The organism is Streptomyces sp. NPDC017979 (assembly GCF_044328175.1).
Taxonomy (GTDB): domain Bacteria; phylum Actinomycetota; class Actinomycetes; order Streptomycetales; family Streptomycetaceae; genus Streptomyces.
Genome location: NZ_JBIRGU010000008.1, coordinates 288,358 through 329,418, shown reverse-complemented (window position 1 = coordinate 329,418; position 41,061 = coordinate 288,358). Strand labels below are relative to the sequence as shown.

The window sequence follows — 41,061 nt, the reverse complement described above, 5'->3', positions numbered from 1 at the left end:
GCCACATGCAACGTCAACCCGTACCGCTCCACCGTCCGATCCCGAAACTCCAACACCTCGGGAAAGTTGTGACCCGTGTCCACGTGCAACAACGCAAACGGCACCCGCGCCGGCGCAAACGCCTTCACCGCCAGATGCAACATCACGATCGAATCCTTGCCCCCGGAAAACAACACCACCGGACGCTCGAACTCCCCCGCCACCTCCCGCACCACATGAACCGACTCCGACTCCAACGCATCCAAATGCGACAGGGCGAACTCTCCGCCCAGGTCCACACCCGGACCCGCGAGCACTTCGGGGGACACGCTCATCACGCTCATGCCAAACCTCTCTCGGTCAACAGTCCCAATACGGCCCGGGCGGACTCCGCCACCGTCCGGTCTTCCGTCGGCGCGGACACCGGCACTTCGACGAAGGCCGCCCGGCTCTTCTCGTGCCAGGCACCGACCAGCCGGGTGTCCTCGACACCGGGCCTGGCCACGGGCACCAGCACCGTGACGCCGTTGGCGGCCAGGACCTGCGCGATCCGACCGATGCGGCGCACGTCGGCGGCGCCGTCGGCTCCCGCACCGCTCGCGACGCCGTCGACCGGCAGCACCTGGACCCTGCGGTGCCGCTCGGTCAGCCGCTCGGCGAGGGCACGGGCGACGCCGTGCCCCGTGCCCTCCGCTCCGGTGAGCCAGACGGTTGCGCCGGGCCTGCAGGTGCAGTACTCGGTGGCGGTCGGTGCCGCGCTCACAGGGCGCCCCACTCCCTTACGGCCGCGGTCAGCACCCGGTGCGCGCGGCGGAACTCCGCGGCGTCGATGTGCTCGTGCGGCGTGTGGTCGAGGCTGGCGTCCCCGGGCCCGTAAGCCACCATGGGGACCCCGTGCCAGGTGGTGGCCAGGGTGTTCATGTCGCTGCTCCCCTTCTTCAGCAGGAACCTGGGGGCGGTGCCGGCGTCCCGGAAGGCCCGCTGGAAGCTCTTGACCAGCGGGTTGGACCGGGGCGTCGACTTGCCGGGGGTGGCCCGCAGGACGTCCATCCGCACCGGCTCCACGGCCGCGGACCGCAGCGCGTCGAGCAGGGCGTCGACGTCGACTCCGGGAGGCACGCGCACATCGACGACGGACTCGCCGGCCTGCACGTCGCCGTGGTTGAGGGCGTGGACTCCGAGGACGGCCGTCAGCGCTTCGGGCGCCACCCGCGCCACCTCGCGGCGGGCCGCTTCCAGCGCCTCGACGAGCCGGTCGCCGGCGGTGCGCACGCCCTTGCCCGCGGTGTGCCCGGTGTGCTCCTCCACCGCGAACCGCACCTTGATGAGCCCGTAGTAGCCGACGGTCAGGGCCGCGGCGCCGCTGGGCTCGCCGATGACGACGGCGTCGGCCGGGTAGTGGTCGCGGACGTGGAAGGCGCCGGCGCCGGTGATCTCCTCCTGGACGGCGCCGACCACCCGTAGCTGTACGTCGTCGGGGAGTTCGGCGTCCGCGAGGGTCTGGAGGAAGGTGACGAGGCTGGCCTTGGCGTCGACGCTGCCGCGTCCGGTGAGGACGTCGCCGTCCCAACGGGCGGGCCAGCGGTGCGGCACGGTGTCGACGTGGCCGAGGAGCAGCAGCCGGCGGGGGCCGGAGCCGCGGGTGGCGACCAGGTTGCCGACCGTGTCGATCTCGGCCTTGATGCGGTTGTCGGTGCACCACTCGGCGAGGAACTCCGTCAGCTCGCGCTCGTCCCGGGAGACCGACGCGAGCTCGACGGACCGGGCGAGCAGGGTGAGGTCGGGCGCGGGTGCGGGGGCGCGCCAGAACCAGGTGGCGTTGGTGGCGGCCAGGGTGTGGGGGCCGGTGACGGCGATGTCGCAGCTGCCGCGCATCGCGATCTCGGCCGCCCGGACCTTCTGCCGCATCCTGCCTCGGGCGTAGTGCTGCCCCTCCCCCTTGTGGGCGTGCCGCAGGGTGCTGGTGGGGTTGCGGGGGTCGGTGAGGAGTCCGGCGGTGCCGGTGACGAGCCGTAGGTGGTCGGCGTCCAGGGCGCGGGCCGCTTCGGCCGCGAGGACGTCGGCGTCGACGTTGAGGGCCGTGCCGCCCTCGACGTCGGCGACGGGTGGACTGAGGCAGACGACGTCGAAGGTGTCGAGCAGGGCCCGGAGCCGGGGCACGTCCAGGGCGCAGACGGTGCCGGCTCGGTGGTCGCGCACGATGCGGACCCTGTCGTCTTCGACGGCCCGCAGCGGTCCGTTGACGGTGGCGCTGACCAGCGATCCGGTGCGGGCGACGGCGGCGAACACCGACAGTCCGCGCTGCGTCAGCTCCTGCTCGATGCGGGGCAGGGTGACCTGTTCGTACGCGGCGACGATGTGCGGGGTCTCCTCCGGAGGGCAGTAGCGGACCTCGTCGCCGCCGCGGGTGGTGAGGGTGCGCACGGGGCGGCCGATGCGGTCGTAGTGCTCGCGGATGCCGGCGGCGCCGCCCGCGATGACGAGCACCTGGGCGCCGCGCTGGCGCAGCGCGAGCACCTCGTCGTACACCTCGGTGTGCGCTTGGCTGGCGCTGCCCAGCTTGACGACGTAGAGCGCGGCTCGCCGGGCGCTGGCGACCTCTCCCAGAGCGGACATGGTGGGGCTCCCTTCTGCGTGGGGTGGTGCGCGGTGCCGCGGGCGCCGGTTCAACCGATGCCCCGGCAGTTGCCGCCGTCCGCCACCAGCACGCTGCCGGTGACGAAGGCGGCCTGTTCGCTGGCGAGGAAGGTGACGAGGGCGCCGAGGTCCTCGGCCCGGCCGATCCGCCCCAGGGGCAGGCTCCGGGCGACCTCGGCGAGGCGCTGTTCGACCTCATCGCCGTACTGGACGTCGAGGATGGGGGTGCGGTGGAACCCGGGGGCCAGCACGTTCACGGTCACCCCGGCGTCGCCGAAGGTGTGCACCAGCCCCTTGACGAAGCCGAGGACGCCGAGCCTGGCGACGGACGAGAGGCCGCTGCCGGGGTGCGGTTGGCGCACCGACTCCGAGGTGATCATGATGATGCGGCCCCAGCCCGCGGCGGTGAGGTGGGGGGCCGCGGCGAGCGCGAGGGACACGTGCGGCAGCAGGTTCCCCTCCACCGCGTCGCGGTACTGGGCGACGGTGAAGCTGTCGACCGGGCCGAAGGGCACGCCGCCGGAGTTGGTGACCACGACGTGCAGGGCGCCGAACTCCTCGGCGGTGCGGTCCACCCAGGCGGCGGCCTCGTCGGCGTCGGTGAGGTCCACCACGGTGCTCAGGACTCGGCCCGGGCCGCACGCGTCGACCTCCGCCCGGGCGCGGGCCAGCCGGTCCGGGTCACGGGCGCAGAGGGAGACGTGGGCGCCCTCCGCGGCGAGGGCGCGGGCGGTGGCGAGGCCCAGGCCGCTGCTGGATGCGGCGACGAGGGCGACGCGCCCTGCGAGTCCGAGGTCCACTGGGTCAGTCCCTTCTGTTGTCGATGACGGATCTGTCGGTGACGGATCTGTCGGTGACAGGTCCTTCTGTGACATGTCCGCCTGTCACCGGTCCGCCTGTGACGGATGGTCAGCTCGCGCGTGCCGCGACGGGTTCGGGGCCGCGCCCCGGCCTCAGCGGGTAGCGGTACCGGGCGAGCAGGGGGGCGGCGATGCCGGTGGCGGCGACGAGGTCGCGGGCGCCGAGTTCGGTGCGCCAGCGCTCGTCGGGCCGGATCGTCGTCGTTCCCCTGCGCAGCCGGTCCGGGTTGCCCGTGACGGTGTGGTTGACGCCGAGTTCGACCGTGCCGGAGGCGTCCACCGGCGAGTCGTCGTCCAGCCCGGCGAAGCGCAGCACCTCGGTGACGGTGCGGCCCGGCGCGCGGGACAGGTCCTCGTGGCGGATGCGCAGGTAGCGGCCGGCGGCGGCCTCGCCGATGAGTTCGGACGCCAGGTTGAAGGCGGTCCAGTAGCCGGTGCTGCGCGCCGGGCTCATCGGGTCGATGTACTCCTTGCCGCGCCGGTACGACAGTGCGGTGGCGCGGGGGTCGCGCACGATGTGCAGGACCCGGACGTCGAGGTCGGTGCGGCCGAGCAGGGCCGCGGCCTCGGCGGGGTACTTGGAGCCGTCGACGATCAGTCGATCGGCGCCCCGCTCGGCGAGCAGCCGGTAGATGCGTGCGGTGTGGCCGGTGAGTTCCTCGACTCCGGGGGCGGGTGCGGCGGTGCCGAGGGACTCGGCGAGCCGGGTGCGGGTGTGTCGGGTGCGCAGCAGCGCGCGCTGACGCATCGTGAGGTGGCGGGCGATCGCCTCGGGTGCCGCGGCCTCGGGCGTCGTGGCGGCGAAGGCGGCCAGGACGTCGGACCACAGCGGGCAGTCGCGCACGGCGGCGCCGCAGCCGCAGGTGGAGTTGGTGCCCGTGCCCAGGACGCCGTTGCGCCACAGGTAGTGCAGCTCGCCGACGTGTCGTACGCCGGGGAGTTCGTTGAGCAGATTGCCCAACAGGGTGGAGCCGCTGCGCATCCAGCCGGTGATGTAGAGGACGCGCGGCGGGCGGTCGGTCTTCGCGTCGGTCATCGCGTGTGGTCCTTCCGGATACCGGGCGGCGGTCAGTCGCGCGACAGCAGCAGGAAGTGCTGCGGCAGGTGGACCGCGAGCCCGACGCGGGTGCTGGCCTCGACGAGGTCGCCGCCGTCGGGGCCCGCGCCGCGGCGCAGTGCGATGGACGCCACCTCGGGCACCAGCAGGGTGGCCGCCGCGCGGAAGTCGCCGAGCAGGGCCCGGTCCCGCGGGATCATCCGGGTGCGGGAGACCGTGATGCCGACGCCGCCGAGCAGGCCGAGGGTGCCGGCCTTGGCGAGCTGCCAGTACGTGGCGGGGTGCACCACGATCCCGTCGCAGGAGCCGCCGGTCTCCTCCACTTCGGCCGCGGCACTGGTCAGGGAGTCGGCGAGGTCGTCGCCGAGTGAGCCGTGGCGGATCCCGGGCACCGTCAGCAGCCCGGGCACCGCCCCGTCCGCGCTGCCGTGCAGCAGCGACTCGTTCTCGACGACGGAGAGTCTGACGAGGACGCGGTAGTCGACGAAGGTGGCGAGCAGCGTGGGCTCGTCGAGCAGTCCCTCCGGCAGCGGCACGGAGACGGTGAGGTCGGTGAGTTCGGCGCCGCGCAGGCTGGAGGCGAAGGCGCCTTCGGGGGTGCTGGCGTACGAGGTGCCGGAGGCGTTCACGGCGGCGCGCGGCGGCTCGTAGACGTAGGGGACGGTGCGGTCGGGAACGGTCGCGGTCTTGAGCAGGTGGCGTACGGCGTAGCGGGGGCGGGTGGCGAAGAGCGGGAACGCGGCCGGCAGATGGGCCCGGAACGGTACGACGCGGTCCTCGCCCGGGGCCACGCCCCGTACGGCCCAGGAGAACTCCTCGCCCGGGGTGCGGGCCTTCAGGCCGGGGTCGGCCAGGGGGATCCGAACCCCCTGTTGAACTGCGGGACTTGCAACTGCGCCCTGCATGGTGACTCCTCCCTCGTTAACACGTTCAGGGGAAAGGCTGGCTAGCTAATTGACATTAGACATTTCTTCTGGACGCTGCGGACGCCGTCGACTTCAGGTGTCCTTATGAGGGGCATAACCCCCCGTTACCAGCTATCGCCGACACCGGTTACCGGTCATGCGGCTGGAATATGCCCACCCATGGCGGTGCGGATCGCGTACGCAAGCACGCCGGGTCGGTCCATGGGTCGGGTATGAAACTCTCTGCCCGGGACCATGAAAATCTCATATCGGGTTCGTGTATCCCGGGGTAGGAGACGCCCTGCACCGGCGTCTAAGGTTTTCCTACCCGTCGCTTCACACTGCACTCTCTGATCAGGTCCCGCGTCCCCAGCGAGAAGAACGGGTGTGTGGCAGATCGTTCGTGGAGGTGAGTGGGAGAATGCACCACAACCTGCAAATCAATCAGCTCAGAACCCTGGTGGCAGTCGTCGAGCTGGGTGGCTTCCGCCGGGCCGCCGAGGCGCTGCACATCACCCAGCCCGCGGTGAGTCAGCAGATCCGGCAGTTGGGCCGGCTCACCAAGGCCCCGGTCTTCACCTCGACCGGCCGCAACCTGCGGCTCAGTCCCCAAGGTGAGGAACTGCTCGGTTATGCACGCCGGTTGGTCACCCTCAACGACGAGGCCGTGGGGCGGTTCGTGCCGCTCGCCGGCAACGTCAGGTTGTCCATCGGCATCGTGAACCAACTGGCCGAGGCGTTGCCGGAGTTCCTCCGGGTCGTCATGAAGCGCATGCCGCACGCACAGGTCAGCGTGCGGACCGGGCTGAGCGAGTCCCTGGAGAGTCAGGTCTCCGCCGGACAGCTCGACCTGGCGCTGCTGCTCCAGGCCCGCCCCCAGCGCACCAACGCCACCAGTCACCACCTGGGGCACATGAAGATGGACTGGTTCGGTCAACCCGCGCACGGCGAACGGGCCGCACTGCCGCTGACGCTCTTCACCGAACCGTGCACCCTGCGCGGGCGCATCATGGAGACCCTGGACGCCTCCGACGTCCCCTGGCGCATCTCGTACGAGGGCTCCGAGTTGGTGGGGCTGCGCGCCGCCGCCAAAGCGGGCCTCGGGATGGCGTGCCTGGTGGCGAACGGCGACGAACTGTGGGGGCTGCCCCGGGCGATCCGGCCGGGACTGCCGTCAGCGCCCGGGCCGATACCGGTCACCATGGCGTTCCCCGTCTCCGCCAACTCGTCCGGGCTGCCGGGCGTCGCGGAGAAGGCGTTCCGCCAGGCGCTGCGCGGATACCCGTTCACCGAGACCCCGGCCCGCGGGCCGTTGGAGGGGATCCCGGCCTGACGGGACCGCGAACGCACTGCCGCACGTCACGCACCGGCGTACGGACGAGCACCGCCGCACCACCCGTACCACCCGCACCGATCGACGCCGTCCCGCACGGGTCCCCGTACGGCCCCGTCCGGGCCCGGCGCCGAACCTGCACCGCACCACCCGCACTACCCGCACCACCCGCGCCCGGAGCGGCGACCGCACCATCCGCGCCGTCCTGCACCAACAGCAAGGAGATGCACGTGCCCCACGACGTGACCGTGGACCTCGCCCGACTGGCCGACCAGGAAGGCGTCGACCCCTCCGTCGACCCGTACGCCCTCTACACCCGTTTACGGAAGGCGGGCCCCGTCCACCGGGTCCGCCTCCCCGTCACCGAGGACGAGTGCTGGCTGGTCGTCGGACACCGCGAGGCACGGGCCGCGCTCGTCGACGCACGGCTGAGCAATGACGTCCGTCTCGCCGCCGAGCGGCGCGACGACGACTCGCTCGCGATCGGCCGCAACATGCTCCAGGTCGACGCGGTCGAGCACGGCCGGCTGCGCCGGCTGGTCGCCGGGGTGTTCACCGCCCGCCGGGTGCGCGCCCTGCGCCCCCGGGTCCAACAGCTGGCGAACGAACTGGTGACCGCGTTCCTCGACGGCGGGCCCGCCGACGAGCCGGTCGATCTGGTCCCCGCCCTCGCGCTGCCGCTGCCGATGGCGGTGATCTGCGAGCTGATGGGCGTCGCCGACGAGGACCGGGAGGACTTCCACCGCTGGTCCGACGCGGTCGTGAAGCCGCCGACGCCCGATGCCGCGGGCGCCGCGCTGCACTCCCTCACGCGCTACTTCGCCGCGCTGATCGAACGCAAGCGCCGGCACGGCGGCGACGACCTGCTGAGCGCACTGGTCCGTGCCAACGACGCAGGCGACGCCACCCACGACGGCACCAGTGACGGCAGCGAGGCGTCGCGGCTGAGCGACGACGACCTGCTCGGCATGGTCTTCCTGCTCTTCGTGGCGGGGCACGAGACGAGCGCCAACCTCATCGCGGCCGGTGTGCACGCCCTGCTGCGCCACCCGCAGCAGTTGGCGGAGCTCCGCGCCGACTGGTCCCTGCTGGACGGTGCCGTGGAGGAGATGCTGCGCTACTGCGCCCCGGTCCAGGCGACGGCGTTCCGCTTCACCGCCGAGCCGATCACCATCGCGGGCACCGAACTGCCGGCCGGGGACCCCGTACTGGTGAGCCTGGGCGCGGTCAGCCGCGATCCGGAGCTGTTCCCCGCACCGGACGAGTTCGACATCCGCCGACCGCCGTCCGAGGTCCGCGCCCATCTGGCCTTCGGGCACGGCGCGCACTACTGCATCGGCGCTCCACTGGCCCGGCTGGAAGCCGCGCTGGCGATCCGCACGCTGCTGGAGCGATGTCCCCGGCTGCGCCTCGGGCCCGGGCGGGTCGCCGAAGAGGTGGTGTGGCGCCCCAACGCGATGCTGCGCGGCCCGGCCGGCCTGCCGGTGCTGCGCGCCTGACGCCCCGCCCGGCCGGCTCGGTGGGCCTGCGCGCCTGGACGCAACCTCCGCCGCAAAGTTCCCTGGGCGCCTGGACGTAGCCGCCGTGGCCCTGCGGAAGCATTGGTCTCTGCGGCCCGACTGTGGCTCGTCGCGCAGTTCCTCCCCCTGTGCCCTGCGGGCACGGGGGGACCCCAGCGCCCCTGCTTCGCTGCCCCGTCACTTTGTCTGCGGGCTGGAGGTGAGGGTTTTAGGGGCGCGGGGAACTGCGCGAACAACCCACTACCGGCCGGTAGAGACCAATGCTCCTGCAGGACCACGGCGGCTACGTCCAGATGCACAGGGAAGCACGCAAGGTCACCGACGGCCCGCAGACGCCCGCACCACGGCGCCATCACGACACCGACGGAAGGGCACCCGGGACTCTACGGGCAGGACTTAGCCACGTGGCCGACGCACCGGACCGAGGTGCTCGGCCGGAGCCAGGCCCTGGACGTCGTCGCAGCCGCCGAACGCCGTGCCGGTGATCGTCGCGCCCGAGTCGCCGGCGAGATAGACGGCCAGGCCGCCGAGCCCTTCGTCGGCCGGGGCCGGCGGCCGGCCGACGCGCGGCGGGTCCGGGCTGCGGCGCGCGCCGGGACTGAGCACGTTGACCGTGACGCCGGTGTCCGCCACCGTGCGCACCAGTCCGCGCATGTAGCCGAGCAGGCCCATGCGCGTCACCGATGCGACGCACAGTTCGGACGGGGCGCGGCCGCTGACGGGGGGCGCGATCATCATCACCCGGCCGCCACCGCGCACCTTCATGCACGGCAGCGCGGCCAGGGTGACGCTGATGTGCACCAGCAGGTCGGCGTCGATCGCGGCCCGGTAGTCCGAGATGCGGAACCCGTCGGCGGGGCGGTCGAGTCCGGCGGAGTCGGTGACCACGATGTCCGGGCCGCCGAACGCGTCGGCGGTGCGCCTGACCCACTCCGCGGCGGCGAAGTCGTCCCGTAGATCGGCCGGCATGCTCAGGACGTCGCCCGCGCCCAGCGCGTTCACCTCGACGTGGGCGCGCGCCAGGGCCTGGGGGTCGCGGGCGCAGAGCGAGATGTCGGCGCCCTCGGCGGCGAGCGCCCTCGCCACGCCCAGCCCGCCTCCCCCGCTCGGGGCTACCACCATGGCGACGCGTCCTCTCAACCGTGCGGCCATGTGGCAGCTCCCTGGGGTCAGGCGCCGGGCGGCGCGGCTCGCTCGTCATCCGGGATCACGCCCGGCCGGCTCCCCCGAATTCATTCCCATCTTGGAAACAACATTATCCATGAACTCGCCCAATGATTTCCCCTGCCCGTATAAGCGATTCCATCAATATCGATCAGATGGGTTTATTGGTGATTCCGGGGGGAAATCGGATACGGTTTCTATTGGCCGAATTCCACACCACCACAAGCGGGGTGACGTTCATGCAGAAGGTAGCAGCGGGACCGGAGTGCCCGGAATGCACTGCTGAGGTTCCGTTCGAGGGCGGGGCTCGGGTGAGCGAGATCATCGAGTGCCCCGAGTGCCGGATCGAGTTGGAAGTGACGTCCGTGCAGCCGCCGGAGCTGGTGTTGGCCCCGGAGGTCGAGGAGGACTGGGGCGAGTAGGCCCCGGGCGGACAGGAAGGATTCCGCGATGAGTTCGCAACCGCCGCGCCTCGGTCTGCTGGCGTCCCGGGTGCGCTACGAGGAGAAGCGCCTCATGGCCGCACTCGACGCCCGGGGCATCGGCTACGAGCAGTTGGATTCCCGTGCGCTCTCGATCGCGGCCGGGACGCCCCGGATCGGCCCCGACCTCGTCCTCAACCGGGAGGTCGGGCACTACCGCGCGCTGTACGCGGCGAGCGCGCTGGAGTCGGCGGGGGTCACGGTCGTCAACAGCGCAGCGGCCACCCACGTCAGCGGGGACAAGTGGCACACCTCGGCGGCCCTCGTCCGCCGGGGGCTGCCGACGCCGAGGACGGCGCTGGCGACCACCCCCGATGCGGCGTTCGCCGCGCTGGCGGAGATCGGCTACCCGGCGGTGATCAAGCCGCTCGTCGGTTCCTGGGGGCGACTGGTGACCCGGGTCACCGACCGGGAGATGGCCGCCGCGGTGCTGGAGCACCTCGCCGCGCTGCCCTCGCCCCAGTCCCACGTCGTCTACGTGCAGGAGTACCTGCCCGGCGCCGACCGGGACATCCGGGTCCTGGTGGTGGCCGGCCGGGCGATCGGCGCGACCTACCGGCACGGTTCGGAGTGGCGCACCAACGTCGCCCGGGGCGCCGTCAGCAGGATCTGCCCGCTCAGACCCGGCCACGTGCAACTCGCCGTCGCCGCCGCCGAAGCGGTGGGCGCCGACGTCGCCGGCGTCGACCTCCTCGAAGACAGGGACGGACGGCTCACCGTGATCGAAGTCAACGACCGGGTCGAGTTCCGGGGCCTCCAGGAGGCGCACGGCACCTCGATCGACGTGGCCGGCGCGTTCGTGGACGCGCTGGCGGGACGCCTGGCCACCGGGCGCACGGGCCGGCACGGCGCCGAGGAGGCCGCGGCATGATGCGCGTCGCCGTCGTCGGGGCCGCCGGATACATCGGTGGCGAACTGCTGCGCATCCTCGTCGGCCACCGGGGCGTGGAACTCGCCGCCGCCACCTCGCGCAGCCTCCAGGGGCGCCCCGTCGACGGGCCCCATCCGAACCTGCGCGGGCGCACCCGGCTGACCTTCACCGCGGAGGAGGACCTCGACCGGGTGGACGTGCTCTTCCTGGCGACGCCGCACCGGGAGACCATGCAGCGCATGCCGGAGTTCCTGGCCAGGGCGCAGACCGTGATCGACCTGTCCGGGGACTTCCGACTGCGCGACCCGCAGGCGTACGTCGACTACTACGGCGTGCCGCACGAGGCGCTCGACCTGCTGGACTCCTTCGTGCCCGGGCTGCCCGAGTTCCATCGGGAGCAGTTGCGCACGGCGGACCGGATCAGCGTGCCGGGGTGCATGGCGACGGCGGGCGTGCTCGCCTTCGTCCCGCTCGCCCGGGCCGGGCTGGTCAAGGACGAGTTGACGGTGGACGCCCGCACCGGCTCCAGCGGCTCGGGGGCCAAGGCGGGCCGGGAGAACCTGCACGCCGAACGGAGCGGTGCACTGCGGGTCTTCGCACCCACCCGCCATCGGCACGAGGCCGAGATCGCCCAGGCCACCGGCCTCCCGGTACGGATGACGGCGACGGGCGTGGAGGCCGTGCGCGGGGTGCAGATCCTGGGCCGGGCCCAGCTCTCGCCGGGCGCCGACGAGCGGAGCATCCGGGCCGCGTACCGCACCCACTACTCTGCAGAACCGTTTGTGCGGGTGGTGGCGCACCGCCGCGGGCTGCACCGCTTCCCGGACGCGAAGATCCTCTCCGGCTCCAACTTCTGCGACGTCGGCTTCGCCCTGGACCGGGGCGCGACCCAGGTCACCGTGATCGCGGCGCTGGACAACCTGGTCAAGGGCGGTGCGGGCAACGCGGTGCAGTGCATGAACGTCAGGTACGGGCTGCCCGAGGAACAGGGCCTGGAGTTCACCGGGCTGCACCCGAACTGACGGCAAACGCCGCGCCCTTCCGTGCGGCTGGAAGCATCCGCCGTTTCCCTGCGGGTCCGCCGATTCCCTGCGGGCCGTCTGTGGCTTGTCGCACGGCGAGGCCGCAGCCCTGCCGGGAGGCGACACGGGACTTCCGGACCGTCGAACCGCATCGCATCGCATCGCATCGCTCGACCCGAACTCGGCCCGGCTCGACGCGCAGCCGCCGACCCAACGAGAGGACAGGCATGACCAGCCCACCCACCGTGCGGAGTCCGGGCCTCCCGGGCACCACCGCCGACCCGGCCGCCGTGCCGGGCCGGATCAGGGAACACGTCGTCACCCTGTGCGCGAGCCCGGAGGGCGGACACCTCGGGGGTTCGATGTCCCTCGTCGAGATCCTCACCGCCCTGTACTTCAACGTGCTGCGGATCGATCCGGGCGACCCGACCGCGCCCGACCGCGACATCCTGGTGCTGAGCAAGGGCCACGGAGGACTCGCACTGTACGCCACCCTGTGCGAGGCCGGGTTCTTCCCCGCCGAGCGCCTGACGGAGTACGCACGCCCCGGCAGCGACTTCATGGCGCATCCGCACCCGGGCATCCCGGGCATCGAGATGCCGTCGGGCTCCCTCGGCCACGGGCTGGCCCTCGGAGTCGGGTACGCGGTCGCGGCCCGGCTCGACGGCTCGGACCGGCGCTGCTTCGTCGTGATGGGCGACGGGGAGCTCCAGGAGGGCTCCGTCTGGGAGGCCGCGGCCGTCGCCGCGAGCCACCGGCTCGGCGGGCTGACCGCGGTGATCGACCGCAACCGCCTCCAGATCACCGGCGAGACGGAGTCCGTCAGCCGGCTCGAACCGCTCGCCGAGCGCTGGCGGGCCTTCGGCTGGCGGGTGGCCGAGGTCGACGGACACGACGTCAAGGCGCTCACCGCCGCCCTGTCGGCGCCCGATCCGCACCGGCCGACGATGGTCATCGCGCACACCGTCAAGGGCAAGGGCGTGCCCGCCGTCGAAGGGCAGGCCCGCAGCCACTACGCCCGGCTCGGCGAGCGCCAGAAGCAGCGGCTGCTGACCTCGCTGCGCGCCGCGGCCCGCAGGAGGCTGTGATGACCACCGCGGCACCCCCCTCCACGCGGGAGGTCTACCGGGACCTGATGGCCGAACTGCTCCCCCGAGATCCCCGGTTGGTCTGTCTGGACACCGACACCGGCCTGTTCAACGGCGTCGACTTCGGGTCCGGCGCCGAGCGGTACCTCAACCTCGGGATCGCCGAGGCAACCTTGATGTCGGCCGCCGCCTCGCTCGCGAAGTCGGGCCGGGTGCCCGTCGTCAACACGATGGCGGCGTTCGCGGCGGCGCGCGCCCTGGAGTCCGTGAAGGTCGACATCGCGCTGGGGAACCTCCCGGTGCGGATCGCGGCCACGCACTCCGGGGTGTCCGCGGGCCATCTGGGGCCCACGCACCACGCCCTGGAGGACCTGGCGGTGATGCGGACGCTGCCGAACATGACCGTCGTCGTGCCCGGTGACGCGGCCACCACCGCGGATCTGTTCCGGCAGGCGCTCGACCTGCCCGGCCCGGTCTACCTGCGGCTCGGCCGCAACTCCGTGCCCGACCTGCCCGACGGGCCGCCGGTGCTGCTGGGCCGGGCGCAGTGGCTTCGCCGGGGCACGGACATCGCACTGGCGGCCTGCGGCCCGCACCCCGTACAGGCGGCCGTCGCAGCGGCGGAGCAGCTGGCCGCGGAGGGCATCTCCGCATCGGTGCTCCATGTGCACACCGTCAAGCCGTTGGACGTGGCCGCGCTCGTGGAGGCGGCCGGGGACAGCCGCACCGTGGTCACCGTCGAGGAGCACTGGCGCACCGCCGGCTTCGGAGCGGCGGTGGCCGAGGCACTGAGCGAACTGATGCCCGCGCGGGTGCTGCGGGTCGCCATGCCCGACGCGTTCGTGCCGGTCGCCGGGGGGCATGAGTACCTGCTGGCCCGCGGGGGCGTCACGGCCGGCGCGGTCGCCGCCCGGGCCAGGACGGCACTCGGCAGACGCAGGGGGGACGCACGATGAGCGAGGATTTCCGCAGGTCCGGATGGTGGCGTGAGGAAACGATTCTGGACGATCTGCGGCGCGCGGTGGCCCGCCAACCCGACAAGCCGGCGTTGGTCTGCTACCGCGACGGCGTGCCCGAGACGCTCACGTACGCGGAACTGGCCGAGCGGGTCGACCGGATCGCCGTCAACCTGCGCCGCCTCGGAGTGCGCCGCGGTGACGTGGTCACGCTCCAACTCCCCAACTCCTGGCAGCTCGTGGCGCTGTGTCTGGCGTGCGCCCGGATCGGCGCGGTCGCCGGCCCCGTGGTGCCGGTGATGCGCCGGCGCGAGGTCGAGTTCATGACCCGGCTCACCGCCAGCACGGTGTACGTCGCCGCCGCCGAGTTCCGCGGCTTCAGCTACGCGCGGATGAGCGCCGAGATCGCCGCCGACGTGCCCACCCTGCGCCACCGGGTGCTGATCGGCGGCGGCCCCGGCGCACTCGACTTCGAGACGGCGCTCCTGGGCCCCGCCCCTGACGCGTCGGAGCTGGCCGCCCTCGACGGCCTGGAGGCGCGGCCCGACGAAGCCGCACAGATCATGTTCACCTCCGGCACCACCGGAGAGCCCAAGGGCGTCGTGCACAGCCACAACACCCTGTACGCCATGAACCGCGCCCAGGCCGACGTCCTCGGGCTCGTCGGCGACGAGGTCACGGCCATGGGCTCCCCCACCACCCACCAGGCCGGGTACACCTGGAACTTCGTGATGCCGCTGCTGCTCGGCGCGACCTCGGTCCACGTCGACGCCTGGGACCCGCACGCGATGCTCGACGTCCTCGCCGAACACCGGGTCACCTTCTTCATGGGCGCGCCCACCTTCCTCTCCGACCTGATCGCCGCCCAGCGCGCGGCCCCGCGGGACCTGTCGTGCCTCGCCACCTTCGCCACCGGCAGCGCGCCCATCGCCCCGCTGCTCGTCGAGGACGCGCGTCAGGTGCTGGGGTGCCGGGTGTACGCCCTGTGGGGCATGACGGAGAACGGCTGCGTGACGATCACCCGCCCCGAGGACCCGCCGCTGCGCGCCGCCGAGAGCGACGGCACGCCGGTCCCGGGCATGGCGGTCCGCGTCGTCGACGACAAGGGTGCGCCGGTGCCGGCCGGTGCCGCCGGGCTGCTCCAGGTCCGCGGCGCGGCCCAGTGCCTGGGCTACTTCCGCCGCCAGGACGTGTACGCCGGGTGCGTCACCGACGACGGCTGGTTCGACACCGGGGACCTCGCCCGCGACGACGGCCACGGCGGGATCCGCATCACGGGCCGGGTCAAGGACGTGATCATGCGGGGCGCCGAGAACGTGCCGGCGGTGGAGGTGGAGGCGGCGCTGCTGCGCCATCCGGCCGTCAAGGACGTGGCGGTGGTCGGCTATCCGGACGACCGGCTCGGCGAGCGGGCCTGTGCGGTGGTCGTCGCCGTCGACGATCCGCCGGTGCTCGCCGACCTCCAGGAGCACCTGGCGGGGCTGGAGATGACCAAGCGGTACTGGCCGGAGCGGTTGGAAGTCGTCGCCGCGCTGCCGCGCACCCCCTCCGGAAAGATCCAGAAATTCGCCCTGCGGGAGTGGCTGCGCGCCTGAGGCCCGGCGCCCCTTCGTGAGGGAACGGGCGCGCACCCCGCGAACGATCGAGACAGGATGGTCATGGACTTCGACTTCACCGACGAGCAGCAGCAACTGGCCAAGAGCGTGGGCGAGTTCGCGGCGTCCAGGGTTGCGCCGCACCGCCGCGACAGCGATGTGCGCGGCAGTTACCGCCCGGGGTTGTTGCGGGAGATGGCGGACGAGGGACTGTTCTCGCTGCGGGTGCCGCCGGCGTACGGCGGGCGGGGACTGGACGCGGTGAGTTGCGGCATCGCGCTTGAGGAGTTGGCGGCGGCCGATCTGACGGCCTGCTTCCCGGTGCTGAACGCCGCCCTCGTCGGCGGGGTGCTGGCGGCGAACGGCACGGCGGACCAGCTCGCGCGCTGGCTGCCGCCGATCGCGCACGGCGAGGCGGTGGTCGCGCTCGGGCTCACCGAGCCGGACCGCGGCACGGACGCGGCCAACATCGAGATGCGGGCCGAACCACGCTCCGGCGGATGGGTGTTGACGGGCGAGAAGACCTCGATCATGGTCACGGCGTATGCGACGCACTGCCTGGTCTTCGCCCGCACCGGCGGCCCGGGGGCCCGGGGCATCACCGCGTTCTACACCCCGCTCGACGTCGAGGGCGTGCGCCGCGAGCGGCTGAGCGACCTCGGCTGCCGGGCCGGTGGGCGCGGCCGGATCGTCTTGGACGGCGTGTTCGTCGACGAGCGGGACGTCGTCGGGGAGCCGGGGCTCGGCTTCGTGGAGGTCATGCGCGGCTTCGGGGTCTCCCGGGCCCTGATCGCGCTGATGGCGATCGCGGTGGGCCGGGCGGCCCTGGACGAGGCGATCGCCCACGCCGGCAAGCGGGAGGCGTTCGGCAACCCGATCGGCACGTTCCAATCGGTGGCCTTCCCGCTGGTGGAGCACGTGACGCTGCTGCACGCCGCCCGGCTGGTGTCGTACGAGGCGCTGCACCGCGCCGACGCGGGCCGCGATCCGCGCGTACCGGCGAACATGGCCAAGTGGTGGGCGCCGAAGGCCGCGGTGGAGGCCGTGCACCAGTCGCTGCTGACCATGGGGCACCTCGGATGGAGCGAGGACGGTCCGGTGGCGCAGCGGCTGCGGGACGTGATCGGGCTGCAACTGGCGGACGGCACGGCAGCGGCGACCAAACTCGTCATCGCCCGGCACCTGTTGGGGCGCGAGGCGGCACCCTGACGCGCCGGCGCCGAGGGGCGGTCAGGCGCCGTCAGGCGCGGCTCTCGGCGCGCTTGCCCTCGCGGTACGTGCGCATCTTGGCCCGCGTACCGCACACGGCCATGGAGCACCAGCGGCTGCCGCGGTTGCGCGAACGGTCGTAGAAGGCCCACTCGCAGCGGTGTTCCCGGCACGCCTTGAGCCGCTGCCAGGAGCCGTCGGACACGGCCGAGACGCTGGCCGCCAGGATCGTGGCGAGGACGCCGCGCATGTCGGTGAGGGCGGGTTGGAGGCCGAGGTGCGCGCCGTCGTCGTCGAAGCCGGCGACGATCGGGCAGTCGCGGGCGATGTGGGCGAGCACGGCGCGGGCCTCGGAGTCGGGGTCCGCGCCGTTGTTCTCACGCAGCAGCGCGCGCAGCGCCTCGCGCAGGGCGATCGCGTCGCGCCGGTCGGGCTCGCTCGGGTCGAGGGCCGGGCCGGCGAGGCCGTGGTGCGCCAGCCAGCGGCGCATGCGTTCGGTCGAGGTGAACTCGTCCGGCCCGAACTCCACGTTCACGCTGTTCACGAAGGACTGGACGAGGGAGAGGCGGCCGGGTGCGACGGCCCGGTCCCCCGGCTGGCGAACTTCCCGCAATCGCTCCACGGCGCACACCCTACCGACGTTGGTCCTTCACTGGTAGCAGTTCGTCGAACGTCCCCTTGGCCGAGCAAGGTCCCCTCTGCGGGGCCCTCTGGACGGAGCCGCCGTCGCCCTGCGGGGGCGTTGGTCCCCGCGGCCCTTCACGGCGACACCGCACCCGACGAGGCAACCGCGCCCTCGGACGGGCCACGTGGGACTGTCCCGACCCGACCTAGCCCGCGGTCGACGAGGGGGCCCGCGCCGCCCGTGTAGGTGGTGGCGTCCAGGAGGGCTGCGAGGGAGGCGGGGGGCAGGTGGGGGCGTACGTCCGGGTGGTCGGCGAGCAGTTCGGCCAGCGGGCGGCCGGTGTCGGCGGCGGCCCGGGCGACGGCGGTGAGCAGCGCCCTGGCGCGGGCCCGGCCGAGCGCGGGGGCGAGGGCGGCGGCGACGCGTTCGGTCGCGACCGCGCTGCCGGTGAGCGCCAGGTTGCGGCGCATCGCGTCCGGTCGGACGGTCAGGCCCCGGGCCAGTTCCACGGCGGTGTGGGCGGCGCCGCCCACCAGCCGCAGGCACTCCCGCAGCAGCAGCCACTCCGCGTGCCATGCGCCCGCCGAGCGTTCGTCCTCCGAGACCAGGCACTGCGTCAGGCCGGCTGCCATGGGGGGCACTTGGATGGCGGCGCTGCGGATCAGCGTGGACAGCACGGGGTTGCGCTTGTGGGGCATCGCGGAGGAGACCCCGCGCCCTTCGGCGGACGGCTCGGCGACCTCGCCGACTTCGGTGCGGTGCAGGACCTGGACGTCCGCCGCGAACTTGCCGAGTGCGCCGGCGGTGAACGCCAGGGCCGCGGCGAGGTCGGCGAGCGGGGTGCGCAGGGCGTGCCACGGCAGGACGGTGCGGGCGAGACCGGTCTCCGCGGCGTACGCGTCGACCAGGGCTTCGAGGTAGTCCTCCGCGCGGCGCGGGCCGTTCGGCCCGGCGCCTTCGTCGAGCGCCGCGTACTCCAGGTAGCTGGCGAGGGTGCCGGCGGCGCCGCCGAGGGAGACCGGGAGTCCGCCCGCCAGCAGGTCGTCCGTGCGGCGCAGCGCGTCGCCGACGAGTTGGCGCCAGCCGGCGGCCTTGAGGCCGAAGGTGGTGGGGACGGCGTGCAGGGCGAGGGTGCGGCCGGCCATGGGGGTGTCCCGGTGCTCCGCGGCGAGCGCGCCGAGGGCTTCGACGACGTGTGCGAGGTCGGCCCGGACGATCCGCAGCGCCCGGGCGGCCACCAGCATGGCTCCGGTGTCGAAGACGTCCTGGCTGGTGGCGCCGCGGTGGACGGAGTCGGCGGCGGCCGGGTCGACGGCGGCGACCAGCCGGGTCAGGTGCGCCACCAGCGGGACGACGGGGTTGGCGGTCCGTCGGGCCGCCGTGGCGATGGCGCGTACGTCGAAGCGTTCGGCGCGGGCCGCGGCGGTGATGGTGCGGGCCGCCTGCTGCGGCAGGGTGCCGAGCCGGGCTTGAGCGCGGGCCAGGGCGGCTTCGGCGTCCAGGAGCGCCTGGAGCCAGGCCCGGTCGTCCACGGCGTCCTCGACGGGGGTGCCGGCCCGGACCGGGGAGAGCAGTCCGGTGTCGTGGGCCGGGTCGGGTCGGTCCGGTCGGGCACTCACACGATCACCCCGTTCACTTCCGACGCGTCCGCGGGGCGCCGTGCGGAGGTCTCGGCACCGGTCGGCGGGGCCGCGGGCGGCAGCGCGAGCACCGCGCGGGCGATGGCGTCGGCGTCCCCGAGGGTCACCGAGTCGACGCCGGGGCGGATGCCCGCCGCGGTGACCCAGTGGACGGCCTCGGTGGGCACGCCGTAGGCGAACCGCCGCGGGTGGACCTGGCCGCCGGCGTCCCGCAGCCGGTACGGGCGTTCGGTGACGGCCAGCCCCCCGGTCTCGTACCCGCCGCCGCGGGCGTTCGGGATGCGGTACGGGGCGGCCTGTTCGGTGGTGAGCAGGTGCCGCAGCAGGGGATCGCGGGTGCGTCGGAGGTCCGGCTCGGGCAGCCGTGCCTCGATCAGCACCCGGGAGCGCACCAGCGGCCCGGGCACCACGGTGGAGTCGGCGACGAACGCCGGGTCGTCGACGTCGAGCCGGATGCGGGTGCCGGGTCCGGTGAGGGTGACCAGGCCCGCTTCGACCAGCGCCGTCAGCTCTTCGATCCGGGACGCCGGCGGGCCGATGGACAGGAAGGCGTTCAGCGGGGTGTACCAGCGCTCCAGGTCGTCGCGGTGCGATTCGCCGTCGAGGCCGCCGTGGTCGACGGCGAGCCGGATCTCGTTGCGCAGGTCCCGCAGGACGTCGAGGGCGGCCTTCAGCGGCCCGTCGACGTTGCCGGCCTGGGCCTCGGCCACGTCCTGCGCCAGATGGCCGACGAGCCAGGCTCGGAAGTCGGCCCGGTCGGTGAACTGCCGGTCGCCGTAGGGGCGGACGATGCGGTCCCAGTCCCAGCGGTCGGCGGCCGCGATGCCGTACTGCGCGAGCAGCGGCGTGGCGTCGCGGTCCTCCGCGAGGTCCAGGAAGGCGATGGTGAAGGCGGCTTCGACGGCCGAGCGTCCGCGGCGGCGCAGCAGGGCCGCGTAGTAGACGGCCTCCACTTCGCGGCGGATCAGCGGCCACAGCTCGGCGAGGAAGTCCACGGCCCGGCCGCGTTCGACGGCCCAGCGCCGCAGGGCGGCGATGTACTGGGGGGTGAGGAGCCGGGGGGTGTGGCGGCCGTGGGCGCCCTTCTGGTTGCGTCCGCGCGCCTGGTAGGGCACGCCGCGCCGGGAGCTGGGGAAGAGGCGGGGTTCGTTTCCGGAGGGGCGGTAGCGCAGCCGGCCGGTGTCGTCGCGCTCGTAGCTGCCGTCGCGGCCGGTGGTGAACAGCGCCATGTGGTCGAAGAAGTTGAGGCCGAGCCCGCGCAGGAGCACGTTCTCGCCGGGTTCGACGCCGTCGAGGTCGACGTCCGCCGGGTTCGCCGGCGGGATGTAGGTGAGCTGGTGCACCCGGGCCAGGCTCGCGGTCCTGGCCTCGCGCGGGGAGAGCGCGGCGGGCACGTGGCCGAGGGTGAGGACGACGGCGTCGAGGCCGTGCAGCCGGGTCCCGTCCGCCAGCCGGACGCCCTGGGGGCCGCCCTGCACGCCGTGGGTGTCGGCGAGTGCGACGGCGCGGGAGCGGTGCACGCGGACGGTCACGTGGGCCGGGACGCGCGAGGTGACCTGGAGGAAGGCGTCGTGCAGGTAGCGGCCGTTGAAGGCGCGCGTCGGGTAGTCGTCCGGGCCCAGCCGGCGGGCTTCGGCGAGGGTCTCCTCGTCGTAGTCGCCGGGTTCGCCGAGCAGGGCGAGGGACTGGGCCCACTCGTAGAGGCTGGGTCCGGGCTCGATGGGGCCGTCGATCCGGGAGCTGGCGTCGGTGTAGACGGTGATCTGCGAGGCGACGGTGTTCATCAGCAGGTGGCGCGACTGGTCGGAGCGCCACACGGCGCCCGCACCGGGGACGGCGGGGTCGACGACGTGGATCACCAGTTCGCCGCGGCCGGGGCGGGCGCGCTCGTTGGCGCACAGCCGCTCCAGCAGGGACAGGCCGCGCGGCCCGGCGCCGATGACGCAGATCTCGGTGCGGGCGTCCTTGGCGGACGGCCCGGGGGTGGGGGCGGTGGTCATGTCAGGGCTCCCGTGGTGGCGTGGACGCCCCGCGCCGCGGCGACGGGGGTGCGGTGTCCGTGCATCCAGGCGACGTGGTCGTGGAGTTCGTCCGGGTCCATCGCGGACAGGAGCGCGTTCCGCCGTTCCGCGGCGCGGCCGGCGGGGTGCCACAGCCGGATGCTCTCGCGGGCGGTGAGCTGGACCCTGGCGGTGCGTTCGCGCCGGGCGTCGGCGTACGCGGCGAGGCGGCCGGGCAGGGCCCCGGCGTCCGCGCCGTCGAGGAGGTCACCGAGGACGACGGCGTCCTCCAGCGCCTGGCAGGCGCCCTGGGCCGCGTAGTGCAGCATGGCGTGCGCCGCGTCGCCGAGGAGGGCCACCCGGCCGTCGGTCCAGCGGTCCGTGGGGTCGCGGTCCACCAGGGTCCAGGTCTTCCACTCGTCGCCCAGCTCCAGCAGTTGGCGGGCGATGCCGCCGAGCGGGGTGAAGGTGCGGCGGACGGTGCCGCGGGCGGCGGGGGCGCCGGAGACGGGCACGGTGGTGCCGTCGTCGTGGCTGGCGGCGAGGTTGAGGTGGCTGCCGCCGGCGATCGGGTAGTGCACGAAGTGGCAGCCGGGCCCGGTCCACCAGACCACGGACCGTTCGAACCGTAGCCGCTTCGGCACCCGCTCCATGGGGATGACGGCGCGGTAGACGGTGATGCCGGAGACCCTGGGGTCGCCGTCGCCGACGAGTTGGCGGCGGACGGCGGAGTGGATGCCGTCGGCGGCGATCAGCACGTCGCCGCTGACGCGGGTGCCGTCGGTGAGGACTGCGGTCGCGGTGCTGGCGTCCTGCTCGTAGCGGGCGACGGCGTGTCCGCCGTGCAGGGACACGGCGTCGGAGGCGAGGCAGGCGCGCAGCAGCGCCGCGTGGAGGTCGGCGCGGTGCACGACGACGTAGGGGTTGCCGAAGCGCCGTCGGTAGCGGGAGGTCAGCGGGAGGCTGGTGACGTGGCGCCCGGTGACCCCGTCCATGAAGCGCAGTTCGGACATGGCGACGGCGCTGGCGCGGACGGCGTCGCCGACTCCGAGGGCGTCGAGCGCGTGCAGTCCGTTGGGGGCGAGCTGGATTCCGGCGCCGATCTCGGCGAAGCGGTCCGCCCGTTCGAGCACGGCGGCGCGGTGGCCGCGGGCGGTGACGGCGAGGGCGGCGGCGAGTCCGCCGATGCCGCCGCCGGCGATGACGACGAGTGCCATCACGCGCTCCCGTTCCCGGCCGCGAGCCAGCGGGCCAGCTCCAGGCGTTTGATCTTGGTGGTGGCGGTCTGCGGCAGGTCGGTCAGGTGCCGTTGGACGGGGTCCGCCATGGGCGGCAGCCCGGCGGCGGCGAGGCGCCAGGCGTCGAGGTCGAGCGGGGCGCCGTCCCTGGTGCACACCACCGGTACGGGCTCGCCCGTGGACCCGGGCACGATGACGACCTCGGTGAGCTGTTCCAACTTGCTGAACAGGGCGTCCTCGGCGGCGAGGGTGGAACCGAAGCCGTCGATCAGGTCGACCTCGCGGTCCAGCAGGTGGATGCAGCCCCAGCGGCTGCGGTAGCCCACGTCGCCCATCCGCCACCAGCCGTCGGCGGACACCTGGGCGTCGTAGCGCTCCTGCTCCCCCAGGTAGGTGACGATCCGTCCGTCGCTCCTGATCTCGATGTGGCCGGGGTTCTCGCTGGACGGCGGCTTGCCGTCGCGGCTGACGACGCGGACGTCGGTCATGCCGGGGAACGGCATGCCCACGCAGCGGCCGTCCGCGTGCGCCGAGCGGCGCCGGGTGAAGCCGCGGACCACGACCGGGCCGACTTCGCTCTGTCCGTAGAGCTGCCCGAAGAGGGGAGCGCGGCGGCGGGAGGCCGCCAGCAGCCGGCGCACGGTCCGCGGGTGGATGGCGTCGAAGGTGGAGCTGAAGAGCGTGACGCCGGCGAGGGGTTCGCGCGGGTCGTCGGCGAGCTCCTCCCAGGCCATGAAGGAGTTGGGGTGCGCCTCCAGCACGCCCGGGCGCAGCCGGGCGAACAGGTCGGCGGCGGCGCCCGGGTCGGAGTCGGCGAGCACCGCGACCGGGAAGCCGCGCAGCAGGGCGAGCGCGAGGGCGGTCATCAGCCGGGAGTGCACGAAGGAGACGTGGATGGCGACGGTCTCGCGGCCGTGCACGATCCCGGCGAGGGCGGCGGCCTGCGGCCGGTAGCGGGCCTGGAGGGTGCGGCCGGTGTGTACGGCGAGCTTGGGAACGCCGGTGGTGCCGGAGGTGTGGGTGATGAGGGTGGGGTGGTCGGGAGGCATGGTGACTGCGGGGACGCGAGGGACCCCGGCGAGGGCCGCGAGTTCCACGGCTCCCTCGTGGCTGCCGGAGGTGAGCAGCACGCGCTCGGCGCGGTCGAAGACGGAGCGGGGCAGCGCGGCGAGCTTGGTGGCGTCGGTGACGAGGTAGGGGCGGTCGGTGCGGCGCACCAGTTCGGCGACGGTGTGTCCGTCGAGCGCCGGGGAGAGCAGTACGGGCACGGCCCCGATGCGGGCCGCGGCCAGCGCGATCAGGGTGATGTCGAAGCCGTCGGTCTTGTGGACCACGACGCGGTCGCCGGGGCGGATGCGCACCGCCCACAGCCGCGCGGCGATGTCGTCGACGAGGTCGGCGGCTTCGGCGACGGTGGCGCGGCGGCCGAACTCGGGGGCCATGTCGAGGTCGTGGTCGAGGATCAGGACGTTCGCCGGGTGCCGGGCGGCGGCGCGTTCGAAGAGGGTGCCGAGTTGGATGCCTCTGTTCCGTACACGCTGGAGAAACATGTGGTCAGACCTTTGCCGGAGGGGGTCGACCGGCGGCCGTCGGCAGCCGGCGGGGGCGGGCGCACGGCGGGGCCGGTGCGCGGGGCCGGTCCGGCGGGTGCGGCCGGCCGGGCGTCGTGGTGGCGGGGCGGGCGGGGCGGCGTGCCGCCGTCAGCGCGGGGTTGCGTCGCCCGTGCCGTCGCCCTCGACGACGTCCTTGATGCGGGCCAGGGTGCGCGGCAGGTCGGCGGCGAGCTTGCCGCTCCACTCGGCGAAGAACCGTGCGCGCTCGTCGGGGCCCATTTCGGCGGTGATCCCGCGGATGCCTTCGGTGGCGGTGCCCATGCGGAAGCGGTGGACGAGTCGGCTGCCGCCGCGGGCGGGCTCGATGTCGTACGCCCAGGTGCTGTCCTGCCGGCGGCCCGACGTGTCCCGCATGGACCACTGGAAGGTCACGCCGGGTTCGGCGGCGACGACCTCGGCTTCGGTGAACCAGGTGCCGCGGACCACGGGGGCCCAGGCGACGACGTCGGCGGAGCGCAGGTTCTCCCCGCGGAACACCGCGCCCGCGGTGGCCGGTCGGCCCGCGGTCCAGGTTCCGCCGACGCACTCGGGGCTCCACTCGCCGCTGCGCGGCAGATCGCTGACGACGGCGTACACCGCGGCGGGCGGCGCGGTGACGTACACCTCCGCCGCGAGTTCGAACAGCGGCGGCTCGGTGCCGCCCCTCTCCGTGGTGACGGTGCGTCCAGCGGCGGTGGTGACGGCTGCTTCGGTCATGTCCAAGAGCCCCTCTCGCGTCCCCGGGCGGGGAGGTCGTCATCGTCGGTCGGGGCGCCCCGGGCACCTCGATACCATCAATTACGGTATGCAGGTAACGAAGGTGCGGCTACGGGCTCCTGATAAGGGCTCCTACTCGGAGCGGGAACACCCCGTGCGGGGCCACTCGTGCGACGAGCACGCCCCCGGTGTCGTACGTGCGTTACGTTCGTCGACATGCGCGCTGCCTACATCGAACGGCTCGGCGAGCCCGAGGAGATCCGCTGCGGCGAGTTGGTCGAACCGCGCCCCGGACCGACGGACGTCCTGGTCGACGTCGAGGCCACCGCGGTCAATCCGGTCGACACCTTCGTGCGCTCCGGTCGCTACCGCACCCCCACCCCCTTCCCCTTCGTCGTCGGCCGCGACCTCGTCGGCCGGGTCGCGGAGGCGGGGCCGGGCGCACCGGGGTTCGCGCCGGGCGACCGGGTGTGGTGCAACAGCCTGGGGCACGGCGGACGACAGGGCGCGGCGGCGGAACGCGCGGTGGTCCCCGTCGACCGGCTGTACCGGCTGCCGCGGGGCGTCGATCCGTACGAGGCGGTGGCGGTGTTCCACCCGGCCGCCACCGCCCATCTCGCGCTCTTCGCCCACGGCGGGCTGCGCAGCGGAGAGACCGTCCTCGTGGCCGGCGCGGCGGGGAACGTCGGCGCCGCACTGACCGCCCTGGCCGCGGCCGCCGGTGCCCGGGTGATCGCCGCCGCGTCCGCGCGCGACGCCCCGTACTGCCGTGCGCTCGGCGCGAGCGACGTCGTGGACTACCGGGCCCCTGACCTGGTCGAGCGCATCGCCGCCGCGGCGCCCGACGGGGTGGACGTGCACCTGGACACCTCCGGCCGCAACGACCTCGCCCAGGCCGTCGCCCTGCTGGCGCCGCGCGGCCGGATCGTCCTGCTGGCGGGGGCGACGAGCCGTCCGGTGCTGCCGGCGGGCGAGCTGTACATGAAGGACGGCTCCCTCCGCGGGTTCGTGATCTCCCGCGCCGCGGCCACGGAGCTGGCCGATGCGGCGGGCGCCATCAACCGGCTGCTCGCGGCCGGCGCGCTCCGCCCACGGCGGGTCGAGACGCTGCCGCTGACGGCGGCGGCCGAGGCCCACCGCCGGCTGGAGGCCGGGGAGGTCCACGGCGCCCGTCTGGTGCTGCACACCGGCGCCTGACCGACACGGCCGACGCACCTCGGGCCTTGCCCGCAAGGTCCTGCGCGCTCCTGGGCCTTTTGAACGAAGCCGCGGTAGCCCTGCGGGAGCGTTGGTCTCCACCGGCCGGTGGTGGGCTCGTCGCGCAGTTCCGCCCCCTCGGCCCCAGAGGGCCTGGGGGGGGGACCCCAGCGCCCCTAAACCCTCGTCCGTCTGCGGACCGTGCCGGTGCTCGCGCAGTTCCCCGCGCCCCTGAATACCTCCGCCGCCAGCCCGCAGATGGACGACGGGGGAAGCGACACAGGTAGCGCTGGGGTCCCCCCAGGCCCGCTGGGGCCGAGGGGGCGGAACTGCGCGAACAACCGACCACCGGCCGGTGGAGACCAACGCTCCCGCAGGGCTACCGCGGCCACGTCCAAAAGGCCCAGGAGCACGCGGGGCTTCGCCCGGCTGACCGGGATGTCGCCATGCCCGCGTTACCTTTTGACCCGATGTGCGTTGTGTGGCCAATTGGACCATTCCCGAGGGAGCGCACATGCTACGTGGCGTAGCCAACGTCCGGTACCACACCTCCGACCTGGAGGCGGCGAAGCGGTGGTACACCGAACTGCTCGGCATCGAGCCGTACTTCAACCGGCCGGAGTACGCGGAGTTCCGCATCGGCGACTACTCGCACGAGCTGGGTCTGCTCGACACCCGGTACGTCGGCATGCTGGGCGAGCACGCGTCATCGGACCCCGGTCCGGCCGGGGTGGTCGCGTACTGGCACGTCGACGACGTGCAGCAGACGTTCAAGCGGCTGCTGTCGATGGGCGCGTCGAAGCTGGAGGAGCCGCGGGACTTCGGCGAGGGCTTCATCGGCGCCACCGTCGTCGACCCCTTCGGCAACGTCCTCGGCATCATGGACAACCCGCACTACGTCGAAGTCCTGTCCGGGCAGAACACGGACTGAGCGGACGCGGCACAAAGGCGTGGCCCCGGAGGCGACTCCTCCGGGGCCACGCCTTTCGTACGGTCCCGATCAGGCAGCCCGAGCCGGCGCGCCGGCGGCGACCAGCTCCGCCATGTGCGCCACGCTGGGCCGGTCGAACAGGTCCCCGACCTCCAGATCGGCCCCCAACTCGGTGCGGACCCGTTCGGTCAGTCGCGCCGCGCGCAGCGAATCGCCGCCCAGCTCGAAGAAGTTGTCGAGCACCCCGATCCCGTCGATCTCCAGGACCTGCTCCCACAGCGCGGTCAGCGCCCGCTCGGTCTCGGTGCCCGGCGCCTGGTACGCGCTGTCGATGTCGGGGCGCGACCTCGGCGGCTCCGGCAGCGCCTTGCGGTCGATCTTGCCGTTCGTCGACGTCGGGAAGTCCCCGACGAGGTACGCCGACGGCACCATGAACGCCGGCAGGCGCTGCCGGAGCGCCTTGCGGACGTCCCGCACCACCGGCGCTCGGCCGGCGACCGGCTCGATGTAGGCGGCGAGTTGGACGTCGCCGTGTGCGTCGCGGTGGGCGAGCACCGCGGCCTGTCGCACCCCGGGCTGGGCGGCGAGGACGACCTCGATCTCCCCCAGGTGGACCGTGTTGCCGCGGACCTTGATCTGGTTGTCGGTGCGCCCGACGATCTCGATGCTGCCGTCCGGCCAGTAGCGGGCCATGTCGCCGGTGCGGTACAGCACCGGGTAGTCGGCCGGGGAGACCGGGTTCGGGATCCACTTCTGTCCGGTGAGTTCGGGGCGGTCCAGGTAGCCGGCGGACAGGCCGTCGCCCGTGATGCACAGTTCGCCGACCACGCCCGGCGGCACGGGGCGGAACGCTTCGTCGAGCACGTACGTCCGCACGTTGCAGATCGGTCGGCCGATCGGCGGCAGCAGGCGGGCCCGGCCCTCGTCCCCCAGGCTCAGTCCCAGCTCCGTGATGTCGCAGGAGGCGACGGTGGTGGCCTCGGTGGAGCCGTAGAGGTTGATCAGCCGGAACGGCAGACCGGCCGGCGGCCAGGACTGGATGCGCTCCCCGCAGACGCGGATGTCGCGCAGCGGGGTGTCCTTCGGCCACGGCAGCGCCCACAGCCGCTCCGCCATCGGCTTCATCAGCAGCGTGGTGGTGATGCCCTCGGCGAGGAGCCAGGACCGCAGCCGTTCCGGGGAGGCGACGACCGTCGCCTCGGGTATGTGCACGGTGGCGCCGGAGGCGAGCACCGGGAAGCACTCGACCTGGATCATTCCGTAGCCCGGCGCGGCCAGCCAGGTGCCGTGGGAATCGGCGGTCATCCGGCACAGGGTGCGCATGCCGTGGATGAGGTTGCGGGCGGAACCGAAGCGGGCGAGCACGGCCTTGGGCTCGCCGGTGGAGCCGGAGGTGTAGCCGACGTGGATGATGTCGTCCGCGGACACGGGTTCGCTGACCGGCTCGACGGGCCCGGTTCGCCAGGACGCCTCCTCCGGGTCGTCCAGCGCGAGCACCGGGCGGTCGTCGGGCACCAGGTCGACGTGGTCGGCGAGGGTGACGACGGCGGCGGCCGACGAGTCCTGCACCATGAAGCGGACCCGGTCGCCGGGGAAGCCCGGGTCGAGCAGGACGACGGCGACGGCCAGCTTGAAGCAGGCGAGTTGGGCGGTGAGGTTGTCCGCGCCGCGCGGCAGGCAGACCCCGACGCGGTCCCTGGGCCGTACGCCGAGCGCCCTGAGCCGGTGGGCGAGCCGGTTCGCCGCCGCGTCGAGTTCGCGGTACGTCACCCGGGCGTCGGGCAGCGCCACCGCGAGCGCGTCCGGGGTGCGGCGCGCGTGTTCGGCGACCACCTCGTGGAAGAACGGCGCCGGCACGGCCTCGTCGGTGCGGTTCCAGTCCACCAGGGCGCGCTGCTCCTCGGCCCCGGTCAGCAGTGCGAGGTCGCGCAGGGCGGTGTCGGGCTGGGTGACGAGCGCCGTCAGCAGCCGCTGGAGGTGGTGGGCGTACTGGACGGCGGCGGGGGCGTCGAACCAGCCGCCGGGCAGGGCGACTTCCCAGGACGGCTCCGCGTCCGGCACGTGCAGCGCCGGGGACGCGGGCCCGGTCGGCCCCGGCGGGCTCGGGGATCTCGCGTCGGTGACGACGGCCATCGGCGGGTGCGCCGCGGGGGCCGGGCGGGCCGCGGCGACGGCGGTGAGCAGTTCGGCGCCGGTCGCATCGCCGGTGACCTTCAACTCGACCGTGCCGTCGGGGGTGCCGACGAGCAGTTCGTTCTCGCCCGTGTAGCGGTGCAGCAGGGCGGCGAGGGCCGCGGTCGCCAGGTGTCGCCGGTCCGCGCCGGTGGGCGTGGCGGGCGGGACGGCGAGGGGGGCTCGGTGCGGCGGCGGGGCGGGCTCGTCCGCCCAGCGGCGGGCGAGCGGCAGGGCCGCGTGGGGACTGGGTGCGGTGGCGGTCGTGGTGGTCGTGGTCGTCTGGTCCACCGGGGTGGCTCCTCTCTGATGCGGACGCGGAATCCCTACGCGACGAGCGCGGTCGTGCGGGCGGAGCGCTTCGCGGCGGCTTCGGCGAGCCGCTCGACCATCCGGACCGTCTGGTCCCAGCCGGCGCAGGCGTCGGTGACGCTCAGCCCGGGGACGAGGTGGTCCGTACGGCCGAGGACGAGGTCCTGCCGGCCGGGGCGCAGGAAGGACTCCACCATCATTCCGGCGATGCCGGTGTCCCCGTCGGCGACGCGGACGGCGACGTCCTCGACGACGTCGCGCTGCCGCTCGTGGTCCTTGCCGCTGTTGCCGTGGCTGGCGTCGATGACGACGCGCGGCGGCAGTCCGGTGGCTTCGAGCAGGTCGACGGCGCCGGCGACGTGCTGGTGGCCGTAGTTGGGGCCGTTGCTGCCGCCGCGGAGCACGACGTGGCAGTCCGGGTTGCCGAAGGAGGTGACGACGGCGGCCACGCCCTCGTCGGTGACGCCGGGGTAGACGTGGCCGTGCGCGGCGGCCACGATCGCGTCGACGGCGTCCTTCGCGCTGCCGTCGGTGCCGTTCTTGATGCCGATGGGCATGTTCAGTCCGCTGGCGAGCTGTCGGTGGACCTGGCTCTGCACGGTGCGGGCGCCGATGGACGCCCAGCTCACCGCGTCGGAGAGGTAGCGCGGCACGGACGGGTCGAGGAACTCGCAGCCGACCGGGAGGCCGCTGCGGACGATCTGCACCATCAGCTCGCGGGCCCGGCGCAGCCCTTCGTTGAGGTCGTGCGTGCCGTCCAGGCCCGGGTCGTTGACGAGCCCCTTCCACCCGAGGCGGGTGCGCGGCTTCTCGACGTACACCCGCATGATGACCAACAGCGAGTCCTCGGTCTGCCGGGCGAGGTCGGCCAGGCGCCTGGCGTACGCGAGGGTGGCGGCCGTGTCGTGGACGGAGCAGGGGCCGACGACGACGGCGAGCCGGTCGTCGACGCCCTGGAGGATCCGGACGAAGTCCTCCCGGGCGCGCAGGACGGTGCGCCGGGCGCCGGACGGCAGGGGGACCTCGGCGCGCAGGGCGGCCGGGGTGAGCAGCGGGTTGAGGGCGGCGATCCGGGCGTCGAAGGCGGAGGAGCCGACGGTTGCGGAGTCCGCGGCGGAGGCGTCGACGGTGGAGAAAGGGCTCATCGGAGTGTTCCTTCCCTGGAGGTGGTGGTCAGACGGGGTCCGCTGCGAGCACCGCCGCGGAGAAGGTGAAGCCCATGCCGGTGCCGATCAGGAGCAGGTGTTGGCCGGGCTCCAGCAGGTCGTGGCCGATCACGTGGTCGAGCGAGTGGAGTTGGTCCACCGAGCCGAGGTGGCCGATGGTGCGGCCGAGTTCGGCGAGGGTGTGGCGGGGTGCGAGGTCGAGGGGGCGCTCGAAGCTGTCGCGGTACAGGGTCCGGCCGACGTAGGGCGCCAGCAGCCAGTCGACGCGGTCCGGGGTGACGTCGGCGTCGGCGAGGGCGCGGGCGACGACGGTGCGGGTGCAGTCGGCGGTCCGCTGGATGACGTCCCGCAGGGAGACGTCGCCGCTGGACAGGAACTCCCGGGTGCGGCGCCGCATGTCGGGGCGCTCCGGCGGCGGTGCGGTGCGGAAGGGCTCGGCGCCGCGGGAGAGTCCGCCGAGTACGGTGTCGGTCTCGGAGACGTGGGACAGCAGCCGGAGCCGGCCGCCGCCGCGGGTGAGCACGGCGGCTGCGGCGCCGTCGCCGAAGACGATGCCGGGCGAGGTGTGGAAGCGGTCGGCGGGCGGGGCGAACCGGTCGGCGACGGTGACGAGGGCGGTGGTCAACTCGGGGCGGGCGGTGAGGGCGTTGGCCGCGATGTCGAGGGCGGCCATGGAGCCGTTGGACCAGGCGGAGACGGCCTTGGGCATCTCGGGGAGCCGGGTGCCGAGGAGTTCGCCGGCGATCCAGCACGGCGCGGACCACATCTCGATGCCCTGGAAGCTGGCCTGTCCGTGCAGGTGGAGGGTGTCGGGTCCGGTCGTCGCGCCGAGGGCGGCGGCCTCCTTGACGGCGAGCCGGCCGGCGGCGACCGCCATCTCGGCGGGTGCCGCGGTGGCGCGCGAGTAGCTGACCATGCCGGTGCTCTCGGCGGCGAGCGGGTCGTAGGAGCCGTCGTCGACGGCGGTGGAGATGGGGACGAGGTCGCCCAGGACGCTGCCGGTCCCGGCGATCCAGACGTCATCGAACCTCATGGCCGGTCGCTCCTTCCGATGGCGGTAGGTGGGGCAGGTCGCGCAGGTGGTGTTCGCCGGAGAGCAGTCGGGCGGGGCCCGCGATCCCGGTGAGCACGGCGTGGGCGCTGCGCACCAGGACGCGGCCGACGGCCGAGTCGATCGCGCCGGCGAGGTGGGGCACGCTGGTGCGGTAGCGCACCGAGTAGACGGCGGTGCAGCCGCCGTCGGGGCGGTCCACGGCCGACCACGAGCCGGCGAGTTCCTGGAAGTCGCCCTCGACCTGGGTGAAGGCGATGCGGTGGGGCGTGGTGTCGTCGGGCGCGGGGGCGGTGGACTGGACCCATCGGGCGGTGCCGCCGCGGAAGGCGAGCACCCAGCGGCGCGCGCCGTCGCCGACGTCGTCGACGGAGAGGATGTCGGGGGCGTGGGCGGGGAAGTCGTGGTCGGCGCCGAGGCGGCTGATCAGTTCCCGGGCCGAGCAGTCGAGTTCTGCCGTGAGCGTGCGCGGTCGCATGGGTGGTCGCCTTCTGTCGGGGTGTACGGGTTCGGCGGGTGCGGGCTTCGCGGTGCGCGGGGTCAGCGGGGGCCGCCGGGCCGGATCACGCTGACGGCCTGGAGGTGGGTGGTGCGCAGCATGGGGTGGCTCGCCTCGCCGAAGGCGCCCCCGGTGAGTCCGGTGCCGCCCTGGTTGGGCAGGAAGGGCAGGAAGCCGCTGTGCGAGTCGTTGACCTTGAGGTTGCCGCCGTTGGTGACGGTGTCGAGGTAGCGCTCGATGGTGCCGGGGTCGCTCGTCCACAGGGAGTTGCGCAGCCCGTAGGCGTTGGCGTTGACGAAGGCGAGGACCTCGTCGAAGAGGGCGTCGTCGCTGCCGCCGGCGGCGGGGACGACGATCGGCAGGAGGGGGAAGAAGGTCTCGTCGCGGACGACGGAGAGGTTCCGGGCGCCGTGCAGTCCGTCGATCCTGACCACGGTGGGCTCCAGGAAGAACCCGGTGTCGCTGGGGCGTCCGTCGACCTCCAGTCGGCGTCCGCCGTGGACGAGCCGGGCGCCGCGGGCCAGCGCCTCCGCCAGGCAGCCGTAGAACCAGTCGGCGCCGAGGACGGGGGTGAGGACGACGCCGGGCTCTTCGGGGAAGCCGGGGCGGATTCCGCTCATCGCGGCGACGAGGCGTTCGATCAGCTCGTCGGCGATCGCCGGGTGGGCGATGACCTGGTTGGGCACGTTGCAGATCTGGCCGGAGTTCATGAAGAACTGCGTCAGGCTCTGCACGGCGTCGTCGAGGTCGGCGTCCCGCCACACCACGCAGCAGTCGTTGCCGGCGAGCTCCAGGATCGGCTTCTTGCGGGCCGCGACGCAGTCCTGCTCGAAGCGCAGGCCCATCGCGCTGCCGCCGAAGTAGATGACGTCGTCGACGTGTTCGCTGGCGAGCCAGGCGTCCAGCATCGGTGCGCCGCACAGGGCGTTGAGGGTGCCGGCGGGGGCCCCGGCGTCCTCCAGGACCGGTGCCACGACCTCGCGCATGGCGTACATGCAGCTGAGGGGTACGCCGCGGGGGGCGCGCACGACGAGGGTGTTGCCGGACAGCAGGGCGGTGAGGCCGTTGAGGGCGTTGACGGTGGCGGCGTTCTGCGGCGGGTTGAGGCAGACGACGCCGTCGGGCACCCGGCGCAGCGTCATCTCCCGTACGCCGTCGTGGCGCGTGGTCGCCATCTGCTCGGCGCACCACTGGAGGGTCTCCTCGCTCCAGCCGGTCTCCGGGAGCCCGCTGATCATGCCTTCGGCGACGGAGCGGGGCTGGCCTTCGGCGACCAGCAGGTCCACCAGGGGCTCGCGGTGGGCGAGCAGGCGGCGGGCGATCTGCCGGCCGATCTCCAGGCGCTCGGCGAGGGGGACGCGCGCCCAGGCGGGGGCGGCGGCTGCGGCGGCTTCGAGCGACTGCTGCACCATGGCGTCGTCGGCGAGTTCGCAGGCGCCGGCGACGACGTCGCCCGCGGCCGTCAGGTCCGCCTTGCCGAGGTCGAGGTCGCGCTTGAGCCGCAGGCTCGGGAAGGTGTCCTCGATGATGGCGCGCGTGGTCACCGTGTGCACCCGGTGTCCGCTTTCGCTGGTTACCTCACGACCGCCGATGTAGGCGGGATAGACCCTGGTCGTCACGTTGTCCCCTCCGAGCACTCCGTTGCGCGACCGCGCTGTGGTTACCAGTCAAAAAGTTAAGTTGGTAACCGAGTCGCGGCAATGAGCCCGCGATAAGGCTTGGTTGTCACTCGAAGAAGGCCGTCGCGGGCCGCGGAACGAAAGCAGCCGGCCCCCGGGGTGTCCCGGGGGCCGGCTTGGGGGGAGGGAAGGGCAGCAGTGGGGTCAGACGGGTACGGCTTCGACGAGTGAGTAGCGGGCCGGCGCCAGCGGTGTGACGTCGGCGAGCTCGAACCCGGTGCGGGCGCACAGCGCGGCGAAGTCGGCGCGGGTGCGTTCTCGCCCGCCGAGGTTGACGAGCATGTTGAGGTCGCTGAGGTGCGGCAGTGGTGACGCGGCTGCGTCGACCACGTCGGGCAGTACGGGTTCCACGATCAGCAGCCGGCCGTCCGGGGGCATCGCTTCCCGGCAGTGTCCGAGGATCCGTTCGGAGCGCACGTCGTCCCAGTCGTGCAGCACGCTCTTGAGCAGATAGGCGTCGGCGCCCGCGGGCACCGAGGTGAAGAAGTCGCCGGTGGCCGTCGTGCAGCGGTCGGCGACCCCGGCCGCGGCGAAGGTCGCCCCGGCTTGCGCCAGGCCCTCCGCGGTGTCGTACAGCAGGCCCCGCAGCCCCGGGTGGGCGCACAGGACCGCGGACAGGAGGGTGCCGTCGCCCCCGCCGACGTCGGCGAGCGTGGTGAAGCGCCCGAAGTCGTACGCCGCGGGCAGGATCCGGGCGGCCGCTCCGGTGTTCTGCCGCATGGCCGCGTTGAAGAGGTCGTTGAGTTCCGGCTCGCGGGCGAGGTGGGTGAAGAAGTCCGTGCCGAAGGCTTCGTCGAAGGCCGGGCGCCCGGTCCGCACGGCCCCCTCCAGACCGCGCCAGCCGTCGAGCATCGCCGGGTCGGTGCACATGCGCACGAAGGAGTGCAGCGAGTCGGGCCGGTCGGTGCGCAGCAGGGCGCCCTGCCCGGTGAGGGCGAAGTGCGCCGGACGCGCCTCGCTGACCAGACCCAGGGCGGTGAGGGCCCGCAGCAGCCGGTGCAGCGCGTCGGGGTCGCAGGAGAGTTCGTCCGCGAGCTCCCCGGCCGGCCGCTCGCCGTCGCCGAGCCGGTCGGCGATGCCGAGGGCGGCCATGGCACCGATCGCCCGGGTCTCCATGTGTGCGCAGACCAGTCGGGTGATCTGCTCGCGGTCCACGGGCGGACGTCCGCCTTCGGGGGGCGCGGTGGCCGTCGCGGGTCGGCCGGTGGTGGTGTGCGACATGCTCTTCCTCCGTCCCACGGGCGCGGTGCGGCTGCCCGGTGTGGCGACAAATGGGGTACGGCACTGGGGTACGGCGCTGATCGCCGCGGGTCGGGTCAGCGGTAGTGCAGGGCCTGGCTCCAGTCCTCGCCGGGGCCCAGCAGGCTGCGCGGCTTGACCACGTCCCGGCCCTGCGCGAGCACTTCGTTCGGCACCAGCGCACCGGGCGGCAGCGCGGTGATCTCGCAGGGGACGCCCAGCACGCGGTCGACGGCCGCGGTCAGCTCGCGCACGGCGGCGTCCCGGTGCTCGTCGGGCACCTCGAAGTGCAGCCGCAGCACGTCCGGTTCGGCCCGGGCGCGCCAGAACAGCACCTCGTACGCGAGCGGCAGGTCGAAGACCAACTCCTCCAACTGGTGCTGGGTCACGTTGCGGCCGGCGACGGGGTGCCCGAAGGCGGACCGGCCGAGGACCCGGACCGTGGGCAGGTGCCAGCCGCAGCCGCAGGGGTCGTTCGAGACCTCGACCTCGTCCTCCAGGTTGTACCGCAGCAGCGGCATGGCCTCGCGGTACAGCGGGGTCACCACCAACTGGCCGCTGCCTTCGGCGCTGAAGCGCCCGGTGCTCGGCGAGTACACCTCGAACAGCACCCGGTCCGCCCACAGGTGCAGCCGCCCCTCGGGGCACTCCCCCGCCAGGCTGCCGGTCTCCGTGGAGCCGTACTCCTCGACGACGGGCACGCCCCACAGCTCCCCGATGCGCCGACGGCGCGCGGGGGTCAGCGGCTCGCCGCCGACGAAGACGGCCCGCAGGTCGGGGAAGTCCTTCTGGGGCGACAGGCCCGCGGCCCGCGCCGCGGCGGCCCACATCAGGGGCTCCGTGGGGATCGACCAGGTGAGGGTCACGCCGAGGTCGTGCAGGGCCCGGATGACCCGTACGTACGGCATGGCGAGCGAGCGGTAGTCGCCGGGGACGACCAGCGCCCCGCGCATCCGGGCCGCGGCCTGCGCCAGATGACCGGTGATCATCAGGGCGTAGGGGGTCCGGACGAAGAGCGTGTCGTCGGCGGTGATGCCGACCCACTTGCGGGCGTAGCGCTCGGCCAGGTCGACCCAGTCGTCCTCGGTGTAGTACGAGGGGGTGGCCTGGCCGGCGGTGCCGCTGGACTCGTGGTAGGTGGCCAGTTCGCTGCGCTCGACCGCGAGCAGTCCGAAGGGGTACTGGTCCCGCAGGTCCTGCTTGGTGGTCGGCGGCAGGGCGGCGAAGGCGTCGGCGTCCGCGGGGAAGGCCGGGGTGCCGGGCCCGGCCGCGGCTCCGGCGCCGGGGGCCGCGCCGGAGCCGTGCCGGGCCCGGTAGAAGGGGGTGCGCGCCGCCCAGGACAGCACCTGCGGGAGCCGTGCGCGCTGGAGTTCGCGCAGTTCCTCGATGCCGTTCCAGTCGCCTATCTGTGGCAGTGCGGGCCGCATGGGTTCTCCTCGGTCGAGTCGTCCCGCCGCCGGGGGGTGCGCGTCCGGAGGGGGTCAGGTCTTCTTCCGGCCGCCGTGGGGAGGCTCCCCGGCGGCCAGCCGTTCGACGTACTGCGCGATCCTGCGCTGCCGCGTCTCGGGCAGCTTCGCCTTCTGGACGTTGAGCAGGATCAGGTAGCTGTTGCTCTTGCTGAGGGCGGCGAAGGCCGTGGCCGCCGCCGGGACGGCGTCGAGCGCCTGCCGCAGGTCGTCGGGGACCTCGGCGGTGCTCGGCGGGTCGTACGCGGCGGCCCAGCGGCCGTCCTCCTTGGCGCGCTCGATCTGTTCGAGGCCGGCGGGGCGCATCCGTCCCGCGTCGATCAGCTCCGTGACCTTCGCACAGTTGATCTTGGACCAGGGGCTGCGGGGCCGCCGGGGGCTGAAGCGCTGGGCCCACCAGCCGTCGGGGGTGTTCGCCGACGACGCCTTGCCGTCGATCCAGCCGTAGCACAGCGCCACGTCCAGGGCCTGGTTCCGGTTGATCGAGGGGACCGGGGTGCCCTTCTTGGGCAGGGCGACCCAGACCTCCTCCGCGCTCTGGTGGTGCTTCTCCATCCACTCGGTGAAATCCTCGACCGTGGTGAACACACGGGTCTCTTCCATCATCAAGCCGCCAGCTCTCCGTTCGGGTACCGGTTTCACCGTAGGCAGGTCGGGGCGGCGGCACCACGCAGCCACGATGAGGACTGCTTCTCGCCTCGATCACCCCGGACCGTCCCGGGGACGCATCCGCAAGGCCCCGACCCGCCCGCCCGGCTGATCAGCCCTCACCTCCCGGGCCCGGCCGGAGCAGACCGACGAGGACGTCCCCGATCAGCTCGGTGCCGTTGCGGGTGAGCACCGACTCGGGGTGGAACTGCACGGAGGCGTAGCCCGGTCCGCGCAGCGCGTCCACCTCCGGCCCGGTGGCGGCCCGGAACACCTCGACCGTGCCGCCCCGCACGGGGCACGCGAAGCGGTCGCCCGGCGCGACGGCGGTGTAGGTGTTGTAGAAGCCGACGAGTTCGGTGCGCCCGAAGACGTCGATCTTCCGCTGCACCCCCTGGTTGGGGACGTCCCGGCGGGCCAGTTCGAGGCCGAGGACCGTGCTCAGCGCCTGGTGCCCCAGGCAGATGGCGAGGAAGGGGGTGGCGCCGGCGAGCAGCCGGCCGGCCAGCTCCCGCAGCCGGGCCATCTTGGGGTCGTCGCCGTCCGTCGGGTCGCCGGGCCCGGGGCCGAGGACGACGGCGTCGTACGCGTCGAATGCGTGCCCGGTCCGCTCCAAGCGCTCGTCGTCGTACCGCACCACCGTCGCCTCGCACCCCAGGGCGTCGAGGATGAGCGCGGTCATCGCGGTGAAGGCGTCCTCGGCGTCGATGACCAGGACGGTGCGGCCGACGAGCTCCGGCACGCGGCGGCTGCGCCGCTCGGGGTGGGCGAACCAGAAGTCGGCGAGCGGACGGTTGCGCTCTGCCAGGGCGCGGCACACGTCGGGGTGGGCGCGCAGGTCCTGCACGGGTGCGGCGACGGTGCCGGCGCCGACCGGTCCGCGCAGCGCCTCCAGCAGCCCGGCGGCCTTGGCCCTGGTCTCCGCGGCTTCCGAGTAGGGGTCCGAGTCCCGGACGAGCGTGGCGCCCACCGCGATCCGCAGCCGGCCGGCGGCGTCGATCTCGGCGGTGCGGATCAGGATGGACGAGTCCAGGGAGCGTCGGCCCGTCGCGTCACGGCCGATCAGGGCGACCACGCCGGCGTAGTAGCCGCGGCCCTCGGGCTCGTACTTGCTGATGACCCGACAGGCGCTCTCCAGCGGGCCGCCGGTGACGGTGGGCGCGAACATGGTCTCGCGCAGGACGTCCCGCACGTCGAGGGTGCTGCGGCCCTCGATCAGGTACTCGGTGTGGGCCAGCCGGGCCATCTGCTTGAGCGCGGGACCCACCACGCGTCCGCCCGACTCGCAGATCCGGGCCATCATCTTCAGCTCCTCGTCGACCACCATGTACAGCTCGTTGGTCTCCTTGGTGTCGGCGAGGAAGGCGAGCACTTCGGCCGGGTCGGGGCCGGTGTCCGGGTAGCGGTAGGTGCCGCTGATCGGGTTCATCACCACGGTGCCGGCGTCCAGGGTGATGTGGCGTTCGGGCGAGGCGCCGATGAAGGTCCGCTCCCCGGTGTGGATGACGAAGGTCCAGTGCGAGCCGGGGTCCCGGCCCAGCAGCCGTCGGTAGAACGACAGCGCGGTCCGCGGCGAGTAGTCGGTCAGTTCGGCGGAGAAGGCCCGTTTGATGACGAAGTTGGCGCCCGTGCCCCGGCCGATCTCGTCGTCGAGGATGCGGCGCACGGTGGCCGCGTAGTCGTCGTCGGAGTCGAACTCGGCGCCGTCGAAGCGGATCGGCACGTCGGGCAGCCGGGCGGCGACGTCGGCGACGGGCAGCACGGTCTGCGCGGTGACCGTCATGGTCACCAGGGGTGCGCCGTCGTCGGGGCAGGCGAAGCCGCGTTCGCCGATCTGTCGGTACGGCAGCAGGGCCAGCACCTCGTGGCGGCTGTGGCCGCCGTCGGGCGGCAGCGGGATGTCCGCGATCCGCTCCACCGCCGCCGTCTCGCCGACGATCAGGTCCAGCTCGCCGGGCCCGGTGGCGCCGGGCCGGTGCAGCAGGGCGAACGGCGGGGTGTCCGGGCCGAGGACCAGGTCCAGCAGGTCGGGGCCGGTGCGGGTGGTGCCCACCGGGCCGCGGGCGCCCCGCGTTCCCGTCCGGCGGCGTCCGCGCCCCGGGCCGCGGGTCGCGGTGTCCGGCGCGGCCGGTCGGGTCGTTCGGGGGAAGGTCGTGAAGGGCGGTACGGAGCTCATCGCACTCCTCCGTCCAGCATGGTCAGCGCGGCGGCGGTGGAGAGGGTGACCGAACAGCGGGACGCCACGTAGTCGAGCGCCATCCGGTGGTACTCGGGCGTGAAGTCGGCGACCGCGTCCGCCACCACGAAGGTCTCGACGTCGTTCGAGAACCCTTCGTGGGCGGTCATCAGGATGCCGACGTGCGCGTACACCCCGCAGATCACGAGCTGGTCGCGGCCCCGGGCGGCGAGCAGGTCGAGCAGCCCGGTGCGGCAGAAGGCGCTGGGGCGCCACTTGGTGAACACCACGTCGTCGGCGGCGGGCGCGAGGGCGTCGGGGATGGCGCGGTGGCCGGGGTCAGCGCTCATGCCCGTGCCCCAGAAGTCCTTGAGCAGGCCGCGCTGTTCGTCGCTCATGCCGCCGGGCTGGGCGGTGTAGACGACCGGTGCGCCCAGCGCGGCGAACCGCTCGCGCAGTGCGCGCACGTTCGTCAGCAGGTCGGCGAGGGGTGCGCGGTCGGCGGCGAAGGGCTGGAGGAAGTAGTGCTGGACGTCGTGGACGAGGAGTACGGCCCGCTCGGGGTCGATCGTCCAGGGCGCCACGTTCGCGGGCAGTTCGTCTTCGGCCGGCATGGGGTACGGCTCGATCGTCGGGATCGCCATCGGTGCTCCATCGGTCTGGGGCTGGGGCTGCTTGGGGTCCGGGCGGTGGTGGTTCAGTGGCCGAGGCCGGCGCCGCCGTCGACGGTGAGGGCGTGCAGGGTGATGTGCGCGGCCCGGTCGGAGAGCAGGAAGACGACCGCGTTCGCGATGTCCTCGGGGCTGGCGAGCCGGCCGAGCGGGATGCCGGCGCGGAAGGTCGGCCCGTCGCCCTCGATCGACACCCGGCGGGCGTCGTCGCCGTTCCACAGGGAGGTCAGCATCGGGGTGTCGGTGGAGCCGGGCGCGACCACGTTGCAGCGAATGCCGTGCCGGGCCAGCTCCAGGCCCAGGTTCTTGGTGAAGCTGGTCGCCGCCGCCTTGGAGGCCGCGTACGCCGCCATGTTCCAGCGGGGGGTGACCGCGGCGTTGGAGGCGACGGTGACGACTGCGCCCCGGCCGCGCGGGATCATGCGCCGCGCCACCGCCCGGCTGACGTTGAAGACGCCGGTGACGTTGACGGCGAAGGTGAGGTTCCAGTCGTCGTCGCTGAGCTGGGCGGCCTGTCCGGTGCGCAGCACCCCGGCCGCGTTCACCAGGCTGTCGATCGGGCCGAGTTCGCGTTCCGCGCGCTCGACGGCGGTGTCCACTTCGGTGCTGGCGGCCACGCTCGCCGGGTAGCCGTGGACCCGGTGGCCCTCGGCGGTGAGTTCCTTGACGAGCGACTGCAGGTTCTCCCGGTCGGCGTCGACCGCGGCCACCGCCGCGCCCTCGGCGACCAGTTGGCGCACCACCGCCGCGCCTATGCCGCCCGCCGCTCCGGTGACGAGCGCTGTCGTGTACCGCATCTGTCATCCCTCTCCTTCGTGTGCCGCCGCCGGGTGCGCTCGGCGACGAGGCCGGGGTCGACTCCGAGACAGCGCACCGAGAAGGTTCCGATCGCCCGGAGGTAGTCCGCTTCGAGCCGTTCTTCGTCGAAGCCGGTGCAGTGCCCGCCCTGGACCACGGTCCGGCCGGCGACCAGCACGGTGTCGACGTCCATCGAGCCGCCGAGGGCGAGGAAGCCCTCCAGCGGGCGGGTGTTGAGCAGGTAGCGCCAGTCGTCGGCCGGCACGAGCACCAGGTCGGCCTGTTTGCCGGGTTCGATGCTGCCGATCTCGCCGGACCAGCCGAGCCCCTTGGCGGGCAGCCGGGTGGCCATGGCGAGGGCGTCCGTCGGGAGGACTTCGGTGGGGTCGGCGTACATCTCGTTGAAGGTCTGCCACACCGCGCGCATGGCCTCCGCCATCCCGCCGACGGGCATGGGTGCGCCGTCGGTGGACAGGGAGACGTCGAGCCCGGCGCGGCGGAACTCGGGCATGGCCCGGGTCTCGGTGAGCGTCGACTCGCCGGCGGGGCCGTACTTGGCCGGGGAG

General features: G+C 73.5%; 36 protein-coding genes (1 of these 36 only partly in view). 11 read left to right on the top strand and 25 right to left on the bottom strand.

Annotated elements, in window-relative coordinates; all coding sequences use genetic code 11:
• The 6 genes from ACH4E8_RS22335 to ACH4E8_RS22310 all read right to left on the bottom strand — a co-directional run.
• A partial coding sequence (locus ACH4E8_RS22335) for a phosphoadenosine phosphosulfate reductase family protein (RefSeq protein ID WP_398450811.1) occupies nucleotides 1–314 on the bottom strand: 314 nt, incomplete at its 3' end.
• Between the two features lie 5 nt (nucleotides 315–319).
• The gene (locus ACH4E8_RS22330; protein ID WP_398450785.1) at nucleotides 320–742 is read right to left on the bottom strand and encodes an adenylyl-sulfate kinase; all 423 of its coding nucleotides are present in this window, start codon (nucleotides 740–742) and stop codon (nucleotides 320–322) included.
• Nucleotides 739–2,595: a M20/M25/M40 family metallo-hydrolase gene (locus ACH4E8_RS22325; RefSeq protein WP_398450783.1), complete on the bottom strand. Its 1,857-nt coding sequence runs from the start codon at nucleotides 2,593–2,595 to the stop codon at nucleotides 739–741. Before ACH4E8_RS22325 ends, ACH4E8_RS22330 begins: the two co-directional genes overlap by 4 nt.
• Before the next feature lie 50 nt (nucleotides 2,596–2,645).
• Nucleotides 2,646–3,416 (bottom strand): SDR family NAD(P)-dependent oxidoreductase, encoded by a 771-nt coding sequence (locus ACH4E8_RS22320; RefSeq protein ID WP_398450781.1) that lies wholly within the window; start codon nucleotides 3,414–3,416, stop codon nucleotides 2,646–2,648.
• A 109-nt stretch (nucleotides 3,417–3,525) separates the two neighbouring features.
• Nucleotides 3,526–4,512, bottom strand: a complete 987-nt coding sequence (locus ACH4E8_RS22315; protein ID WP_398450779.1) for a sulfotransferase — start codon at nucleotides 4,510–4,512, stop codon at nucleotides 3,526–3,528.
• 32 nt (nucleotides 4,513–4,544) lie between these two features.
• Entirely contained in the window at nucleotides 4,545–5,438 is an 894-nt protein-coding gene (locus ACH4E8_RS22310) for a family 3 encapsulin nanocompartment shell protein (RefSeq protein ID WP_398450777.1), read from the bottom strand.
• 421 nt (nucleotides 5,439–5,859) lie between these two features.
• Between ACH4E8_RS22310 and ACH4E8_RS22305 the strand changes: the two genes are divergently transcribed.
• Together ACH4E8_RS22305 and ACH4E8_RS22300 are read left to right on the top strand one after the other, a co-directional pair.
• Nucleotides 5,860–6,771 (top strand): LysR family transcriptional regulator, encoded by a 912-nt coding sequence (locus ACH4E8_RS22305; RefSeq protein ID WP_398450775.1) that lies wholly within the window; start codon nucleotides 5,860–5,862, stop codon nucleotides 6,769–6,771.
• Nucleotides 6,772–6,995: 224 nt separating this feature from the next.
• Entirely contained in the window at nucleotides 6,996–8,270 is a 1,275-nt protein-coding gene (locus tag ACH4E8_RS22300) for a cytochrome P450 (protein ID WP_398450773.1), read from the top strand.
• A 417-nt stretch (nucleotides 8,271–8,687) separates the two neighbouring features.
• Here the strand turns inward: ACH4E8_RS22300 and ACH4E8_RS22295 are convergent, their stop codons facing one another.
• Nucleotides 8,688–9,413: an SDR family NAD(P)-dependent oxidoreductase gene (locus ACH4E8_RS22295; protein WP_398450771.1), complete on the bottom strand. Its 726-nt coding sequence runs from the start codon at nucleotides 9,411–9,413 to the stop codon at nucleotides 8,688–8,690.
• A 152-nt stretch (nucleotides 9,414–9,565) separates the two neighbouring features.
• Between ACH4E8_RS22295 and ACH4E8_RS22290 the strand changes: the two genes are divergently transcribed.
• The 7 genes from ACH4E8_RS22290 to ACH4E8_RS22260 all read left to right on the top strand — a co-directional run bounded on the left by ACH4E8_RS22290 (nucleotide 9,566) and on the right by ACH4E8_RS22260 (nucleotide 16,678).
• A complete protein-coding gene (locus tag ACH4E8_RS22290) occupies nucleotides 9,566–9,877 on the top strand; it encodes a hypothetical protein (protein ID WP_398450769.1) in 312 nt (103 codons plus the stop codon).
• Between the two features lie 28 nt (nucleotides 9,878–9,905).
• Nucleotides 9,906–10,808: a RimK family alpha-L-glutamate ligase gene (locus ACH4E8_RS22285; protein WP_398450767.1), complete on the top strand. Its 903-nt coding sequence runs from the start codon at nucleotides 9,906–9,908 to the stop codon at nucleotides 10,806–10,808.
• A complete protein-coding gene (argC, locus tag ACH4E8_RS22280; protein ID WP_398450765.1) occupies nucleotides 10,805–11,830 on the top strand; it encodes an N-acetyl-gamma-glutamyl-phosphate reductase in 1,026 nt (341 codons plus the stop codon). The genes ACH4E8_RS22285 and argC overlap by 4 nt, the downstream gene beginning before the upstream one ends.
• A gap of 227 nt (nucleotides 11,831–12,057) precedes the next feature.
• Nucleotides 12,058–12,918, top strand: a complete 861-nt coding sequence (locus tag ACH4E8_RS22275) for a transketolase (RefSeq protein WP_398450763.1) — start codon at nucleotides 12,058–12,060, stop codon at nucleotides 12,916–12,918.
• Nucleotides 12,918–13,874, top strand: a complete 957-nt coding sequence (locus tag ACH4E8_RS22270) for a transketolase family protein (protein WP_398450762.1) — start codon at nucleotides 12,918–12,920, stop codon at nucleotides 13,872–13,874. The genes ACH4E8_RS22275 and ACH4E8_RS22270 overlap by 1 nt, the downstream gene beginning before the upstream one ends.
• Nucleotides 13,871–15,469 carry an AMP-binding protein gene (locus tag ACH4E8_RS22265; protein WP_398450760.1) on the top strand — a complete coding sequence of 533 codons (1,599 nt, stop codon included), beginning with the start codon at nucleotides 13,871–13,873 and terminating at the stop codon, nucleotides 15,467–15,469. Before ACH4E8_RS22270 ends, ACH4E8_RS22265 begins: the two co-directional genes overlap by 4 nt.
• A gap of 63 nt (nucleotides 15,470–15,532) precedes the next feature.
• Complete coding sequence (locus ACH4E8_RS22260; protein ID WP_398450758.1) at nucleotides 15,533–16,678, top strand: acyl-CoA dehydrogenase family protein; 1,146 nt, start codon at nucleotides 15,533–15,535, stop codon at nucleotides 16,676–16,678.
• A 31-nt stretch (nucleotides 16,679–16,709) separates the two neighbouring features.
• Here the strand turns inward: ACH4E8_RS22260 and ACH4E8_RS22255 are convergent, their stop codons facing one another.
• From ACH4E8_RS22255 to ACH4E8_RS22230, 6 genes are all read right to left on the bottom strand, one after another.
• On the bottom strand, nucleotides 16,710–17,300 hold the full coding sequence (locus ACH4E8_RS22255; protein WP_398450756.1) for a CGNR zinc finger domain-containing protein: 591 nt from the start codon (nucleotides 17,298–17,300) through the stop codon (nucleotides 16,710–16,712).
• Between the two features lie 137 nt (nucleotides 17,301–17,437).
• Entirely contained in the window at nucleotides 17,438–18,922 is a 1,485-nt protein-coding gene (pcaB, locus tag ACH4E8_RS22250; RefSeq protein ID WP_398450754.1) for a 3-carboxy-cis,cis-muconate cycloisomerase, read from the bottom strand.
• Nucleotides 18,919–20,943, bottom strand: coding sequence for an FAD/NAD(P)-binding protein (locus tag ACH4E8_RS22245; protein WP_398450752.1), 2,025 nt, complete (start codon nucleotides 20,941–20,943; stop codon nucleotides 18,919–18,921). Before ACH4E8_RS22245 ends, pcaB begins: the two co-directional genes overlap by 4 nt.
• A complete protein-coding gene (locus ACH4E8_RS22240) occupies nucleotides 20,940–22,160 on the bottom strand; it encodes an FAD-dependent monooxygenase (RefSeq protein WP_398450750.1) in 1,221 nt (406 codons plus the stop codon). Before ACH4E8_RS22240 ends, ACH4E8_RS22245 begins: the two co-directional genes overlap by 4 nt.
• A complete protein-coding gene (locus ACH4E8_RS22235; RefSeq protein WP_398450748.1) occupies nucleotides 22,160–23,731 on the bottom strand; it encodes a class I adenylate-forming enzyme family protein in 1,572 nt (523 codons plus the stop codon). The genes ACH4E8_RS22240 and ACH4E8_RS22235 overlap by 1 nt, the downstream gene beginning before the upstream one ends.
• 150 nt (nucleotides 23,732–23,881) lie before the next feature.
• Nucleotides 23,882–24,490, bottom strand: coding sequence for an SRPBCC family protein (locus tag ACH4E8_RS22230; RefSeq protein ID WP_398450746.1), 609 nt, complete (start codon nucleotides 24,488–24,490; stop codon nucleotides 23,882–23,884).
• Nucleotides 24,491–24,706: 216 nt separating this feature from the next.
• Here ACH4E8_RS22230 and ACH4E8_RS22225 point away from each other — a divergent pair, with 216 nt between their 5' ends.
• Together ACH4E8_RS22225 and ACH4E8_RS22220 are read left to right on the top strand one after the other, a co-directional pair.
• Nucleotides 24,707–25,687, top strand: a complete 981-nt coding sequence (locus ACH4E8_RS22225) for an NADPH:quinone reductase (RefSeq protein WP_398450744.1) — start codon at nucleotides 24,707–24,709, stop codon at nucleotides 25,685–25,687.
• A gap of 514 nt (nucleotides 25,688–26,201) precedes the next feature.
• Entirely contained in the window at nucleotides 26,202–26,618 is a 417-nt protein-coding gene (locus ACH4E8_RS22220; RefSeq protein ID WP_398450742.1) for a VOC family protein, read from the top strand.
• Nucleotides 26,619–26,687: 69 nt separating this feature from the next.
• Here ACH4E8_RS22220 and ACH4E8_RS22215 read toward each other — a convergent pair whose 3' ends face one another.
• The 12 genes from ACH4E8_RS22215 to ACH4E8_RS22160 form a co-directional block, all read right to left on the bottom strand.
• A complete protein-coding gene (locus ACH4E8_RS22215; RefSeq protein ID WP_398450740.1) occupies nucleotides 26,688–29,081 on the bottom strand; it encodes an amino acid adenylation domain-containing protein in 2,394 nt (797 codons plus the stop codon).
• Nucleotides 29,082–29,116: 35 nt separating this feature from the next.
• The gene (locus ACH4E8_RS22210; protein ID WP_398450738.1) at nucleotides 29,117–30,247 is read right to left on the bottom strand and encodes a 3-deoxy-7-phosphoheptulonate synthase; all 1,131 of its coding nucleotides are present in this window, start codon (nucleotides 30,245–30,247) and stop codon (nucleotides 29,117–29,119) included.
• 28 nt (nucleotides 30,248–30,275) lie between these two features.
• A complete protein-coding gene (locus ACH4E8_RS22205; protein ID WP_398450736.1) occupies nucleotides 30,276–31,301 on the bottom strand; it encodes a 3-oxoacyl-[acyl-carrier-protein] synthase III C-terminal domain-containing protein in 1,026 nt (341 codons plus the stop codon).
• Entirely contained in the window at nucleotides 31,288–31,797 is a 510-nt protein-coding gene (locus tag ACH4E8_RS22200; RefSeq protein ID WP_398450734.1) for an SRPBCC family protein, read from the bottom strand. The genes ACH4E8_RS22205 and ACH4E8_RS22200 overlap by 14 nt, the downstream gene beginning before the upstream one ends.
• 62 nt (nucleotides 31,798–31,859) lie before the next feature.
• Nucleotides 31,860–33,437: an aldehyde dehydrogenase family protein gene (locus tag ACH4E8_RS22195; protein WP_398450732.1), complete on the bottom strand. Its 1,578-nt coding sequence runs from the start codon at nucleotides 33,435–33,437 to the stop codon at nucleotides 31,860–31,862.
• 204 nt (nucleotides 33,438–33,641) lie between these two features.
• The gene (locus tag ACH4E8_RS22190) at nucleotides 33,642–34,718 is read right to left on the bottom strand and encodes a methyltransferase (RefSeq protein ID WP_398450730.1); all 1,077 of its coding nucleotides are present in this window, start codon (nucleotides 34,716–34,718) and stop codon (nucleotides 33,642–33,644) included.
• A gap of 95 nt (nucleotides 34,719–34,813) precedes the next feature.
• Entirely contained in the window at nucleotides 34,814–36,163 is a 1,350-nt protein-coding gene (locus tag ACH4E8_RS22185) for a phenylacetate--CoA ligase family protein (protein WP_398450728.1), read from the bottom strand.
• 54 nt (nucleotides 36,164–36,217) lie between these two features.
• Nucleotides 36,218–36,790 carry a YdeI family protein gene (locus ACH4E8_RS22180; protein WP_398450726.1) on the bottom strand — a complete coding sequence of 191 codons (573 nt, stop codon included), beginning with the start codon at nucleotides 36,788–36,790 and terminating at the stop codon, nucleotides 36,218–36,220.
• Nucleotides 36,791–36,962: 172 nt separating this feature from the next.
• A complete protein-coding gene (locus tag ACH4E8_RS22175; protein ID WP_398450724.1) occupies nucleotides 36,963–39,026 on the bottom strand; it encodes an anthranilate synthase family protein in 2,064 nt (687 codons plus the stop codon).
• Nucleotides 39,023–39,670: an isochorismatase family protein gene (locus tag ACH4E8_RS22170; protein WP_398450722.1), complete on the bottom strand. Its 648-nt coding sequence runs from the start codon at nucleotides 39,668–39,670 to the stop codon at nucleotides 39,023–39,025. Before ACH4E8_RS22170 ends, ACH4E8_RS22175 begins: the two co-directional genes overlap by 4 nt.
• Nucleotides 39,671–39,723: 53 nt before the next feature.
• Nucleotides 39,724–40,494, bottom strand: a complete 771-nt coding sequence (locus ACH4E8_RS22165) for a 2,3-dihydro-2,3-dihydroxybenzoate dehydrogenase (RefSeq protein WP_398450720.1) — start codon at nucleotides 40,492–40,494, stop codon at nucleotides 39,724–39,726.
• Nucleotides 40,449–41,061, bottom strand: partial view of an amidohydrolase family protein gene (locus tag ACH4E8_RS22160; RefSeq protein ID WP_398450718.1) — the 3' portion only. The gene runs 923 nt beyond the window's last position; the window shows 613 of its 1,536 coding nt (coding positions 924–1,536); its start codon lies off the right edge, out of view; its stop codon occupies nucleotides 40,449–40,451. Before ACH4E8_RS22160 ends, ACH4E8_RS22165 begins: the two co-directional genes overlap by 46 nt.

Coding starts and splice junctions, on each gene's coding strand:
- ACH4E8_RS22325 (WP_398450783.1), bottom strand. CDS start 2,595: ATGTCCGCTCTGGGAGAGGTCGCCAGCGCCCGGCGAGCCGCGCTCTAC.
- ACH4E8_RS22315 (WP_398450779.1), bottom strand. CDS start 4,512: ATGACCGACGCGAAGACCGACCGCCCGCCGCGCGTCCTCTACATCACC.
- ACH4E8_RS22310 (WP_398450777.1), bottom strand. CDS start 5,438: ATGCAGGGCGCAGTTGCAAGTCCCGCAGTTCAACAGGGGGTTCGGATC.
- ACH4E8_RS22305 (WP_398450775.1), top strand. CDS start 5,860: ATGCACCACAACCTGCAAATCAATCAGCTCAGAACCCTGGTGGCAGTC.
- ACH4E8_RS22300 (WP_398450773.1), top strand. CDS start 6,996: ATGCACGTGCCCCACGACGTGACCGTGGACCTCGCCCGACTGGCCGAC.
- ACH4E8_RS22295 (WP_398450771.1), bottom strand. CDS start 9,413: ATGGTGGTAGCCCCGAGCGGGGGAGGCGGGCTGGGCGTGGCGAGGGCG.
- ACH4E8_RS22290 (WP_398450769.1), top strand. CDS start 9,566: ATGATTTCCCCTGCCCGTATAAGCGATTCCATCAATATCGATCAGATG.
- ACH4E8_RS22285 (WP_398450767.1), top strand. CDS start 9,906: ATGAGTTCGCAACCGCCGCGCCTCGGTCTGCTGGCGTCCCGGGTGCGC.
- argC (WP_398450765.1), top strand. CDS start 10,805: ATGATGCGCGTCGCCGTCGTCGGGGCCGCCGGATACATCGGTGGCGAA.
- ACH4E8_RS22275 (WP_398450763.1), top strand. CDS start 12,058: ATGACCAGCCCACCCACCGTGCGGAGTCCGGGCCTCCCGGGCACCACC.
- ACH4E8_RS22270 (WP_398450762.1), top strand. CDS start 12,918: ATGACCACCGCGGCACCCCCCTCCACGCGGGAGGTCTACCGGGACCTG.
- ACH4E8_RS22265 (WP_398450760.1), top strand. CDS start 13,871: ATGAGCGAGGATTTCCGCAGGTCCGGATGGTGGCGTGAGGAAACGATT.
- ACH4E8_RS22260 (WP_398450758.1), top strand. CDS start 15,533: ATGGACTTCGACTTCACCGACGAGCAGCAGCAACTGGCCAAGAGCGTG.
- ACH4E8_RS22245 (WP_398450752.1), bottom strand. CDS start 20,943: ATGACCACCGCCCCCACCCCCGGGCCGTCCGCCAAGGACGCCCGCACC.
- ACH4E8_RS22240 (WP_398450750.1), bottom strand. CDS start 22,160: ATGGCACTCGTCGTCATCGCCGGCGGCGGCATCGGCGGACTCGCCGCC.
- ACH4E8_RS22235 (WP_398450748.1), bottom strand. CDS start 23,731: ATGTTTCTCCAGCGTGTACGGAACAGAGGCATCCAACTCGGCACCCTC.
- ACH4E8_RS22230 (WP_398450746.1), bottom strand. CDS start 24,490: ATGACCGAAGCAGCCGTCACCACCGCCGCTGGACGCACCGTCACCACG.
- ACH4E8_RS22225 (WP_398450744.1), top strand. CDS start 24,707: ATGCGCGCTGCCTACATCGAACGGCTCGGCGAGCCCGAGGAGATCCGC.
- ACH4E8_RS22220 (WP_398450742.1), top strand. CDS start 26,202: ATGCTACGTGGCGTAGCCAACGTCCGGTACCACACCTCCGACCTGGAG.
- ACH4E8_RS22210 (WP_398450738.1), bottom strand. CDS start 30,247: ATGAGCCCTTTCTCCACCGTCGACGCCTCCGCCGCGGACTCCGCAACC.
- ACH4E8_RS22205 (WP_398450736.1), bottom strand. CDS start 31,301: ATGAGGTTCGATGACGTCTGGATCGCCGGGACCGGCAGCGTCCTGGGC.
- ACH4E8_RS22200 (WP_398450734.1), bottom strand. CDS start 31,797: ATGCGACCGCGCACGCTCACGGCAGAACTCGACTGCTCGGCCCGGGAA.
- ACH4E8_RS22190 (WP_398450730.1), bottom strand. CDS start 34,718: ATGTCGCACACCACCACCGGCCGACCCGCGACGGCCACCGCGCCCCCC.
- ACH4E8_RS22185 (WP_398450728.1), bottom strand. CDS start 36,163: ATGCGGCCCGCACTGCCACAGATAGGCGACTGGAACGGCATCGAGGAA.
- ACH4E8_RS22175 (WP_398450724.1), bottom strand. CDS start 39,026: ATGAGCTCCGTACCGCCCTTCACGACCTTCCCCCGAACGACCCGACCG.
- ACH4E8_RS22170 (WP_398450722.1), bottom strand. CDS start 39,670: ATGGCGATCCCGACGATCGAGCCGTACCCCATGCCGGCCGAAGACGAA.
- ACH4E8_RS22165 (WP_398450720.1), bottom strand. CDS start 40,494: ATGCGGTACACGACAGCGCTCGTCACCGGAGCGGCGGGCGGCATAGGC.